Origin of the sequence: Zhihengliuella alba (assembly GCF_039538765.1) — a bacterium.
In the GTDB taxonomy this organism is placed as follows: Bacteria; Actinomycetota; Actinomycetes; order Actinomycetales; family Micrococcaceae; genus Zhihengliuella; species Zhihengliuella alba.
In genome coordinates this window covers 1-55,816 of the sequence record NZ_BAABCJ010000005.1, presented here as the reverse complement: position 1 = coordinate 55,816, position 55,816 = coordinate 1, and the positions used below count along the sequence as shown (strand labels likewise).

Annotated in this window: 57 protein-coding genes (1 of these 57 cut by a window edge); 37 read left to right on the top strand and 20 right to left on the bottom strand. The window is 71.0% G+C overall.

Annotation, left to right across the window (positions count from 1 at the left end):
- Both ABD784_RS09845 and ABD784_RS09840 read left to right on the top strand, forming a co-directional pair.
- A protein-coding gene (locus ABD784_RS09845; RefSeq protein ID WP_344883708.1) for an APC family permease crosses the window boundary here: on the top strand, positions 1-939 show its 3' portion. It extends 597 nt beyond the left edge of the window; the window shows 939 of its 1,536 coding nt (coding positions 598-1,536); its start codon lies off the left edge, out of view; the stop codon is at positions 937-939.
- Between the two features lie 133 nt (positions 940-1,072).
- On the top strand, positions 1,073-1,927 hold the full coding sequence (locus ABD784_RS09840; RefSeq protein WP_344883705.1) for an HAD family hydrolase: 855 nt from the start codon (positions 1,073-1,075) through the stop codon (positions 1,925-1,927).
- 122 nt (positions 1,928-2,049) lie between these two features.
- Here the strand turns inward: ABD784_RS09840 and ABD784_RS09835 are convergent, their stop codons facing one another.
- From ABD784_RS09835 to yczE (ABD784_RS09790), 10 genes are all read right to left on the bottom strand, one after another.
- On the bottom strand, positions 2,050-3,336 hold the full coding sequence (locus ABD784_RS09835) for an MFS transporter (protein WP_344883702.1): 1,287 nt from the start codon (positions 3,334-3,336) through the stop codon (positions 2,050-2,052).
- 11 nt (positions 3,337-3,347) lie between these two features.
- Positions 3,348-4,514, bottom strand: a complete 1,167-nt coding sequence (gene argE, locus ABD784_RS09830) for an acetylornithine deacetylase (protein WP_344883699.1) — start codon at positions 4,512-4,514, stop codon at positions 3,348-3,350.
- A gap of 191 nt (positions 4,515-4,705) precedes the next feature.
- Complete coding sequence (locus ABD784_RS09825; RefSeq protein ID WP_344883696.1) at positions 4,706-5,509, bottom strand: ABC transporter ATP-binding protein; 804 nt, start codon at positions 5,507-5,509, stop codon at positions 4,706-4,708.
- On the bottom strand, positions 5,506-6,543 hold the full coding sequence (locus tag ABD784_RS09820) for a FecCD family ABC transporter permease (RefSeq protein WP_344884611.1): 1,038 nt from the start codon (positions 6,541-6,543) through the stop codon (positions 5,506-5,508). The genes ABD784_RS09825 and ABD784_RS09820 overlap by 4 nt, the downstream gene beginning before the upstream one ends.
- Before the next feature lie 157 nt (positions 6,544-6,700).
- Entirely contained in the window at positions 6,701-7,747 is a 1,047-nt protein-coding gene (locus tag ABD784_RS09815; protein WP_344883693.1) for an ABC transporter substrate-binding protein, read from the bottom strand.
- A gap of 177 nt (positions 7,748-7,924) precedes the next feature.
- Positions 7,925-8,761, bottom strand: coding sequence for a MerR family transcriptional regulator (locus tag ABD784_RS09810; RefSeq protein WP_344883690.1), 837 nt, complete (start codon positions 8,759-8,761; stop codon positions 7,925-7,927).
- A gap of 108 nt (positions 8,762-8,869) precedes the next feature.
- The gene (locus ABD784_RS09805) at positions 8,870-9,286 is read right to left on the bottom strand and encodes a DUF1761 domain-containing protein (protein WP_344883687.1); all 417 of its coding nucleotides are present in this window, start codon (positions 9,284-9,286) and stop codon (positions 8,870-8,872) included.
- 94 nt (positions 9,287-9,380) lie between these two features.
- Positions 9,381-9,668 (bottom strand): hypothetical protein, encoded by a 288-nt coding sequence (locus ABD784_RS09800; protein ID WP_344883684.1) that lies wholly within the window; start codon positions 9,666-9,668, stop codon positions 9,381-9,383.
- 148 nt (positions 9,669-9,816) lie between these two features.
- Entirely contained in the window at positions 9,817-10,413 is a 597-nt protein-coding gene (locus ABD784_RS09795; protein ID WP_344883682.1) for a hypothetical protein, read from the bottom strand.
- Positions 10,414-10,417: 4 nt separating this feature from the next.
- Complete coding sequence (gene yczE, locus ABD784_RS09790) at positions 10,418-11,107, bottom strand: membrane protein YczE (RefSeq protein WP_344883679.1); 690 nt, start codon at positions 11,105-11,107, stop codon at positions 10,418-10,420.
- A gap of 60 nt (positions 11,108-11,167) precedes the next feature.
- Between yczE (ABD784_RS09790) and yczR the strand changes: the two genes are divergently transcribed.
- Positions 11,168-12,622 carry a MocR-like transcription factor YczR gene (gene yczR, locus ABD784_RS09785; RefSeq protein ID WP_344883676.1) on the top strand — a complete coding sequence of 485 codons (1,455 nt, stop codon included), beginning with the start codon at positions 11,168-11,170 and terminating at the stop codon, positions 12,620-12,622.
- 87 nt (positions 12,623-12,709) lie between these two features.
- Here the strand turns inward: yczR and yczE (ABD784_RS09780) are convergent, their stop codons facing one another.
- Complete coding sequence (gene yczE, locus ABD784_RS09780; RefSeq protein WP_344883672.1) at positions 12,710-13,387, bottom strand: membrane protein YczE; 678 nt, start codon at positions 13,385-13,387, stop codon at positions 12,710-12,712.
- Between the two features lie 125 nt (positions 13,388-13,512).
- A complete protein-coding gene (locus tag ABD784_RS09775) occupies positions 13,513-13,965 on the bottom strand; it encodes a MarR family winged helix-turn-helix transcriptional regulator (RefSeq protein ID WP_344883669.1) in 453 nt (150 codons plus the stop codon).
- Between the two features lie 49 nt (positions 13,966-14,014).
- On the opposite strand from ABD784_RS09775, the gene ABD784_RS09770 reads away from it, so the two are divergent.
- Positions 14,015-15,247 carry a Bcr/CflA family efflux MFS transporter gene (locus ABD784_RS09770; protein ID WP_344883666.1) on the top strand — a complete coding sequence of 411 codons (1,233 nt, stop codon included), beginning with the start codon at positions 14,015-14,017 and terminating at the stop codon, positions 15,245-15,247.
- A gap of 107 nt (positions 15,248-15,354) precedes the next feature.
- Here ABD784_RS09770 and ABD784_RS09765 read toward each other — a convergent pair whose 3' ends face one another.
- Positions 15,355-15,879, bottom strand: a complete 525-nt coding sequence (locus ABD784_RS09765; RefSeq protein WP_344883663.1) for an inorganic diphosphatase — start codon at positions 15,877-15,879, stop codon at positions 15,355-15,357.
- A 133-nt stretch (positions 15,880-16,012) separates the two neighbouring features.
- Between ABD784_RS09765 and dacB the strand changes: the two genes are divergently transcribed.
- Positions 16,013-17,380 (top strand): D-alanyl-D-alanine carboxypeptidase/D-alanyl-D-alanine endopeptidase, encoded by a 1,368-nt coding sequence (gene dacB / locus ABD784_RS09760; RefSeq protein ID WP_344883660.1) that lies wholly within the window; start codon positions 16,013-16,015, stop codon positions 17,378-17,380.
- A 352-nt stretch (positions 17,381-17,732) separates the two neighbouring features.
- Here the strand turns inward: dacB and ABD784_RS09755 are convergent, their stop codons facing one another.
- Complete coding sequence (locus tag ABD784_RS09755) at positions 17,733-18,155, bottom strand: four-helix bundle copper-binding protein (protein ID WP_344883657.1); 423 nt, start codon at positions 18,153-18,155, stop codon at positions 17,733-17,735.
- A gap of 235 nt (positions 18,156-18,390) precedes the next feature.
- On the opposite strand from ABD784_RS09755, the gene ABD784_RS09750 reads away from it, so the two are divergent.
- The 7 genes from ABD784_RS09750 (at position 18,391) to ABD784_RS09720 (ending at position 23,205) form a co-directional block, all read left to right on the top strand.
- Positions 18,391-19,449 carry a zinc-dependent metalloprotease gene (locus ABD784_RS09750; RefSeq protein ID WP_344883654.1) on the top strand — a complete coding sequence of 353 codons (1,059 nt, stop codon included), beginning with the start codon at positions 18,391-18,393 and terminating at the stop codon, positions 19,447-19,449.
- Between the two features lies 1 nt (position 19,450).
- On the top strand, positions 19,451-20,680 hold the full coding sequence (locus ABD784_RS09745; RefSeq protein WP_344883651.1) for a tRNA lysidine(34) synthetase: 1,230 nt from the start codon (positions 19,451-19,453) through the stop codon (positions 20,678-20,680).
- A 71-nt stretch (positions 20,681-20,751) separates the two neighbouring features.
- Complete coding sequence (hpt, locus tag ABD784_RS09740) at positions 20,752-21,303, top strand: hypoxanthine phosphoribosyltransferase (protein ID WP_344883649.1); 552 nt, start codon at positions 20,752-20,754, stop codon at positions 21,301-21,303.
- Between the two features lie 108 nt (positions 21,304-21,411).
- On the top strand, positions 21,412-21,834 hold the full coding sequence (locus tag ABD784_RS09735; RefSeq protein ID WP_344883646.1) for a hypothetical protein: 423 nt from the start codon (positions 21,412-21,414) through the stop codon (positions 21,832-21,834).
- Between the two features lie 56 nt (positions 21,835-21,890).
- Positions 21,891-22,457, top strand: a complete 567-nt coding sequence (locus tag ABD784_RS09730; RefSeq protein ID WP_344883644.1) for a hypothetical protein — start codon at positions 21,891-21,893, stop codon at positions 22,455-22,457.
- Between the two features lie 47 nt (positions 22,458-22,504).
- Entirely contained in the window at positions 22,505-22,999 is a 495-nt protein-coding gene (locus ABD784_RS09725) for a DUF2975 domain-containing protein (protein WP_344883641.1), read from the top strand.
- Positions 22,999-23,205 carry a helix-turn-helix domain-containing protein gene (locus tag ABD784_RS09720; RefSeq protein WP_344883638.1) on the top strand — a complete coding sequence of 69 codons (207 nt, stop codon included), beginning with the start codon at positions 22,999-23,001 and terminating at the stop codon, positions 23,203-23,205. Before ABD784_RS09725 ends, ABD784_RS09720 begins: the two co-directional genes overlap by 1 nt.
- A 76-nt stretch (positions 23,206-23,281) precedes the next feature.
- On the opposite strand, the gene ABD784_RS09715 is transcribed toward ABD784_RS09720, so the two are convergent.
- On the bottom strand, positions 23,282-23,749 hold the full coding sequence (locus ABD784_RS09715) for an Lrp/AsnC family transcriptional regulator (protein ID WP_344883636.1): 468 nt from the start codon (positions 23,747-23,749) through the stop codon (positions 23,282-23,284).
- A 121-nt stretch (positions 23,750-23,870) separates the two neighbouring features.
- On the opposite strand from ABD784_RS09715, the gene ABD784_RS09710 reads away from it, so the two are divergent.
- The 3 genes from ABD784_RS09710 (at position 23,871) to ABD784_RS09700 (ending at position 28,015) form a co-directional block, all read left to right on the top strand.
- Positions 23,871-24,503: a LysE family translocator gene (locus ABD784_RS09710; protein ID WP_344883633.1), complete on the top strand. Its 633-nt coding sequence runs from the start codon at positions 23,871-23,873 to the stop codon at positions 24,501-24,503.
- 222 nt (positions 24,504-24,725) lie between these two features.
- Positions 24,726-26,132 (top strand): pectate lyase family protein, encoded by a 1,407-nt coding sequence (locus ABD784_RS09705; RefSeq protein WP_344883630.1) that lies wholly within the window; start codon positions 24,726-24,728, stop codon positions 26,130-26,132.
- Positions 26,132-28,015, top strand: coding sequence for a pectinesterase family protein (locus ABD784_RS09700; RefSeq protein WP_344883627.1), 1,884 nt, complete (start codon positions 26,132-26,134; stop codon positions 28,013-28,015). The genes ABD784_RS09705 and ABD784_RS09700 overlap by 1 nt, the downstream gene beginning before the upstream one ends.
- A 102-nt stretch (positions 28,016-28,117) precedes the next feature.
- Here the strand turns inward: ABD784_RS09700 and ABD784_RS09695 are convergent, their stop codons facing one another.
- Positions 28,118-29,584, bottom strand: a complete 1,467-nt coding sequence (locus ABD784_RS09695; protein ID WP_344883624.1) for an aspartate aminotransferase family protein — start codon at positions 29,582-29,584, stop codon at positions 28,118-28,120.
- 94 nt (positions 29,585-29,678) lie between these two features.
- The gene (locus ABD784_RS09690; protein WP_344883622.1) at positions 29,679-30,599 is read right to left on the bottom strand and encodes a LysR family transcriptional regulator; all 921 of its coding nucleotides are present in this window, start codon (positions 30,597-30,599) and stop codon (positions 29,679-29,681) included.
- Between the two features lie 201 nt (positions 30,600-30,800).
- Between ABD784_RS09690 and ABD784_RS09685 the strand changes: the two genes are divergently transcribed.
- From ABD784_RS09685 to ABD784_RS09675, 3 genes are all read left to right on the top strand, one after another.
- Entirely contained in the window at positions 30,801-32,318 is a 1,518-nt protein-coding gene (locus tag ABD784_RS09685) for an APC family permease (protein WP_344883619.1), read from the top strand.
- A gap of 60 nt (positions 32,319-32,378) precedes the next feature.
- The gene (locus ABD784_RS09680; protein WP_344883616.1) at positions 32,379-33,881 is read left to right on the top strand and encodes an aldehyde dehydrogenase family protein; all 1,503 of its coding nucleotides are present in this window, start codon (positions 32,379-32,381) and stop codon (positions 33,879-33,881) included.
- A gap of 61 nt (positions 33,882-33,942) precedes the next feature.
- Positions 33,943-34,365: an acyl-CoA thioesterase gene (locus ABD784_RS09675; protein WP_344883613.1), complete on the top strand. Its 423-nt coding sequence runs from the start codon at positions 33,943-33,945 to the stop codon at positions 34,363-34,365.
- 29 nt (positions 34,366-34,394) lie between these two features.
- Here ABD784_RS09675 and ABD784_RS09670 read toward each other — a convergent pair whose 3' ends face one another.
- Positions 34,395-35,909 carry a BCCT family transporter gene (locus ABD784_RS09670; protein ID WP_344883610.1) on the bottom strand — a complete coding sequence of 505 codons (1,515 nt, stop codon included), beginning with the start codon at positions 35,907-35,909 and terminating at the stop codon, positions 34,395-34,397.
- A 122-nt stretch (positions 35,910-36,031) separates the two neighbouring features.
- Complete coding sequence (locus tag ABD784_RS09665) at positions 36,032-36,976, bottom strand: flavin reductase (RefSeq protein ID WP_344883607.1); 945 nt, start codon at positions 36,974-36,976, stop codon at positions 36,032-36,034.
- A gap of 141 nt (positions 36,977-37,117) precedes the next feature.
- On the opposite strand from ABD784_RS09665, the gene ABD784_RS09660 reads away from it, so the two are divergent.
- The 7 genes from ABD784_RS09660 to ABD784_RS09630 all read left to right on the top strand — a co-directional run bounded on the left by ABD784_RS09660 (position 37,118) and on the right by ABD784_RS09630 (position 42,582).
- The gene (locus ABD784_RS09660; protein WP_344883604.1) at positions 37,118-37,792 is read left to right on the top strand and encodes a GntR family transcriptional regulator; all 675 of its coding nucleotides are present in this window, start codon (positions 37,118-37,120) and stop codon (positions 37,790-37,792) included.
- Between the two features lie 106 nt (positions 37,793-37,898).
- The gene (locus ABD784_RS09655) at positions 37,899-38,513 is read left to right on the top strand and encodes an amino acid synthesis family protein (protein WP_344883601.1); all 615 of its coding nucleotides are present in this window, start codon (positions 37,899-37,901) and stop codon (positions 38,511-38,513) included.
- Positions 38,510-39,061 carry an amino acid synthesis family protein gene (locus ABD784_RS09650; protein WP_344883598.1) on the top strand — a complete coding sequence of 184 codons (552 nt, stop codon included), beginning with the start codon at positions 38,510-38,512 and terminating at the stop codon, positions 39,059-39,061. Before ABD784_RS09655 ends, ABD784_RS09650 begins: the two co-directional genes overlap by 4 nt.
- Before the next feature lie 5 nt (positions 39,062-39,066).
- Positions 39,067-39,825 carry an alpha/beta fold hydrolase gene (locus tag ABD784_RS09645; protein WP_344883596.1) on the top strand — a complete coding sequence of 253 codons (759 nt, stop codon included), beginning with the start codon at positions 39,067-39,069 and terminating at the stop codon, positions 39,823-39,825.
- Complete coding sequence (locus tag ABD784_RS09640; RefSeq protein ID WP_344883593.1) at positions 39,818-41,299, top strand: aldehyde dehydrogenase; 1,482 nt, start codon at positions 39,818-39,820, stop codon at positions 41,297-41,299. Before ABD784_RS09645 ends, ABD784_RS09640 begins: the two co-directional genes overlap by 8 nt.
- A gap of 3 nt (positions 41,300-41,302) precedes the next feature.
- Positions 41,303-41,527: a tautomerase family protein gene (locus ABD784_RS09635; RefSeq protein ID WP_344883590.1), complete on the top strand. Its 225-nt coding sequence runs from the start codon at positions 41,303-41,305 to the stop codon at positions 41,525-41,527.
- A gap of 2 nt (positions 41,528-41,529) precedes the next feature.
- A complete protein-coding gene (locus ABD784_RS09630; protein ID WP_344883587.1) occupies positions 41,530-42,582 on the top strand; it encodes an LLM class flavin-dependent oxidoreductase in 1,053 nt (350 codons plus the stop codon).
- Positions 42,583-42,669: 87 nt separating this feature from the next.
- On the opposite strand, the gene ABD784_RS09625 is transcribed toward ABD784_RS09630, so the two are convergent.
- Complete coding sequence (locus tag ABD784_RS09625; protein WP_344883584.1) at positions 42,670-43,956, bottom strand: helix-turn-helix transcriptional regulator; 1,287 nt, start codon at positions 43,954-43,956, stop codon at positions 42,670-42,672.
- 137 nt (positions 43,957-44,093) lie between these two features.
- Here ABD784_RS09625 and hxlB point away from each other — a divergent pair, with 137 nt between their 5' ends.
- From hxlB to panC, 12 genes are all read left to right on the top strand, one after another.
- Positions 44,094-44,672, top strand: coding sequence for a 6-phospho-3-hexuloisomerase (hxlB, locus tag ABD784_RS09620; protein ID WP_344883581.1), 579 nt, complete (start codon positions 44,094-44,096; stop codon positions 44,670-44,672).
- Positions 44,673-44,717: 45 nt separating this feature from the next.
- Entirely contained in the window at positions 44,718-45,344 is a 627-nt protein-coding gene (hxlA, locus tag ABD784_RS09615) for a 3-hexulose-6-phosphate synthase (RefSeq protein ID WP_344883578.1), read from the top strand.
- 312 nt (positions 45,345-45,656) lie between these two features.
- Positions 45,657-47,741 (top strand): ATP-dependent zinc metalloprotease FtsH, encoded by a 2,085-nt coding sequence (gene ftsH, locus ABD784_RS09610; RefSeq protein ID WP_344883575.1) that lies wholly within the window; start codon positions 45,657-45,659, stop codon positions 47,739-47,741.
- Between the two features lie 191 nt (positions 47,742-47,932).
- Positions 47,933-48,535: a GTP cyclohydrolase I FolE gene (gene folE / locus ABD784_RS09605; protein WP_344883571.1), complete on the top strand. Its 603-nt coding sequence runs from the start codon at positions 47,933-47,935 to the stop codon at positions 48,533-48,535.
- A 22-nt stretch (positions 48,536-48,557) separates the two neighbouring features.
- Positions 48,558-49,577 carry a dihydropteroate synthase gene (gene folP, locus ABD784_RS09600; RefSeq protein ID WP_344883568.1) on the top strand — a complete coding sequence of 340 codons (1,020 nt, stop codon included), beginning with the start codon at positions 48,558-48,560 and terminating at the stop codon, positions 49,575-49,577.
- Positions 49,574-49,975, top strand: coding sequence for a dihydroneopterin aldolase (gene folB / locus ABD784_RS09595; RefSeq protein ID WP_344883565.1), 402 nt, complete (start codon positions 49,574-49,576; stop codon positions 49,973-49,975). Before folP ends, folB begins: the two co-directional genes overlap by 4 nt.
- A complete protein-coding gene (folK, locus tag ABD784_RS09590) occupies positions 49,972-50,490 on the top strand; it encodes a 2-amino-4-hydroxy-6-hydroxymethyldihydropteridine diphosphokinase (protein WP_344883562.1) in 519 nt (172 codons plus the stop codon). The genes folB and folK overlap by 4 nt, the downstream gene beginning before the upstream one ends.
- A 7-nt stretch (positions 50,491-50,497) precedes the next feature.
- Complete coding sequence (locus ABD784_RS09585) at positions 50,498-51,109, top strand: DUF3180 domain-containing protein (protein ID WP_344883558.1); 612 nt, start codon at positions 50,498-50,500, stop codon at positions 51,107-51,109.
- Positions 51,075-51,614 (top strand): PH domain-containing protein, encoded by a 540-nt coding sequence (locus ABD784_RS09580; protein WP_344883555.1) that lies wholly within the window; start codon positions 51,075-51,077, stop codon positions 51,612-51,614. The genes ABD784_RS09585 and ABD784_RS09580 overlap by 35 nt, the downstream gene beginning before the upstream one ends.
- Positions 51,611-53,452, top strand: coding sequence for a PH domain-containing protein (locus ABD784_RS09575; protein WP_344883552.1), 1,842 nt, complete (start codon positions 51,611-51,613; stop codon positions 53,450-53,452). The genes ABD784_RS09580 and ABD784_RS09575 overlap by 4 nt, the downstream gene beginning before the upstream one ends.
- A complete protein-coding gene (locus ABD784_RS09570; RefSeq protein WP_344883549.1) occupies positions 53,449-54,318 on the top strand; it encodes a Rossmann-like and DUF2520 domain-containing protein in 870 nt (289 codons plus the stop codon). Before ABD784_RS09575 ends, ABD784_RS09570 begins: the two co-directional genes overlap by 4 nt.
- Before the next feature lie 4 nt (positions 54,319-54,322).
- Positions 54,323-55,291 (top strand): pantoate--beta-alanine ligase, encoded by a 969-nt coding sequence (gene panC, locus ABD784_RS09565; RefSeq protein WP_344883546.1) that lies wholly within the window; start codon positions 54,323-54,325, stop codon positions 55,289-55,291.
- Positions 55,292-55,816 lie beyond the last annotated feature (525 nt).

Below are 55,816 nucleotides of genomic sequence, written 5' to 3'. Positions count from 1 at the left end.
GCGCTCCAGCACGTCGCGGACGGCAGCGCGTTCGACGCCACGCCGATCGCGTGGGAGTGGTTCAACCCGTTCGCCGTCGAGTCCTTCTCCGCCGTGGCGGCCGGCCTCTCCCTCTCGATCTTCATCTTCTGGGGCTGGGACGTCACCCTGACCATGAACGAGGAGACGAAGGGCTCCGCGTCCACGCCCGGCAAGGCCGCGACCCTGACCGTCCTGATCATCGTGGGCCTGTACCTGCTGCTCTCGGTGGCGCTGATCGCCTTCGCCGGCGTCGGCACCGGCGAGTACGGCCTCGGGAACGAGCAGATCCAGGAGAACGTCTTCTTCCACCTCTCGCACCTGGTCCTGGGACCGTTCGCCTGGCTGGTCTCCCTGGCCGTGCTCTCCAGCTCGGCGGCCTCGCTGCAGTCCACGTTCGTCTCCCCGGCACGCACCCTCCTGGCCATGGGCCACTACGGCGCCATCTCGCCGAAGTTCGCCCGCATCAGCCCCCGGTTCTTCACCCCCGGCTACGCGACGATCGTCTCCGCCGTGGTCGCCTCGGCGTTCTACGCGGTGATGCGCTTCGTTTCGGAGAACGTCCTCTGGGACACCATCACGGCGCTGGGCATGATGATCTGCCTGTACTACGGGATCACCGCCTTCGCGAGCGTCTGGTACTTCCGCCGGACCTTCACGGCCTCCGTGCGGAACTTCGTGTTCCAGCTGCTCTGCCCCGGCATCGGTGGCGTCATCCTCCTGATCCTGTTCTTCACCACGATCATCGACAGCATGGACCCCGCGTACGGTTCGGGCTCCAGCCTCTTCGGCCTCGGCCTGGTGTTCGTGCTCGGCATGGCGGTGCTGGGCATCGGCGTGGTCATCATGGTGGTCCAGTACATCCGCCGGCCGGCCTTCTTCCGCGGCGAGACGCTGACGACGGCGGCCGAGCCGCGCTGATCCGGCCGTGCGCCGACTGCCGGCCGGCGGGGCGGCGTCGAGCGGATGAATCCCCGGTGAAGAGCGGTCCGCGCGCGCCCGCGGAGTGCCGTGGCTCATCGCGCGGGGGGCCGGAAAGTGCTTCACTATGGAGATGATTGAAACACTGGCTACCGGCACCGAAGACCGGAACATGAACGGAAAGAAGATGATCTGCCTCGACGTGGACGGCACCCTGGTCGACCACGAGGGGCACATGAGCGAGGCCGTCCGCGAGGCCGCACGCGCCGTCGTCGAGGCCGGGCACACCGTGGTGGTCTCCACCGGGCGCTCGCTCGGCGCGACGCTGCCGATCGTGGAGCTCCTCGGCATCGAGGAGGGCTACGCGGTCTGCTCCAACGGCGGCGTGACGCTGCGGATCGACACCTCGCTGCCGGACGCGTACGAGGTCATCGACCGCAAGACCTTCGACCCCGCCCCCGCCCTCAAGGCGCTGCGCCAGTCGCTGCCGACGGCGAAGTTCGCGCTGGAGGACGACGAGGGGCAGTTCCTCTCCACTGAGCGGTTCCAGGACGCCAGCTTCGGCGTCGAGGCTAGAGGCGTGGACTTCGAGGACATGATGGAGTCCACGGCCACCCGTCTGGTGGTCTTCTCCACGGACTCCACCGCGGAGGAGTTCGGCAAGGCGGTCCGCAGCATCGGCCTGGACGGCGTCACCTACTCGGTGGGCTGGACCGCGTGGCTGGACATCGCCGCGCAGGGCGTCAGCAAGGCCACCGCGCTCGAGGAGCTGCGGATCATGCTCGACGTCGACCCGAGCGTCACGGTCGCCGCCGGCGACGGCCGCAACGACATCGAGATGCTGGGCTGGGCCGCCCGCGGCGTCGCGATGGGCCAGGCGCCCGACGAGGTCAAGGACGTCGCCGACGAGGTGACGGCCCCGGTCGAGGAGGACGGCCTCGCCGACGTCCTGCGGGACATCCTCACGGAGTCCGTCCGGGCCGCCTGAGCCCGCTCGGACCCGCTGACAGCGCAGGGCCGGTCGATCCCCTCTCCGGGGGCCGGCCGGCCCTGTGCCGTGGTGGACGTGCTGTCGCGGGCGCGCCGTTGCGGACGCGTCGCGTCGGCGCCTCAGTCGCGGTAGCGGGTCCGCACGAAGTGCAGGCCCACCAGCGAGACCACGGCGATGACCAGGTAGTAGTAGCCCGGGGTCTCCAGGACGCCGGTCGCGTCCAGCAGCCACGTGAGGACCAGCGGCGCGATGCCGCCGAACAGGGTGACGCCGACGTTGTAGGAGACCGATAGGCCCGAGCCGCGGATCGCCGCCGGGAAGAGGGCGGAGAGCAGCGCGGGCAGCGGGGCGAAGTAGAACGTCATGACGATCCCGAGGACCACGATCACGGCCACCAGGGTCCCCACGCCCGGGAACGCCACGAGGAACGCGAACAGCGGCCACGCCAGGACGAGCGCGGCCACGGCGGCGACGGTCATCACGCGCCCCGCACCGACCCGATCGGCCAGCGCGCCGACGAATGGCGACCCGACCAGCATCACGATGCCGGCGACGAGCCCGCCCAGGTAGCCGGCCGTGGCCGGGACGTCGAGGTGCTCGATCGCGAACGTCGGCATGTAGAAGATCATGTAGACGGAGATCGTCGCAACGCCGATGACCCCGATGCCGGCCAGCGTGCGGCCGGGGTGCCGCGTCAGCACGGCCCTCAGCGGGGTCTTCTCCCGGACCGTGTTCACGAACTCCTCGGTCTCGCTCATCCGGGCCCGGATGTAGAGCCCCACGGGGCCCACGAGCAGGCCGAAGAAGAACGGGATGCGCCAGCCCCACGCGTACAGGTCCTCCTCCGACATCCACGTGTACAGGGCGTACCCGAACGCGGAGGAGAGCAGCAGCGAGGCACCCTGCGCCGCGATCTGCCAGGAGGCGTAGAACGCCTTGCGGTGCGGCGCCGACTCGATCAGGAACGTCGTGGCGGTGCCGAACTCGCCGCCGGCGGAGAAGCCCTGCACCAGGCGCGAGAGCAGGATCGCGGCCGCGGCCCACACGCCCACCTGGTCGTAGGTGGGCGCCAGCGCCATGATCAGGGTCGCCACCATCATGAGCAGCATGGTCAGCGTCAGGGCGTTGCGGCGGCCCTTGCGGTCCGCGTAGCTGCCCAGGATCATCGCGCCGATCGGGCGGATGAGATAGGACAGGGCGAACGCCGCGAACGTCTGCATCAGCCCGATGACGTGGGCGCCCTCGCCCTCGGAGGGGAAGAAGTTCGCGGCGATGACGACGGCGAATGCGGCGTAGACCGTGAAGTCGAACCATTCGAGGGCAGCGCCGATGGAGCTGCTGATGACGGCCTTCTTGGCGGTCCTGAGCCGCTCGGGCGTGACGTCCAGGGGTGCGGTGGTGGTCATGGCTCCATTCCTCAGGCGCGGTGGGCTTCGATGAGCCGGTCGAAGAAGGACTCGCAGCGGGCGATCTGCTCCAACTCGATGAACTCGTCCGGGGCGTGGGCCTGGGCGATGTCGCCGGGGCCGTAGACCACGGTGGGGATGCCGGCGCGGGAGAAGAGGCCCGCCTCCGTCCCGTAGGTGACCTTGCCGGCGCTCTCGTCGGCGCCCCACTCCACGACGCGGGAGACGATCGCGGCGTCGCCGGGCGTCTCGAGGCCCGGCGCGGTGGAGACGATCGTGAAGTCGGTGCCGGCCGCGCTGTCCTGCTCGCGCATGAGGGCGCCGATCCGCTCGGCCTCGGCGCGGAAGCGTCCGATGAGCTCCTCCTGGTCGACGGCGGCGATCGAGCGGAACTCGAACGTCACCGTGCAGTCGGCCGGGATGGTGTTCACGGCGATGCCGCCGTCGATCCGATTGGCCGTGGTGGTGGTGTACGGGACCAGGTAGCCGTCGTCGAACGGGCCGTCCTGGGCGAACTCGGCGGCGACGGCGTGGACGAACCGCACGAACTCGGCGGCGTGCGCGATCGCGTTGACGCCCTCGGTGGGCAGGGACGAGTGCGCGGCGACGCCGCGGAAGTGCGCCTGCAGCACGTTGACGGACTTGTGCCCGCGGATCATCCGCATGCTCGTCGGCTCCCCGACCACGCAGCCGGTGGGCTCCAGTCCGGCGTCGACGATCGCGTCGACCAGGGAGACGGCGCCGATGCAGCCGACCTCCTCGTCGTAGGAGAGCGCCAGGTGGATCGGCTCCGCGAGCGGCTGGGCGGCCATGGCACCGATCCTCGCGACCGCGACGCCCAGGAAGGACTTCATGTCGGCGCTGCCGCGGGCGTAGAGGCGGCCGTCGCGGACCTCGGGGGCGAACGGGTCGCTGGACCAGTCCTGGCCGTCCACGGGGACGACGTCGGTGTGCGCGGAGACGACCGTGCCGCCCCGCGTCGAGCCATCGGCGGCGGGGAAGGTGGCCAGGAGGTTCGCCTTGGTGCCCTCGGCGTTGCGGACCAGGGTCGGCTCCACGCCGACGGACCTCAGCCGGCCGGCGACGTGGTCGATGAGCGGGAGGTTGGAGTCCCGGCTGGTGGTGTCGAACCGGATCAGCCGCTCGATCTCGGCCAGGCTGTCTGGGGTGTGCTTCACGCTGCGACTCCTTCGGATGGTCACGGGTGCGGATGGACGTGCTGGGCGCAGGCGCACCATTTTGACACGTCTCAATCAGTGGACCCAGAGCGTCCGGATGCCGGACGTAACAACGTGGTCCACGCATCACCCCGCGGCGGCGCGCGGCGTCCCGGCCCCTCCGCGTCCCTCGTCGCGAGTCCCGCCGACGGCTACCCCCGCAGGGCGGGCAGCGGGCAGCGGCTCGCGAGCACGGCGGGCTCGAAGGAGATGACCACGCGGCCGCGGGCGTCGTCGTACACCACGTCCGCCTCGACCTCGTAGACCTCGCGGATCAGCTCGGGCGTGAGCACCTCCCGCGGCGTGCCGCCGGCGACGACCGATCCGCCGTGGAGGACCACCAGGTGATCGCAGAACATCGCGGCGAGGTTGAGGTCGTGCATCGCGACGACCGTGGTCATCGGCAGCCGGGTGACGAGCGTGAGCAGCTCCAGCTGGTGCCGGATGTCCAGGTGGTTGGTCGGTTCGTCGAGCAGGAGCTCGCGCGGCTCCTGCGCCAGCGCGCGGGCGATCTGCGCCCGCTGCCGCTCGCCGCCGGAGAGCGTGTGCCAGAGCCGGTCGGCCTTGTCGCTCAGGCCGGTCTGCTCGAGGGCGCGCAGGACGGCGGCGCGGTCGGCGTCCGGGTCGCCGCCCCACGTGCCGCGGTGGGGGATGCGGCCGAGGCGCACGACGTCCTCGACGAGGATGTCCATGTCGGTCTGCGCGTGCTGGCTGACCACCGCGACCGTGCGCGCGATGGCGCGGCGCGGGATCGCGGAGAGGGGCTCGCCGTCCAGCTCGATCGCACCGGCGGAGGGCCTGGTGACGCCCTGCATGAGGCGCAGGAGGGAGGACTTGCCGGACCCGTTGGGGCCGAGCAGGCCGACGGTCGCCCCGGGTTCGGGGCGGAGGGTGACGCCGTCGACGATCAACGCGCCCTCGCGTTCCCAGCTGACATTCTCGGCGTGCAGGCTCATGCGGTCCTCCGGCGCCGGGCCAGCAGGGCGATGAACACGGGGACGCCGATCAGCGCGGTGCCCACGCCGACCGGCAGCGGGGTGGGGGCGAACGCGACGCGCGAGCCGGCGTCCACCCAGATCATGAAGACGGCGCCCATGACGGCGGTCGCGGGCACGATCCGGGTGTGCCGGGAGCCGAAGAGGAGCCGGGCGGCGTGCGGCAGCACGAGACCGACGAACCCGATGGCGCCGGCGACGCTGACGAGCGTCGCCGTCATCAGCGCCGTGAGGAGCAGCAGGAGCAGGCGGACCCGGCGCACGTTCAGGCCCAGGGAGGAGGCCACCTCGTCACCGAACGCGAACGCGTCGAGCGCGAACGCGTAGCGCAGGCAGATGAGCGTGCCGGCGGCGACGACGGCGAGGCAGAGGCCGACGTCGTTCCAGCGGACGCCCTCCAGCGAGCCGAGCAGCCAGAACATGACGCCGCGGGTCTCGTCCGAGTCGGCGAAGGCGAAGACCACCAGCGAGGTCAGCGCCGAGAACAGCTGAGTGCTGGCGACGCCGGCGAGGACCACGCGATCGTTGCCGCCGCCGGCCATCCGGGACAGGGCGAGCACCAGGGCGAAGGCCACGAGGGCGCCGATGAACGCGCCGCCGGAGAGGCCGAGGGCCGCCCCGCCGAGGCCCAGCACGCCGGTCGCGACGGCGCCCGTCGAGGCGCCGGAGGAGACGCCGAGGACGTAGGGGTCCGCCAGCGGGTTGCGCAGCAGCGACTGCATGATCGCCCCGCACAGGCCCAGGCCGGCGCCGCAGGCCGCGGCGACGAGGGCGCGCGGCAGGCGCTCCTGCCACACGATGGCGTCCTCGGAGACGCGGACGGGGATCTGCGCCTGCGCCACGTGGTTCAGGACCACGTCGCGGACGTTGACGAGCGAGACGTCGGCCGGGCCCAGCGTGATCGCCACGCCGACCGAGAGCACCAGGAGGGTCAGACCACCGAGGGAGAAGACCGAGGCAAGCAGGGCGGTGCGCAGCCGCCGCCGCGTGCGCAGGGCCCGGGCGGCGGCAGCGGCCCCGGCGGAAGAGCCCGCGGCGGTGGCGAGCGCGCCCGCGCCGGCGGGTGCCGCGCTGCCCTGTGCCGCGCGCTCCTGTGCCGCGCCGGGGGCCCCGGCGGCCGCGGTGGTGCCGTCCCCGACGGTCACGACGGTGTCAGCCAGCGTCCTGCTCCTTCCAGAACTCCCCGATCTTCTCCAGACCGTCGACGGAGCGGATGGACGGGTTCATCTCCGCCCCGTGCAGGGCGATGTACCGCTTGTTCTTCACGGCGTCCATGGTGCTGGTCAGTGGGTCCGACTCGAGGAACTCGATCTTCTCCTCGAGCTTGTCGCCCGGGAAGCGCGCCCGCTGCAGGTCGCCGAGGACCAGGACGTCCGGGTTCTTCTCGACGACGGCCTCCCAGCCGGTGGCCGGCCAGTCGTCGGCGGTCCCCGCGAAGACGTTCTCCATCCCGGACATGTCGGCGAGCATGGCCGCCGAGCCGTAGCCGCCGGCCATGTACGGCGTGCGGGTGTCGGCGAACCAGAAGGCGACGGTCGCGCCCTCGGCGTCGACGCCGTCGAGCGCCTCCGCGGTGCGCTCCTCCAGGTCGGCGATCAGCGCGTCGCCGCGGGACGGGACGTCGAACACGGCCGCGAGCTCGCGGATCTCCGTGTACAGCGACTCGATGTCCAGCAGGTGCGTCCGGGTACCGCCGCCGTTGATGGAGACGTCGCCCTCGCAGTCGGTGGGGGACAGGTAGGTCTCGATGCCCGTCTCGGCGAACCGGTCGCGCGTCGCGACGCCGCTCTCGTTGAGGTGGCGTCCGAAGGAGGCCGTGATGAAGTCGGGGTCGGCGCCGAGGGCCACCTCGTAGGTGGGGGCGTTGTCGGCCAGGCGCGGCACGTCCTCGTTGGCGGCCTCCAGCTCCGGCAGGACCGGGTCGGTCCAGGACGCCGTGCCTACCACGCGGTCCTCGAGCCCCAGGGAGAGCAGGATCTCGGTGGAGTTCTGGTCCAGGGACACCACGCGCTCCGGCGGGGCGTCGACCGTGACCTCGGTGCCGCAGTTGTCGAGGGTCAGCGGGTACTCCGTGACGCCCTCGCCGCCGGTCGACGTCGCCGCCGGCTCCTCGGGGACGGGTTCGGATGCCCCGCAGCCGGCCAGGGCGGCGGTCAGGGTCGCCGTCAGCGCGGCGTAGGCGAGAGTGCGGATCCTCATGAGTGCTCCAGGGGCTCGGATTCTGGCCGCGGGACCGTCCGCGCCGAGGACCGAGCTTAGCCCAACCTAAGTCCATTACGGAAAAGCATTCACGCCTATATTGATGGACTCGGTGGGGAAACCCCGGCCTGGATTCCGGGCCGGGGTCGCCCCACCGGGTCCTCCGGGGGTGCGGCGTCAGGACTGGTGCCGGCGCACCCACTCGTGCAGGGCGTCGCGCACGAACTCCGCGCCCTCGGCGCCCCCGTAGTTCGCCGCGAAGCGCTCGTCCGCCACGTACAGGTCGCCGAGCCCGGCGATGTAGCCGGTGTTCGGCTCCCCGCCGGCCCCGGGCGTGCCCGGGATGGAGCCGAGCCACTCCACGTGGCGGGCCGCGAGCGCTTGGGCGCGCTCCGACGTCGGACTCTCGCCGGCCGCGGCCGCCGCGGCCCAGTCCTCGCCGAGGTCGCGCACGCGCGCCTTCCACGCGGCGCGCTCCTCCTCGCCCAGGCCGCGCCACCAGCGGTCCCCCGCCCGATAGGCGTCGGCGCCCCAGCGCTCGGTCACTTCTTCCTTGTACTGCGTGTGGTCGAACCCGTCGAACATGCTGTCCGCCATGAGATCGCCACCTCCCTTCAACGTGGTGATGGTCCGCTCGACCGACGCGATCTGCCGCGCCAGCCGCTCCTGCTCGCCGCGCAGGACCTCCAGGTGCGTGCCCAGCACCCGGGCCTGCGCCGCCCGCCCCGGGGCGGACGACGCCGACCCGGCCGCCGACGCGTCCAGGGCCTCCCGGATCGCCGGCAGGCCGAGGCCGAGGCCGCGCAGGAGCAGGATCCGCTGGAGGCGGAGGAGGCTGTCGGCGTCGTAGTAGCGGTAGCCGTTGTAGCCGACGCGCGACGGAGGCAGGAGCCCGACGTCGTCGTAGTGCCGCAGCGTCCGGCTGGTGGTCCCGGTGCACCGGGCGACCTCCTGGATGGACCACTCGCGGCCCGGTGCCCCGGCGTCGTCGGCTCCGTGCTGCACGCTCGTCACGTCCGCGCTCCTCCTGTCCCGTCCCTCCCGCCAGGGTGCCCCGGCGGCGTGGTCACCACGGTAGAAGTTGACGCAACGTCAAGGTCAAGGGGCAGCGTTCGGGAGGGCTCAGACGCCGAAGAGCCCGATGACCAGGCCCATCGCCAGCACCGACACGAGCTCGTGGGCGGAGTTGAGCAGGGTCAGGGCGGCCGGCCGGCTCTCGAAGGCGTCGTGCGTGAAGAAACGGGCGAGCGTGAACCCCGCCCACAGGATCACTGCGGTGATGAGCGTGTTGGCCAGGAAGGAGCCGCCGTAGAACTCCTGGGCGATGAAGGCGGAGCCGGCCAGGACCCAGGCGGTGATGAACGTGGCGATGGCGCTGACGATCAGCGGTCCAGCGATGCTCCCGCCCTGCTCGGAGGGCACGCGCGCCAGGCGCATCCAGACGCCGCCGAACGTCTGGGGGGCGTACCAGGCCATGCCCACCAGCATCGATGCCACGGTGGCGACGAGGACGGCCCAGATATTGATGTCGGGAACCATGGGGAACTCCTAGCGGTCGGCTGCGCGCCGCGAGGGCGCCGGTGCCGTCAGTGTAGGCACGGTCGTCCCCAGTGGGACAGGGTTTCCGGGGTCCTCAGAGGGCGGTGGCCAGCAGTGCTCCCACGGCCGAGAGCGCTCCGACCGCCAGCAACGCGCCCATCGCCACGACGCCGACGCCGATCGCAACCATCCGCCGCGCGACGAGGCCGCACTGGGACGGGGACTGCGACCGGGCGCCACCGCCCCTGCGCCGGGTCGCGGAGCGCCCACTGCCCGAGGACGCCGTCCCCGAGGACGCTGTGCCGGTGGAGGCGGGACGGGCGGGGCTGGACGGTCCCGTGCTGGGTGCGGCGGTGGCCAGATGGCGGGCGGGTGCTGGCATGCGGTCTCCTGCGGTGGCGCCCCGGGGCGGGGCCGGCGGTTGCTGCGTCACCCCTTAAGAGCGTCCGGAGCGCGGATCGTGACGCGGTTTCCGCACCTTTTCTTGAGCCTGGCCGCAGCCCGCGGACAGCAGACGGTAGACGGCCGCGTCAGGAGGCGTGCAGCAGGCCCAGCAGTCGAGCGGCGGCGGGCCGGGCGGCCCACTCCTCCTTGGCCTGGGCGCGCAGGACCGCCTTGGAGACGGCCTGGCTGGTGATCCCGAGGGCCACGCCGATCTCCTTGTGCTGGCCGCGCACCCCGGGGACCAGGAGGTCCACGACGGCCCACTCGGCGGCGGTGCGCCGGGCCACGATGTGCCCCAGCAGACGCAGGACGGCCTCGGCCTCGGCGGCGAGGTCGGCCTCCGGCCCGGAGACCACCAGGGGCACGCGCTCGCCGGTCCGCTGCGCAGCGGTGACGGCGCGCCGGGCGTGGACGATCGCCGACCCGCGCACGTCGTCCAGCGCCTCGGGCAGCGGCTCGTGGAGGGAGCCGACGCCGATGCCGACGTTCCAGCGGCGCTCCCGCAGCGCGACGAGGGCCGCGGCGACCACGGCGGCCGGGTCGGTCAGGATGCCGATGGTCTCGTCGGCCACCGAGCGGCGGAACGCGAACGCCGTCGGCAGGTCGCCGAGGGCGCGGACCAGATCGTCCACGCGGTCCCCGGCCGCGCGCGTGTCCCGCTGGTTGATGGTCACCACGTACATGCGGTCAGTATGCCAGCCGCCTCCGGGCGCTGGCCGGGCGGGCCGGCGGCCGGGACAGCTCGATGACGCTCCAGCGCAGGAAGAACTGCGTGAGCGGCCCGATGAGCAGGGCGTAGGCGACCGTCCCGACGCCGACCACCCCGCCGAGCAGCCAGCCGATGGCCAGCACCGTCACCTCCACCACGGTCCGGACCAGGCGCATGCTGATCCCGGTCCGCAGGTGGACGCCCGTCATGAGCCCGTCGCGCGGGCCGGGGCCGAACTGGCTGCCGATGTAGAGGGCGCCACCGATCCCGTTGACCACCAGGGCCGCGCCGATGGCCGCGAGCTGCCAGCCGAGCCCCTCGATGGGCGGCACCAGCCACAGCGTCAGGTCGGCGGCGACGCCCAGCCACAGGACGTTGGCGATGGTCCCGAGGCCGGGCCACTGCTTGAGCGGGATCCACAGCAGCAGGACCACGAAGCCCAGCAGGATGATGATGGCGCCGATGCTCAGCGGCACGCGGGTGCTCAGCCCGACGTGCAGGACGTCCCACGGCGCCTGGCCGAGGCCGGCGCGGATGAAGATCGCCATGGCGGCGCCGAACAGCGTCAGCCCGACGAACAGGTTGAGGAGCCGCAGGGGGAGGCGTCCGGCGCGGAGCTGCTGCAGCGGCGTCAGGGGGAGGAGCTTCGGGTGGGTCGTCTGTGCCATGCCTCCACTCTCCCGCCGATTGGACCTTGAAAAAATAGCCAATCGGGGCAGAATGGCTCCATGGCCACCATCACACCCGCCCGTCGTCTCGGCGGCGGGCGCCTCGCCGCGATGCTCGGCGAGCCCGACGCGGCGCGGCCCGCCTACGCCTGGCTGTCCGACTCCATCCGGCAGCTGATCGCCAACGGCCGGATCATCCACGGCACCGCGCTGCCGAGCGAGCGCCAGCTGATGGGCACCCTGGGGCTCAGCCGCACCACGGTCTCGCGCGCGTACGCCGAGCTGCGCGACCGCGGCTACGCCACGGCCCACGTCGGCGCCGGGACCATCGCCCGCGTGCCGGGCGGGCCCGTGGGCGGCGGCGCGGAGCCCCTGCCGCTCGGCGGCTTCGGCCCGCGCGGCGGGACCTCGGGGGCGTACGACGACGTCGGCGAGCCCACCGCCGTCGACCTCACCTGCGCCGCGCCCGCCGCCCCGGTCGGCCTGGCGGACGTCTACCAGGAGGCCCTCGACGAGCTGCCCGCCTACATCAACGGCATGGGCTACTTCCCGCTCGGCGTCCCGGCGCTGCGCGCGGCGATCGCCGCCGACTACACCCGCCGCGGCGTCCCCACGGACGCCGAGCAGATCCTCGTGACGGCCGGCGCCCTGGCCGGTGTGGCCGCGGCCGCGCGGCTCCTGCTCAAGCCCGGCGCCGTCGCGCTGGCCGAGAGCCCCACGTACCCCAACAGCGTCACGTCCCTGCGCCACCACGGGGTGCGCGTCGCGTCCGTGCCCATCGGCGCGGACGGCACGGACGTGGACGCCGTCGCCGGGGCCCTGCGCTCCAGCGGCGCGCGGGTGATGCTGTGCCTGCCGGACTTCCACAACCCCGTCGGCACGCTCGCCTCGGACGAGGTGCGCGAGCGGTGGGCGGCGGAGCTGCGGCGGGCCGGGGCCACGGGGATCGTCGACGAGACGTGCGCGCGCCTGTGGCTGGACGAGGAGCCGGACGTGCGGCCGATGGCGGCGTTCTCCCACGACGTGGTGACCATCGGCAGCGCCAGCAAGTCGCACTGGGGCGGGCTCCGGCTGGGGTGGATCCGGGCGCCGCACGCACTGGTCGGCGGGCTCGCGCGCATGCGCATGACGCTGGACCTGGGTGCTCCGGTGCTGGACCAGCTGGTCCTGGCGCGGCTCATGGAGCGCGGCAGCGATCTGGCACCGGAGACGCGAGTGCGGCTGCGGGCCGCCCGCGACCTGGTCCTGGGCCGGGCGGCGGAGCTGCTGCCGGGCTGGAGGGCACGCCGCCCGGCAGGTGGGCTCTCGCTGTGGTTCGAGCTGCCCCGGCCCGCGTCCACGGCCCTGGCCGCGGCGGCCGGGCGCCGCGGCGTGCTGCTGGCGCCCGGCTCGATGTTCGCCGTGGAGGACCACGGGCTGGAGCACTGGATGCGGGTCCCCTTCGCCCAGCCCGAGCACGAGCTCGAGTGGGCGCTGCCGCGGATCGCTGACGCCTGGGGCGAGATCGCCGGCTGACCGCTGGACCGGCCGGGCACCTGACCCGCCGGCACCCCTGAGCGGCGCAGGCCGGTCACCGGCGGGTCGGTCAGTGGCGCCGTTCGGTCACCGGCGCCGTTCGACGTCCACGACGGTCCAGCGGAAGAAGAGCTGGCAGAGCGGCCCGATCGAGAGGGCGAACACCACGGTTCCGAGGCCGACCACGCCGCCCAGGAGCCAGCCGACGGCCAGGGCGGTGAGCTCCATGATGGTGCGGATCGCGCGCACGCTCAGGCCCGTCCGGAAGTGGAGCCCGGTCATCAGGCCGTCGCGCGGCCCGCCGCCGAACTGCGCCCCGATGTAGACGGTGGTGCCCACCGCCGCCAGCACCGTGGCGAGCGCCATGGCGCCGGCCTGCCAGGCCAGCCCGTGGATCGGCGGCAGCAGGGTGATCGTCAGGTCGGCGATGGGCCCGACGGCGAACGTGTTCACCAGCGTGCCCAGGCCGGGCCACTGCCGGAGCGGGATCCAGAGCAGCAGGATCAGCAGGCCGAGCAGGACGATCACCGTGCCGAAGCTGATCGGGAGCAGCCGGCTCAGGCCCTGGTGCAGGACGTCCCAGGGCGAGAGTCCGAGCCCGGCCCGGACGAACAGGCCCACGCCGGCGCCCAGTACCACGATCCCGACCGCCAAGTTCAGCAGGCGCAGCGGCTTCCGCGGCGCGCGCAGCTGCTGCAGCGGCGTCATCGGGACCAGGCGCGCGCGCGGCCGGCCGGACGGGCACGGAAGCGGGACGGAAGGCATTGAAACCATTAAACCCGAGGAGCCGGCCGCGCATCGGCTTCCGGCGCTGCTCCGTGGGCTCCTCCGCGCTCCATGGCGCGGCGTGCATTCCTGGGCGCCCGGACCACAGCGTCTCTCCGCGGCGGCTACGCCTCGGCGTCGGAGGGCGCCGCCACCGTGAGCCCGCGCAGGGCCTCCACCGTCCGGGCCAGGTCCCGGTCGTCCAGGTCCAGGGGGTGCAGGAGCCGGCTCATCCCGTCGCGGACCCGCCGGATGCTGTCCTCGGCCAGGTCGGTGAGGTCCAGGTGCGTGCGCCGGCCGTCGGCGGGGTCGGGTGTCCGGACCACCATGCCCTTCGCCTCCAGCCCCCGCAGGGCAGTGCTGGCGTTGCTGGACTTTAGGCCCAGGTCCGCGGCCAGTTCCTTGGGAATGGTCCCGGGGTGCCGGTGGATGTGGCTGATCACCGTGATCTCCTGCCGAGTGAGCGGGACGAGCTCGGGGTCGCGGTAGCCGTGGTCCTGGAGGCTGCGGGCGACGTCGATCAGGGCGTCGGCCAGATCGGCCAGGAGATCGTCGCGACGGGATGGGGGCGTGGGCATGTACCTATGCTAACATAGCTATATTCCCATAACTATTGGAGGCCCATCCATGTCCATCGCGCCCGCCGCCGCGCCGGCGGAGACCCGCCAGCCCACCGCACTCGGCGCCGCCGCCCTCTTCACGCTCGCGCTGCTCGCCGCCGTCGCACCGTTCGCCACCGACCTGTACCTCCCGGCCTTTCCGGAGATGGTGCCGGACCTCGGCACCACCAACGCGGGCGTGCAGCTCTCGCTCACCGCCTTCCTCGTGGGCGCGGGACTCGGGCAGGTCCTCTTCGGCCCGCTCTCGGACCGCTTCGGCCGGCGCGTCCCGCTGCTCGCGGGCGTCGCCCTGTACGTCCTGGCGTCGGCGGCCGCGGCCCTCGCGCCGACGGTGACGCTTCTCGTCGTCGCCCGGCTGGTCCAGGGGCTCACCGGTGCCGCCGGCATGGTCATCGGCCGCGCCATGATCGCGGACGTCGCCACGGGCCAGGCCGCCGCCCGGGCCCTGAGCATCATGATGCTCGTCGGGGGCGTGGCGCCGGTCGTCGCGCCGGTGGTGGGGAGCGTCCTGGCGGAGCCGCTCGGCTGGCGCGGGCTGCTGTGGATCGTGGCCGCGCTCGGCGTCGTGGCGCTCGGGTTCGCGCTCGCCGTCCTGCGCGAGACCCACTCCCGCCTCGTCGGAGGGGCCGCCGGCGCACCCGCGGCTGCGGCCGGAGCCGCGCGGGTCCCGCTCGCCAAGCTGCTCACGGGCCGCGTCTACGCGGGCAACACCGTCGCGTTCGCCTTCGCCTTCGCCACGATGATGGCCTACATCTCCGCGTCACCGTTCCTGTACCAGGAGATGATGGGCTTCGGCACGCTCGCGTACGGCCTGCTCTTCGGCGCCAACGCGCTGGGCCTGATGGTGCTCTCCGGGGTGTCGGCCAAGCTGGCCGGCAGCGTGCCCGTCCGCCGGCTCGCCCGCACCGGCCTGCTGCTGAACGCCGCGGCGATCGCGGCCATGGCCGTCGTCGTGCTGAGCGGTGCCCCCGTTACCTGGCTGATCGTCCCGATCTTCGTGGCCGTCGCCTCCCTGGGCCTGGTCTTCGGCACTACGACGGCGCTCGCACTCGACGCCGTCCGCAGCAGCGCCGGCGCGGGCTCGGCGCTGCTCGGCCTGCTGCAGTTCGGCCTGGCCGGCGCCGTCGCGCCGCTGGTCAGCCTGGGCGGCGAGGGCACGGCGCTGCCGCTGGTCCTGTCGATGCTCGTGGCGACAGTGGTCGCCAACGTCGCCTTCTCCTGGGGCCGGCCGCGCGATTAGTCCCGGCCGAGTCCGTCCGGGTCCCGAAAACGCCAAGGGGCGGCCCACCCGCACGGTGGACCGCCCCTCGCCGGGGTGCGCCGATCAGGACGCGTCGCCGTCGTCGATCAGACGTCGCGACCCTGCGGCTCGTCCTCCTCGGACTCCTCGCCGAGGCGGTTGAACCGCTCCACCGAGGCGGCGAGCTCGGCCTCGGCGGCCTCGCGCCCCTGCCAGCCCTCGGCCTTGACCCACTTGCCCGGCTCCAGGTCCTTGTAGCGCGTGAAGAAGTGCTCGATCTCCTTGATCAGCCACTCGTCCACGTCCTCCAGCTCGCGGATGTGATCGAACCGCTTGTCGGTCGGGACGCAGATCAGCTTGGCGTCTCCGCCGCCGTCGTCCGTCATGTTGAAGACGCCCACCGGGCGGGACTCGACGATCACACCGGGGATCAGGTCCACGCCCGGGATCCACACCATCGCGTCCAACGGATCGCCGTCCTCGCCCAGCGTGCCCTCGAAGTAGCCGTAGTGGGTCGGGTACTGCATCGACGTGAACAGCACGCGGTCCAGCCGCAGGCGGTGGGTCTCGTGGTCGATCTCGTACTTGACGCGCGATCCCGCCGGGATCTCGATGGTGACGTCGTGGCTCATCGGCTCTCCTAGATGTGGCTCCGCGGGGCAGTCGTGGGGCAGCGCCCCGCGGGACTAGTGTTTAAGTGCTGTGGCAAGCGTATATTGCGCCGCCCGCCTGCCCGAAGTCCCGCCGATCACAGAGGTGCCGCCGATGCGTCGCAAGTCCAGTCGCCGCCTCCGTGCCGCGGGTCTCGCCCTCATGGTCCTTCTGGTGGTGGCCCTGCTGGTGATCAACCTCCTCCACCTCGCGCCGGCCGTCCTCACCCGGACGACGCCGCTGGTCCCCCAGGACGAGCTGCCCACCGTGGGTGCCGCGCAGGTCACGGCCGCCCCGCCGCTCGGACAGGAGCCCGTGACGGCGGAGGCCGCCGAGGCCGCGCTCGGCCCGGTCTTCGAGAGCTTCCCGACCGCGGCCGGCCACGTCACCGGCACCGTGGTGGACGTCGCCAGCGGCGACCCGGTCTTCTCCCGTGGCGGCGACACCCCGGGCACCCCGGCATCGAGCCTGAAGACCCTGACCGCCGCCGCCGCGCTGAGCGTCCTCGGCGAGGACCGCACCGTGGCGACGTCCACCTACTCGACCGGAGGCGATGTCCTGCTGGCCGGCGGGGGAGACGTTCTGCTGACGCCCGAGCGGCTGGCCGTGCTGGCCGCGGACACCGCCGCCGCCCTGAGCGAGGGGCAGGGCGGCGACGCCGCACCGGTGCAGGTGGTGCTGGACGACACCCTCTTCGACGGCAGCACGCTGAGCCCGCACTGGGACCAGTCGCTGTTGACCACCAACAACATCGCGCCCGTGATGCCTCTGGCGATGTTCGCAGCACGGGCGTCCGCCGCCTCGGGCGCTCCCCGCGTGGCGGACCCGGCGATGACCGCCGCGCTGTCGTTCCGCGACGCGTTGGCCGCCGAACTCGGCGGGGACCGGGTCGCGGGCGAGGTCGTCCGGGGCGTGCGCGGGGAGGACGCGGAGCCCCTGGCGAAGCTCGTCTCCCCGACGATCGGGCGGATGGTCGAGGTGATGACGCAGCACTCGGAGAACTACGTGGCGGAGACGCTCGGGCGGCTGGTCGCCATCGAGCTCGGTCAGCCGGCGAGCTTCGGCGGCGTCTCCCACGGGCTGACCCGTGCCCTCGAGCGCATGGGGATCGACACCGCCGGTGCCAGGATCGTGGACGCCTCCGGTCTGGCGGCGGCGAACCAGGTGACCCCGGACCAGTTGGCGCTGATGATGGCGGCGGTGACGACGGCGGGGCACGAGGATCTGCGCGACGTGACCTACCTGCTGCCGATCGCCGGCGCAACGGGGACCATGGCCCACCGCCTCGGCACCGAGCAGACGCTCGGCCGGGTGCGGGCCAAGACAGGGACGTTGGCCGGCGTCGTGACGTTGACCGGTCTGGCGGTGACGGAGAACGGCCGTCTGGTGGCCTTTTCCTTCTTCGCCCGCGACGTGCCCGGCAGCCTGGGCGCCGCCCGAGCAGAGCTCGACCGTGCCGCGGCGGCCCTGACGACGCTCTAGACAGCATTGACTGGGGGTCAGTTCCGTTTGATCCGGCGCGACGTCCATAGGATGTGGTGATGCACTCCTATGGCGTTGACCCTCGTGAAGGGACCGCTGAGATTGATGTCCCGGACTACCGGGTGGATTTCATCTCTAGCGAACCGAGCGTTCATGACGAACGGATCGTCTCGGGCGCTCCGGATGTTGAAGCCGTTCTAGCGTGGGCCGATGCCGAATCCTCCGGGCGCGGATACTCCATTTACAGTCTGTGTCCAGTCGAAGACGGCTATATCATGCTTCACCTTTTGAGCCGCCAGGAACGGTCCGAGACCCCCGAGGGGGCGTAGCGTCGAAGCAGCGCCGGCCGCGCTCAGCCCAGCGCGGAGAGCAGATCCGCACAGGCCTTGGCGCAGCGGCGGCAGGCCTCCGCGCAGACCTTGCAGTGCTCGTGCATCTCCGCGTGGCCGGCGCATTCCTCCGCGCAGCGCTCGCACACGTCGCGGCAGGCTTCCAGGAGCGAGCGCACGTAGGCGGCGCCGCCGTCCGGCCGCCGCGAGAGGACCGAAGCGGTCGCGGCGCAGATGTCCGCGCAGCTCGCGTTGAGGCGGATGCACGTGCTCAGCTCCGCGACCATGTCCTCCGAGAGGCAGGCGTCCGCGCAGGTGCTGCACGTCTGGGCGCACTCGACGCAGGCCGCCAGGCACTCGGCCAGTGCCGCCCCGTCCACCGTGGAGCCGCCCGCCTGGAACTCGCGGGGATGCGTGGCCTGCATGCTGCTGATGACGTCGTTCATGGCACTACTCCTCTGCATCGATGAGCAGGGCCGCCGACGTCGCTCCGCCGGGGGCCGCGGCCGCCCTGCGTGCTATTAGGTGCACGGTGCTGTCTGGACACTGTGCTGGTGTGACAGTCCGGACGCTAACAAGCCGTCAGCGCGTGACGAAAGGGGACGGACGAGTTGTTCAGCGATCTCCCAGTGACCCGTCCGGCCACGGAGCGCGTAGCGAGGGGGCACCATCCGTGATGGGATGGGCACCATGGACCACCGCCTCATCCACTGGGAGCTCGCCGCCAAGACGGCGGCCACGCTCGGCACGCCCGGCCCCAAGCTCAGCCCCGCTGAGGCGAGTGCAGTGGTCGCGGACCTGCGACGCCATGCCGATGCCGCCGTCGGGCACGTCCACGAGATCACCCGGCTGGAGGCGGCACGCGACCTACGGGACTCCGGCGTGCTGATCGTCGACCGGGCCAGCTGGGCGCGCGCCAACGTCCACAGCTTCGAGGCGATCATCGACCGCCCGCTGCGCGAGGCCGCCGCCAAGCACTCGGAGAGGCTCAGCGCCACCTCTGCGGCCGTCACGGCGCGGGCCACGGGAGCGGAGATGGGTGCCATCCTCTCCTTCCTCTCCTCCAAGGTCCTGGGCCAGTTCGACCCGTTCGCGCCCCTGAAGCGCCCCCACCTGCCGGAGGCCGGACGGCTCCTGCTGGTCGCCCCGAACATCGTCGAGGTCGAGCGCGAGCTCAATGTGGAGCCCGCCGACTTCCGGCTCTGGGTCTGCCTCCACGAGCAGACGCACCGGGTCCAGTTCGCCGCCGCTCCCTGGCTGCGCGACTACCTCCTCGGCAGCATCGCCGAGCTGGTCGAGGGCATGCTCGGCAAGGCGGACAGCCTCGGCGAGCGGCTGACCCGCCTCTTCACCGAGAAGACGCCCCTGACGGAGCTCATCCGCGACGAGAAGGACCGCGAGGTCATGAGCCGCCTCACCGCCGTGATGAGCCTGCTCGAGGGCCACGCGAACGTGGTCATGGACGGCGTCGACTCCTCGATCGTGCCCACCGTCAAGACCATCCGCCAGCGCTTCGCCCGCCGCGGCGCGGACCGCGGGGCGCTCGAGAACTGGCTGCGCCGGATCCTCGGCCTGGACGCCAAGATGCGCCAGTACGCCGACGGCCAGAAGTTCGTCTCCGCGGTGGTCCAGCAGATCGGCATGGAGGGCTTCAACCGGGTGTGGGAGCGCCCCGAGCACCTGCCCACCGAGCACGAGCTGCACCACCCGCAGGAGTGGGTCGACCGCATGCGGGCCTAGCGTGGGCGGGAACCTGCCACCCCAGCTTGCCGCGGCGCGGGCCGCCGTCCGGGAGGCCGTGGCCGCCTGGCGGCTCCAGCCGGCGGCGCCGGAGGGCAGCGAGTACGACGGCGGGGCGCACCGAACCGCGGCCACCCCGGTCACCGCGCCCGCGCTCCCTCGGGTGCTCGTGGCCTGCAGCGGCGGGGCCGACTCCCTGGCGCTCGCCACCACCTGTGCATTCCTGGCCCGCAAGGGCCGGCTCACCGCCGGCGCGGCGGTGGTGGACCACGGGCTCCAGCCCGGCAGTGCGGAGGCGGCCGGGCGTGCCGCGGACCAGCTGACGGCCCTGGGGCTGGCCCCGGTGGAGGCCATCGCCGTCGAGGTGCCGTCCCCGGGGAGCGAGGAGCAGGCCCGCGCCGTCCGCTACGCCGCCCTCGAGGCCGCCGCGCAGCGCTGGGAGGCCGCCGAACCGGGGCCACCCGTTGCGGTGCTCACCGGCCACACCCTCTCCGACCAGGCCGAGCAGGTCCTCCTCGGTCTGGTGCGCGGCTCCGGGACCCGCTCTCTGGCCGGCATCCCCGCGCGGCGAGGCCGGTTCCTGCGCCCATTCCTCGGGACGGCGCCGCAGGGCGCTGTGCCCGACGGCCTGGTTGGCCGGGCGGACGGTCTCTGGCGCGGGGACACCGAGGCCATCTGCGCTCACGAGGGCCTCGAGTTCTGGCAGGACCCCACCAATGCCGAGCGCGACGCTCTCCGGAACCGGGTCCGCCTCGACGTGCTCCCCTACCTCGAGCGCGAGCTGGGCGGGGGAGTGGCGGCGAACCTCGCGCGCACCGCTGCCCTCGCCGCGGCGGACGCCGACCACCTGGACGTCCAGGCCGAGCAGGCGCTCGCCGGACTCCGCCTTCCACCCACCGGCGGCCGACAGGACGAGGGCGCCCCGGCGGGAGACGACGTCGTCCTCCCCCTGCCCGGCGTGCGGGCGCTGGACGGGGCGCTGCGGCCGCGGGTCCTCCGCCTAGCGGTCCGCGCCGCCGGCGGGGAGGCACCCACCTCCGAACGGACCGCGGCGCTGGAGGGGCTCGTGGCGGGGCGGGGATCGGCCGGCCCCGTGCAGCTCGCCGGCCACGTGGCGGCGTACCGGGTGCGCGACGGGCGCGAGCACGGTTGCCGCGGACCCCTGCTGGTCCTCCGGCGCACGCTCCCACCGCCCGGGACGGAGGCGGAACCGCCTTGGGCCGCGCGGTAACCTTGGGTGTAGCCGCCGCCCGCCCGGTCTCCGCGCCGGAGCGGGACACCCGACACTTCAGGAGCCCGTTCGTGGATTCGAATGACGTCAGCGCCGATCTGGCGCATGTGCTGTACACCAAGGAAGAGATCGACGCGAAGGTCGCCGAGCTCGCCGCCCAGATCGACAAGGACTACGAGGGCCGGGACCTGCTGGTCGTCGGGGTGCTCAAGGGCGCGGTGATGATCATGGCCGATCTGGCCCGGGCGCTGCACTCGCACGTGACCATGGACTGGATGGCCGTCTCCTCCTACGGCTCCGGCACCACCAGCTCCGGCGTGGTCCGTATCCTCAAGGACCTGGACACGGACCTCATGGGCAAGCACGTCCTCATCGTCGAGGACATCATCGACTCCGGGCTGACCCTGTCCTGGCTGAAGTCCAACCTGGTCTCCCGCGGCCCGGCCTCGGTGGAGATCTGCACGCTGCTGCGCAAGCCGGAGGCGGCGAAGGTCAAGATGGACGTGAAGTACGTGGGCTTCGACTGCCCCAACGAGTTCGTGGTCGGCTACGGCCTCGACTTCTCGGAGAAGTACCGCAACCTGGACTTCATCGGCACGCTGGCCCCGCACGTCTACCAGTAGGCGTCTCGCTCGGTCGCGACCGCGGCACGAGGTCGCGCTCAAGCACCGCGGAGGCCTAGCTAGGCCTGCCCGGAGTGGCTGGCCAGAAGGCCGTGCCAAGCTTGAGCCGTGACCATCAACATCCAACAACTGCTGCACGGGACCGTCGCCGAGGTCTTCGACGGTGAATCCGTGAAGTGGCGGGAACTTGCTTGCGACTCGCACGTGCACGGTCTCCTGTTGAGCGCAGAGGAAGGCGTCGATGCGCGGATTCGTCGCGCAGAACTGCGCGCCAGTCACGACTGGTTCGATGCTCGCATCCTGGACCTAGATGTCGGGGTCACTCTCTTCGCCTACGGCGACAGCGAGGTCGAGAAGGCAATCGAGATTCGTGAACTCGCGCATCTCATCCTCGCCTGCTTTCGTGGGGAGGGTCAGATCACGTACCGTCCCAATCTCATCCGGCGACGCTCGGTGCCGACGCTGACAGTCGAGACGGAGGGGCGCCGCTGGAGCCTGCGGCGAAGCACTTGCACGTATACGGGTCTCTAGTCGACGGCGTCTGAGGCGACGGCCTGTTGTGTTTCGTCCCATGGGACGATGTGGCGGTGAAGAAGAGCATGTCGTCTAGGAAGATCCGTGTTCGCCTGCGACGGTCGGCGGCCGAGCAAGTGCCGGTCGTCGTCCGGCGCCGGTTCGACGTGCAGGAAGAGGTGCTCGGCATCGTGCTTGAACTGGGGGCGCACTGGGTGCTACTCGCATCATTGCGGGACGCTGCCTACTTCGATGGGTTCACGCTCCTGCGACTCGAGGACATCCACCGGGTCAAGGTCGATCCCACCTTTCTCCCGGCCCTGCGGGGACGCGAGGCTTGGCCGCCGTCCGGCCCGGCCCGACCCCTCGACCTCGACGGACCGCTCGGATTCCTTCCCGGCATCGCCGAGCAGGCCCCGGTTCTGGCTCTGCACGAGGAAGCCCGACGGCCGGACATGCTGTGGATCGCGGCCGTGTCGGAAGTAGGGCAGAAGTCCGTCCTGGTGCGAATGATCGACCCAGATTGCACGTGGAACGACTTCTTCACGAAGGTGAAGTACCGGCATCTGACGCGGATCGACTTCGGTGACGACTACAGTCGAGCCGTCCTTGAGGTAGCGGGTCCCGCGAGCCCGCTTTGAGCGAGATACCTGTTGACTTTCGATAGGTTCTCGTCGAGAATCGACTCATGATCGACAACCGACTCGTCACGCCGCTCCGCGTGCTCATGGTCCTGCTGTTCGCGGGCCTGCTGGTGGCGCAGTGCCTCATGGTCCCCGGCCAGTTCCACGACATGGGCGAGGACGGCACGCCCGCGGCCGCACTGCGGATCCCGTTCATCGCCTTCTTCATCGTGGAGATCCTCTGCGTGCAGGTGGTGCTCGCGTGCACGTGGCGCCTGCTCTCCATGGTCAAAGAGGGCGAGATCTTCTCAGAGAGCGCCTTCCGCTGGGTGGACGGCATCTTGTGGGCGATCGCCGTCGCACTGGTCCTGTGGGGGTGCCTGGGCCTCTTCGCGGGCCTCGTGGCGTACGGTCCCGGCGAAGAAGTGGCGCCGGGGATGGTGATCGCACTCGGCGTCGTCGGGCTCGGCGGCCTGGTCCTCTTCCTGCTCATCCTCGTGATGCGCGCTCTGCTGCGCCAGGCCACCCGCCTGCGCTCGGACATGGAAGGGGTCATCTGATGGCGATCGTCGTGCGGCTCGACGTCGAGCTGGCCAAGCGCAAGATGCCGGTGGGGGAGTTCGCCGAGCGTGTGGGCCTGACCCCCGCGAACGTCGCCGTCCTGAAGAACGGCCGGGCCAAGGCCATCCGCTTCAGTACGCTCGAGGCCATCTGCAAGGTCCTGGACTGCCAGCCCGGCGACATCCTGGAGTGGGTGGACGACTGATCCGCCGGCCGGCCCGTGGCGCCGCCCGTCGCATGGGCGGGCCGGCGCCTGGCCGGCGCACGGGACGACTCCTCCGCTAGACCCGATTCCCACCCAGAGGCAGGTCGCGCTGCTCGACGATGCTCTTCATGACCAGGGTCGAGTTGAGGTTCTGCACGCCCGGCAGGGTGGTGAGCTCGTCGTCGTAGATGCGCTGGAAGTGCGGCAGGTCCGCTGCGACGACCCGCAGGAGGTAGTCCGGGCTGCCGAAGAGGCGCTGGGCCTGGACCACATACTCGATCGCGGCGACCGCCTCCTCGAACGCCTCGATCCGCTCCCGGGCGGTGGTGCTCATGTTGACGAAGACCAGTGCGTCGAACGTCAGGCCGAGGACCGAGGCGTCCAGCTGCGCGCGGTACCCGGCGATGGCCCCGGAGCGCTCCAGGGCACGCAGCCGGCGGTGGCACGGCGAGACGCTGAGCTGCACGCGTTCGGCCAGCTCCGTGACGGTCAGGCGGCCGTCGCGCTGCAGCTCCGCAAGAATCTTCCGGTCAATACCGTCCATGCGCAAGATTATCCCTCAAAAACTGCCATCGGGCGGCACACGTTGAGAACACCTTCGGCTGTTTCCCGCCTAGTCTCCTCGGTGGGCCGCACGGGGCGGCCCGGAGGAGGGGGTCGCCGCGATGGACGCGCAGGCTGTGCTGGGGTTCTGGTTGGTGTCGCTGCTGTTCGTCGTCACGCCCGGAGCCGACTGGGCGTACGCCATGAGCGCCGGGATCCGGCACCGCTCGGTCGCGCCCGCCGTGGGCGGGCTGCTCGCCGGGCATCTGCTCGTCGTCGGACTCGTCGCCGCCGGCGTCGGGGCGCTACTGGCGGCACGTCCATGGGCGCTGACGGCCCTGACCGTCGCCGGGTGCGCGTATCTCGTTTGGCTCGGCGCCGGGGCGCTCCTCCGGCCCGCGGCGCCGGCGCTGGGCCCGGCGGGAGGCCTCCCCGAGGCCACCGCCGGCGTGCGGCTCCAGTTCGTCAAGGGGGCCGGCATCAGCGGTCTCAACCCCAAGGTCTTCCTGCTCTTCGTGGCCCTGCTGCCGCAGTTCACGGACGCCGCGGGGCCCTGGCCCGTCCCCGGGCAGATCGGCGCCCTCGGCGTGGTGCACGTGTTCAGCTGCGCCGCCGTCTACGCGACGGTCGGCTTCGCGGCCCGCCGGCTCCTGGCGCCGCGGCCCGCGGCGGCGCGACTGGTCTCCAGGCTGTCCGGTGCGGCGATGATCGCGATCGGTGCGGCTCTGCTCGTCGAACGGCTGGCGCTCGCCTGACAGCCCGGTCGGACCGCCCGTCCGGGCTGTCCGCCGGCCGCGGCCCGCTGCGTCCCTGAGGGACTCGCGCCGTGCCGATCGAGTATCGACCCTCCCGCCGGGAAAGCGCTTGCTGCTAGGTTCCTGAGCAGCGCTCCACCGGTGACGGGCATCACACTCGCATCCTCTCGCCCCGGAGCGCCGCAGTTTTCATTCCAACGGCGGAAAGAGACGAGACCCTCCATGGCACGGCGAATCATCACCGCAAGACACCGCAGCACTCACCACCGCGCCCGCACCGCGGCGGCCGGCCTCCTCGCGGCCGCGCTCCTCGGCACGGGCGCCGCGGCCGCGGCCGGAGCCGAGGGGCCCAGCCCCCAGGCGGACCCCACGGGCCAGACCGCCCGGACACCGCTCGAGCGGCAGGTTCTCCCCGACGGTGACGGCTGGGCCGCGGCCGACGGCGGCACCACCGGCGGCGCCGCCGCCGCAGCGGACCGCGTGTACGACGTCGACTCCCGGAGCGAGCTGCTCGCCGCCCTCGAGGCGGGTGACGACGAGAAGATCATCCGCGTCCACGGCGTCATCGACGCCAGCGAGGACGCGGGCGGCGCCCCGCAGACCTGCGACGCCTACGCCGCCGGCACCGGGTACAGCCTCGAGGCCTACCTCGCCGCCTACGATCCCGCGGTCTGGGGCTGGGAGGAGGAGCCCTCCGGGCCGCAGGAGGACGCGCGGCGGGCCGCCGCGAGCAACCAGCAGGACTACATCCGCTGGGACATCCCCAGCAACACCACCCTGGTCGGGGCCGATCCGGACAGCGGCATCACCGGTGCCGCCCTGCGCATCAACGGCGAGCACAACGTGATCGTCCGCAACCTGACCATCAGCGACTCCAAGGACTGCTTCCCCGCCTGGGACCCCACCGACGGCGACACCGGCAACTGGAACAGCGAGTACGACCTGCTGCAGGTCATCAACGGCTCCACCCACGTCTGGATCGACCACAGCACGTTCACCGACGCGCCGAACTTCGACGACCAGCTCCCCGAGTACTTCGGCCGCCCCTTCCAGATGCACGACGGCGCCGTCGATGTCACCAACGGCTCCAACTACGTGACCATGTCCTACAACCGGTTCGAGGACCACGACAAGCTGATGCTGATCGGCTCCACCGACTCGCCGACCCGCGGCGACCCCGGGAAACTGAAGGTCACCATCCACCACAACGTGTTCGAGGACATCGGCCAGCGCGCCCCGCGCGTCCGCTACGGCCAGGTGGACGTCTACAACAACCACTTCGTCTCCACCGACGACGCACCGGTCGAGTACAGCTACCTCTTCGGCGCCGGCGTCGAGTCCCACCTGCACGTCACCGACAACGCGATCGAGGGCGTCGAGGCCTCCAGCGTCATCAAGAACTGGCGGGGCACCGGCATCTACACGGCGAACAACCTGGTGGACGGGAAGCGGACGGATCTGCTGGCCGCCCACAACGCCTCCGTCGACGCCTCCCAGCAGCTCGCCGTCGACACGTCCTGGACCCCGCAGCTGCGCACCACGGTCCACGCCCCGCAGGCGCTGCCGGCGCTGCTCGAGCGCACGGCCGGACCCATCCTCACCGCCGGAAGCGCGGAGGGTGATCGCTGATGGACGTCCCCACGCTCTCCCGCCGCGCCATCCTGCGCACGCTCGGCCTGGCCGCCGGATCCGCGGTCCTCGTCGGCACCGGCGCCCACGGCGCGCTGGCCGCGCCCGGAACCCCGGCGACGGCTGCCGCGTCGACCGCCCCGCGCCGCGACCCCGTGGTGTTCGTCGTCGGGGACTCGACGGCCAGCGCCTACGAGCACGGTCTGCGCCCCCGCACGGGGTGGGGCCAGGCCCTGCCACTGCTGACCGGCGGCAAGGTGTCCGTGTTCGACTACGCGTGGTCCGGCGCCTCGTCCAAGAGCTTCGCGGACGCCGGCAAGCTGGATGCCGTGCTGCCCCTGATGCAGTCCGGCGACACCCTGCTCATCTCTTTCGGACACAACGATTCCAAGACGTCCGACCCGAACCGCGGTACAGACCCGGACACCACCTACAAGGAGTACCTGACCCGCTACATCGACGGAGCGCGCTCGCGTGGGGCGAACCCCGTCCTGGTCACCCCGGTGGAGCGGCGCCGATTCGATGCGGCGGGCAACGCCCGCACGTCCCACGGCGAGTACCCGCGGGCGATGCGCGAGCTCGCCGCGGCGACGGGCACGCCGCTCGTCGACCTGACCGAGCTGTCGCTGCGGCTGTGGCAGCAGCTCGGTCCGGAGGGGACCCTGTCCCACTTCCTGCACCTCACACCCGGCGAGCACCCCCAGTTCCCGGACGGAAGCGAGGACAACACGCACTTCCACGCCGTCGGCGCGCTCGCCGTCGCCCGGCTCGTGGCCGGCGACCTCGTGGCGCAGGGCATCACGCCGGGCAGCTGGTTCACGCGTTTCGAGGTGGAGATCGACCCGCTCACCGAGACCTACTGGCCGCCGGAACGGCCCGTGGACGACGTGCGGGTGATCGACGTCGGCCCGGGCGGTGCCTACACGTCCGTGCAGGCCGCCGTCGACTCAGTGGCCTCGCGCAGCAGCCAGCGCACCGTCATTCGGATCCAGTCCGGGACGTACCGTGAGGTGGTCCGGGTGCGCTCGGACAAGGAGCGGATCACGTTCCTCGGCCTCGGCGGGAAGCCTCAGGACACCGTGCTGGTCTACGACAACGCGTCCGGCACCCCGCACCCGGACGGCGGCACGTACGGGACCACGGGCAGCACGTCCGTCCGGGTCGACGCCGCCTACTTCCACGCCGAGAACCTGACGTTCGCGAACGACTTCGACGAGGCCGCGCACCCGGAGATCACCAGCCGGCAGGCGGTGGCGCTGCGGCTCGCGGGCGACTTCTCGGTGCTGCGCAACGTGCGCTGCCTGGGCAACCAGGACACGCTCTACGTCAATTCGCCGGACACGGGCGTGCAGGCGCGCTTCCTCTTCGACTCCTGCCACGTGGAGGGGGACGTCGACTTCATCTTCGGCCGCGGCACCGCCGTGTTCGACTCCTGCCGGATCGTCTCCCTCGACCGCGGCGAGTCCAACAACGGGTACGTCACCGCCAACAGCGTGGACAAGTCCATCCAGCACGGGTACCTGTTCGACGGCTGCGAGTTCGCCTCGCCCGCCCCGAGCCGGACCGTGCACCTCGGCCGCCCGTGGCACCCGGGCGGCGACCCGGACGCGATCGCGCAGGTCCTGGTGCGCGACTCCCGGCTCGGTGCGCACGTCAAGTCCTCGCCGTGGACGGACATGAGCGGCTTCTCCTGGAAGCAGGCCCGCTTCGCGGAGTTCCACAACAGCGGCCCCGGCTCCGCCGTGAGCCCGGACCGGCCGCAGCTCTCCGTCGCCGAGGCGGCCGAGTTCACGGCCGCGGCCTACCTCGCCGGCGGCGACGGCTGGTCACCCCAGCTGGCGGGCACCGCGGCGGACAGCACGGCTCTCCTCAGCTACACCTGAGTCGTCCGGCCGGACCTGGGCGCAACGCCAGGCGAGGGGTACGACGGCGGCACGCGCCGGCGTCGTACCCCTCGCCTATGTGCCGGGCCCGTTGCGCCAGGCCTAGAGCGCCGGCTCGGCGACGGAATCGGCGGCGCCACCTGCCTCGCGCTCGCCGTTGGACTCCGCGGCTTCGATATCGGAGACGATCGACTTGAGCGTCTCGATCAGCCCCGTGATGTCTTCGTCGGTCATCGCCAGCGACAGCGACATCTCCCCGCGGTGCACCGGAAAGTAGCCGCGGTTGGCGAGCTCCAGCGAGATGGTCTGGGTCCGCTCGCCATCGACAACCCGCCAATAGTCGCGGTGGGTGCGGACCACGTCGCCGGGGGTGGCCATGTAGGCGTATCCCAGGTGGGAGAAGCCGCGCCCGTGGATGCGGAACGGGCTGTTCCTTGCCTGGCTCCACGTGTTGAGTTCGTCGGCGATGCGCCGAGCGAATCCATTCAATCGGGTGAAGGCTGCTTCATCCAGTTCGGTCATGCAGGCGGTACCGGCAATCACGGAGAGCTTGTGTCCGTGGTGCGTGCCGGAGATGGACACGCGCCCGTCCTGGAGGGCGTTCATGATGGAAGCCGCCCCTCCGACGGCGCCGAGCGGAAGGCCGCCGCCGATGACTTTCCCCATGACCGTCAGGTCCGGGGAGATGCCATACAGACCTTGGAGGCCGTTGATGCTGGCGCGCAGGCTGATGGTCTCGTCGAAAATGAGCACGATGCCGAGTTCGCGGGTGACGTCGCGGAGCATCTGCACGAACTCCTGGTCCAGGACCACCATGCCGCCGGCCCCACTCTGGAGTTCCACGATCACGCAGCTCAGATCCTCGGCGTGGGCCCGCAGGATCCGTTCCGTGCCGGCCAGGTCGTTCTGGGTCAGGACCACGATGTTGTCCACGTCGTGGGAAGGAATGCCGCCGCTGTCCGGGAGGGCGACCGGGTCGGCAGCGCTTCCGGCCGCATCCGGCGCGGGGTGGGCCGACACCTGCAGCACGTCGCTGAAGCCGTGGTAACCGCCCTCGAACTTCGCGATTCGGGTGCGCCCCGTGTGGGCGCGGGCCAAGCGGACCGCGGTCATGCAGGACTCGGTGGCCGAGCAGGAGAACTGCACCTTCTTCACCGAGGGGATGCGTTCGATGAGCAGCCGGGCCAGGTCGGCTTCGTGGGTGCCGGGATTGCCGAAGGACACGCCCTCGGGGATCGCCTCCAGCAGGGCGTTCGTGACCGCTGGGTGGTGGTGACCCAGGACGTTCACGGTGTAGTTGTTGTTCAGGTCCAGCAAGCGGTGCCCGTCGACCGTTTCGATGTACGCGCCGTCGCCCCGAGAAACGAAGACAGCGTGCGGGCCGAAGTTGAATGAATTCCGGCTGTAGCCGCCGGGCACCGACTCACGACTGACGTCCGCCATGGACCGGGATCGTGAGAACTTCTCGGTGAATGTCTGCTGCGCCTGCTTGAGCGTCAAACCCGCCACAATAAACCTCGGCTTCCGAAGGGAAATGCAGCCTGGACGGCTGCCATGTCTCCTTTCCATCCTTCGGCCGCGGCCACAACCTTGGCAACGAAGGAAAGCAGAAGGCGCCTTCCGAAATCGCGAACAGCGTCCTAGCCGAAGTTGCCGGTTCGGCTTATTCGATGACGAGTTCGGCCTCCGGCAACTCGTCGATGTGCTGCCTGATCACTGACGTCGTGACCGCTAACAGCTCCGGGATCATCGGGTTGTCGTTGTCCCGTCGCCACGTGAAAGCCAGCACGCTGGCCGGGGCGTCTTCGATCGGTACGAAGGCCACCCCGGGGTGCTGGAAGGTGCGCGTGGCCGACGCCGGGTACGTATCGATGGCGCCCGAGTAGGCCACCGCCGAGAGGCTCTCGCTGAGGGTGTGCACCTTCGCTCCGATCCGCCGGGGAGCTCCGCGGTTTCCATCCAACGACCAGAAGCCGGCCCATTCGCTCGGCGTATCGTCCCCGGCGACGGCGAAGGGCTCATCGATGATGTCCTCGACCTTCAGCGACGTCGCATCACTGAAGGGGCCGTCTGCGGCCACCGCGGCGTAGAGGCGCTCCTGGAACAGGGGGCGCACACGAAAGGTCCTGTCATCGATCGGCATGCGGAGGAAGGCAACGTCCACCGCCCCGGCGTTGAGGTCCTCGAACTGGGTGCTCATCGACAGCTCGGTGAACTGCAGCTCCGTGTGGGGAAACGTCGTCGCGAACGCGTTGAAGACCCGGTGGGTGAGCTCGCCCAGGGCCTCCCCGAAGAACCCGATGCTCAACCGCTCGGTCGCGCTGCGGGCGATGGCCTGGGTTTCGGTGCGTAGACGGCCCAACCGTTCGAGGATCTCCCGCGCTTCCCCAATGAAATGGGCGCCCGCCGGGGTGACCAGGACCTGATGCGGCGTGCGTTCGAAGATCTTCACCCCCAACCGGGATTCCAGGCGACGGATCTGCGTGCTCAACACCGAGGGGGCGATGTGTTCCAGCTCGGCCGCGCGGCCGAAGTGCAGGGTCTCGGCGACCCGGACGGCGAACTGAAGCTGTCGGATCTCCATGACTGTCCTTTCTCCGTGTCCCGTCGCGTTGTCCACGGTGGTCAGAGGCGCGTTCCGCATTCGCGAACGCACCTTCGCAGGGTGGCCCTTGTCACAGTCATTGGCCTGCCGAAGCATGGAAAGACCACGGAAGCTCGCCGGCAGTCGCCCGGCGACGACGTGGGATCCAGCTTTTTGAATCATCCCACCCGAGGGGCAATCTTGAATACCAGCACTCCGGCGGAGGCCCCGCCGAACACCACACGGCAGACCCGGCTCAACGCCGGGTCCATCGGCACGGCCGGCATCGTTTTCTTCGTTGTGGCGGCCGCCGCGCCCCTGGCCGCCACGCTCGGCGCGGGTCCGGTGGTCTTCATGTTCGCCGGGTCGGCCGCGCCGGCGATGTACCTCATCGCTTCGTTGGCCCTGCTGCTGTTTGCCTTCGGCTTCGCCGCCATGAGCCGGTACGTCACCAACGCGGGCGGGTTCGCGGCCTTCGTCGCGTGGGGGCTGGGCCGATGGGCCGGATACGCCGCCGCCGGCATCGCGCTCCTAGCCTATCTAGCGATGTTCCTGGGGATCTCGGCGCAGCTCGCGACCTTCACGTCGGACTTCTTCGACCGCTTCTTCGGCATCAACCTGCCATGGCAGCCGGCTCTGCTGATCGGGGTCGCCATCATCGGGCTGCTCGCCTACCGCGACATTCGCGTGTCCACGGTGCTGCTGGGCGTCATGCTGGTCCTCGAAGTGCTCTTCCTGGTCGTCTTCGATGTCGCCGTACTCGTCGGCGGCGGAGCCGACGGCATCAACGTGGCGTCCTTCAACCCCGCAGACATCTTCAGTCCCACGATGGGCCTGGCCATCCTGTTCGCCTTCGCCTGCTTCGTCGGCTTCGAGGCGACCATCCTCTACGGGGAGGAAGCCAAGGAACCCAAGAAGGCGGTGCCCCGGGCCACCTACACGTCGATCGCCATCATCGGTGTCATCTACACCCTGACCATGTGGGCCCTGGCCCTGGCTTACGGGGTGGACAACGTCCAGGATGCCGCGCTCGCCGATCCGGTGAACTTCGTGCTTGCGGCCGTCACCGATTACCTCGGGGCAGGGTCTGCCGTCGTCCTGGAGCTGCTGGTGCTGACCAGCCTGCTGGCGGTGCTGTTGTCCTTCCACAACGCCCTGAACCGGTATGTGTTCTCGCTGGGGCGGGCCAACTTCCTGCCCAGGGGGCTCGGGGTCAGCCACCCGCGGTACCAGAGCCCGGCTCGAGCCAGCCTGGTCGTCACGGCGACCATCACCGTCCTCCTCGTCCTGTTCACCTTCACCGGCCAGGACCCGTTCGCGGTCCTGTACATGTGGATGCTCGGTCTCGGCACGCTGGGCCTGCTCCTCCTGCAGGCCACCGGCGCCGCCGCGGTGATCGTGTTCCTTCGCAGCCGCTCGGCCAACGAGGCCCTGTGGGCGCGGTTCATCGCGCCCCTGCTCGGCGGAATCATGCTCCTGGTGGCCGTCATCCTGGCCGTCGTCAACTTCGACGCGCTCATCGATTCCGGGGGTTCTGTGGCTGTGATCCTGCCGGCCCTATACGTCGTGGCGGTCGTCGCCGGATTGGTCATCGGGGCGGTGCGCAACACCGACGACTTGCGTCAGGAGCACGATCCGGAAACCGGCGCGGCCACGCCGCTTCCCTCGCCCAAGCCGACATCCACCCACTCTTCCTCAACTGGTCCTCGGCATGGGTGAATGGCCAGCGACACCTACCCCGTGGTTCGGAGAACCAAACACATCGAACAGGAGACAGTCATGACGACTTCCAGCCAGGAGAAGACCGCCGCCACTTTTGCCGGGCAGCCGGTGAATGCCCAATTTATTGCCGGCGAGTGGCGCCAGGGCCGGTCGGAGCGGGTGAACACGAATACCAATCCGTATGACGACTCGCTGCTGGCCCGAATCCAGCAGGCCTCGGCTGAGGACCTGGACGAGGCCTACCGGGCCGCGGAGGCCGCGCAGCCCGCCTGGGCCGCTATGGTTCCGCGGGAGCGGGCGAAGATCATCCGCCGAGCCGGTGAGATTCTGGAAGAGCGCCGCGAGGAAATCGTGTCCTGGCTTGTCAAGGAGGGCGGCGCAACGGTCCTGAAGGCCAACATCGAGGTCTCGCTGGCCGCTGGCATCACGGCCGAATCGGCCTCGTTCCCGACCCGGGTGCACGGCACTATCCACCCCTCGAACACCGAGGACCGGGAGATGCGGGTCTACCGCAAGCCGGTCGGCGTCGTCGGCGTGATCAGCCCGTGGAACTTTCCGCTGCACCTCTCGCAGCGCTCCGTGGCCCCGGCGCTGGCCGTGGGCAATGCCGTCGTGATCAAGCCCGCCTCGGATACGCCCGTCACGGGCGGTCTGCTGCTGGCGCGGGTGTTTGAAGAGGCCGGGCTGCCCCAGGGAGTGCTCTCCGTGGTGGTCGGCGCCGGCTCCGAGATCGGCGACGAGTTCGTGGCCCACCCGGTGCCGCGGCTGATCTCCTTCACTGGGTCCACCCCGGTGGGCCAGCAGGTGGGCGCCACGGCCACCGCCGGCGAGCACCTGAAGAAGGTGTCCCTGGAGCTGGGCGGCAACGCGCCGCTGGTGGTGCTGGACGATGCCGACATCGACGCCGCCGTCGCGGAGGCCGTGCCGGGGACGTTCCTGCACTCCGGCCAAATCTGCATGTCGGTCAACCGGATCATCGTCCAGGCGCCGGTCTATGACGAATTCGTCGAAAAATTCACCGCGGCCGCCCGCTCGGTGACGTACGGGGACCCGTCCGCTGAGGGCGTTCTCGTCGGCCCAGTGGTCAACGACACCCAACTCGAGGGGCTCAAGAAGAAGATCGCCGGTGCCCGCGCGGAGGGTGCGACGGTCGCCGTGGAGCAGGACATCACCGGCCGCGTGGTTCCGCCGCACGTCTTCGTGGACGTCACGGCGGACATGGAGATCGCGCGCGAGGAGATCTTCGGCCCGATGGTCTCGATCCTCAAGGCCAACGACGAGGAGGACGCCCTGCGCCTGGCCAACGACCACGTCTACGGCTTGTCGTCGTCGGTGTTCACCCAGGACCTGGATCGCGGCGTCCGATTCGCGCAGCGGGTCAAGGCCGGCATGACGTACGTCAACGAGATGACTGTCCAGGACGAGGCGCACGTGGCCTTCGGCGGCGAGCGCAACTCGGGGCTGGGCCGCTTCAACGGTGAATGGGCCATCGAGGAGTTCACGGCGGCGCACACCATCGGGGTCAAGCGACTGCCCGGTACTGCGGACCCGAAGGAATGAGCCGGCGGCGCTAGGGTGAAGATCCGGCGTCGAAGACGGCGCCGCGAAGGAGGACCTGATCATGCCCGAGAACGGCGACATCACGTTCCACACCCGCAAGTGGGTCCGGCCGGAGGACCTCAACGCGAATGGCACGCTCTTCGGCGGCTCGCTCCTGCGCTGGATTGACGAGGAGGCGGCGATCTACGCGATCGTCCAGCTCGGCAATGGCCGTGCGGTGACCAAGTACATGTCGGAGATCAACTTCGTCAGCTCGGCCCAGCAGGGCGATCTGATCGAGATGGGCCTGACGGCCACGCACTTCGGCCGCACGTCCCTGACCATGCGGGCCGAGGTGCGGAACATGTTCACCCGCCGGTCCATCCTGACCATCGACAAGCTGGTGTTCGTGAACCTCGGCGAGGACGGTCAGCCCGCCCCGCACGGCTACACCGAGATCACGTACGAGCGGGACCGCGTGCCGCGCCAGCACCTGGAGGGCTGACGCGGCGCACGGCCCCGCGGAGGGTACGGTCAGGCCTTGTCCCGCGCCACGAGCTCGCGGAGGCGGGCCCGGCGCAGGAGCTTGAACTCGGGATCCTGGCGTAGCTCGATCACCAGGGAGATCCCGAGCAGTCCCACGATGATGGTGAACGGCAGGGCGGAGAGCATGGCGGCCTGCTGGAGGGCGCTGAGTCCGCCCACGATCAGCAGCAGCACCGCGCACAGGCCGGTCAGCGCGCCCCAGAGCGTCAGGACGGGCCGGCTCGGGTTGAGCTCGCCGTTCGAGGACAGGGTGCTCAGGACGAACGTGTTGGAGTCGGCGCCCGAGATGAAGAACAGGACCACCAGCAGCACGGTGACGATCGACATGAAGTGCGTCAGCGGCAACTCCTCGAGGAGCGCGAAGAAGGCGGCGTTGATGTTCTCGGTGGTCGCGGCGCCGATGCCGGCGCCCTGCATGTCCAGGTTGATGGCCGAGCCGCCGAAGATGGCGAACCAGGCGAAGAACACGAGGGTGGGGACGCCGAGGGTGCCGGCGACGAACTGGCGGATGGTGCGGCCGCGGGAGATCTTCGCCAGGAAGACGCCGACGAACGCGCCCCAGCTGAGCCACCAGGCCATCATGAAGTACGTCCACCACTGCATCCACTCCAGGTCCGCAGGCGTGGTGGGTGTCGTGAGGCTCATGGCGAAGAAGTCGTTGAAGTAGCGGCCGACCGAGCGGAAGAAGAGGTTGGTGACGAAGTTCGTGGGGCCGGCGAAGAGGACGAAGAGGCCCATGACCATGGAGGCGGCCATGGTGGTCTGGCTGATGTACTTGATGCCGCGGCTCACGCCGGTCAGGGCGGAGACCGTGAAGAGGACCGTGATCACGGCGATGATGACGATCTGGACGTTGAGCCCGCTCGGCAGGCCGAAGGTGCGTGCCAGGCCCTCGTTGATCTGGGAGGCCCCGAGTCCGAGGGACGTGGTGGTGCCGAAGAGGGTGGCGATCACGGCGAAGACGTCGATGGCCTTGCCGAACCAGCCGTCCACGAGCCGGCCGAGGACCGGCCGCAGCATGGGGGAGACGAGGCCGGGGCGCCCCTTGCGGTGGGTGGAGTAGCCGATCGCCAGGCCGAAGACGCCGAAGACGGCCCAGGCGTGCGGCCCCCAGTCGAAGTAACTGAACTGGAGGGCGCGCACCGCGGCGTCCATGGTCTCCGGCTCCGCCAGACCGTGCGGAGGCGCCATGAAGTGAGAGATCGGCTCGGCCACGCCGTAGCTGACCAGACCGATGCCCATGACAGCCGCGAGGATCATGGCGAGCCAGGACCAGGTGCTGTACTCCGGGCGGGCGTCATCCGAACCGAGTCGCACCTCGCCGTACCGACTGAAGAAGAGGTACACCAGCAGTCCGATGCAGAGCAGCGGCACCACCAGGTAGCTCCAGCCGATGGTCTCGGCGACCCAGTTCATGGAGGATCCCATGGCCGTGCCGAGACTCTCCGGTGAGAGCGAGGCCCACAGGACGAACACCGCGATCAGGGCGACCGAGGCGTACATGACGGGCCCTGCGGCCGGGCGGCGTTTCGATTCCGTAGCGCGGGCCGGGGCCTGCGGGGAGATCTGTTGGACCACGGTGTTCTCCAGTCTGTGGCGGCGAGTGATGGGAGCGCTGAGTCGGGTCAGAGCTGTTGGAGGTCGTCGCTGTCGAAGAAGCGGCCGGCCTTGTAGACGATGGGGCTGGCCTCTGAGACCTCCGCATGGCGGACGCGGCAGATGAAGACCGTGTGCGTCTTGGCCTGGAAGCGCTCGCGGATCTCGGCCTCGATGCAAGCCGGGGAGCCGTCGATCAGCGGACTGCCGTTGGGCCCCTCGTGCCACGCGATATCGGCGAATTTGTCCGCAGCCTTCGACGCGAAAGTAGCAACAGTATCCCGTTGCCCGGTCCCGAGGATGTTGATTCCGAGGTGCGTCCCGGCGAAGAGCGCCGGGTAGGTGGAGGACGTCTTCTGCACGCACACCATGACGAGCGGCGGCTCGAGCGATACGGACGCGTAGGCATTCACGGCCAGCCCCTTCGGCGCCTCCCCATCCCTTGTAGTGACCACAGTCACTCCGGTGACGAATTGCCGGTTGAACGTCTTCATGATCTCTGGGTCCGGCTCTCCGGAGAGGTCGTCGACGACGACGTCCCCCGTGTGGGGAGCGGCGTCGCTCAGGTGCCTGACGCCGAGGGCGTGCAGCAGCTCCGAGCTGTCCCAGGTGACTTCCTCCCGCTGGATGCGGCCGTCGGCGAGAAGTACATGGTTGCAGCCGCGGGTCTCCACCCGGCGACCGGTCGCTGGCACGCCGAGGAAGGGCTCGGTGTGTGTTCCAGCGCTGGTCCAGAAGATGACGGCCTGGTCGCCGTCCTCCACCACGGAGTCGATTCGAGTCGTCAGATCCGGGAAGGCCGCGCGGATCGCGGAGATGTCCTCGCGAATGGCGTCCAGAGTCTGCGACTTGCCAGTGGAGCGGCTGATGCGCACGTAGTCATCGGTGACCACCTGCTCGAAGGCCGCGACGTCGCCGTCGTTCCAAGCATCGATCCAGGCGGACGTGAGAGCGGGAGCTAGTGTCTGTTGCATGGTAGAGAACGTAACGCTGGTCACAGGACGCCGTCAAGGGCGTCTCGGCAACTCGAGAGTATTCGGCTGGTTTACGGCTATTCCGGCCAATACAGAGAAATTGCTTGACGGCTGTTCCGGAGGTGACGTACGTTCTGTTGCATGCAAGAGAACGTTGTAGTCGCACCGGGGCCGCTCCTCGACAGGGTCCGTGACCTGGTCCTCAGCGGCGAGTACCCGCCCGGGGCACCGCTGTCCGAGCTCCAGCTCTCCGAGGAGTTCGGCGTCAGCCGTACCCCCATCCGCGAGGCGCTCAAGCAGCTCCAGCACGAGGGGCTGGTCGAGATCCGGCCCAAGGTCGGCACCTTCGTCCGGGAGCCGACGAGGCGGGAGATCGTCGAGCTCTTCCAGCTCAAGGAGGGCCTCGAGGGCCTCGCCGCGGGCCTCTTGGCGCGCCGGGGGACGGTGCCGGAGCTGGAGGTCCTGGAGCGCAACGTCGAGGACTCGGTGGAGGCCGCCTCAGCACAGGACGCCCAGCGGTACGCCTCGCTGGTCCACGAATTCCACTGGACGATCATCCGCGGCGCCGACAACCGCAAGTTGGTCGAGCACTACGAACGGCTCATGAATCAGCTCGCCTACCACCGGATGGTGGTTCGCACCGCCGAGCACCCGGGCCGGATCCACACCTCGACCGAGGAGCATCGGGCTGTCCTGGACATGATCATCGCCAAGGACCACTTCGGTGCCGAGGCCGCGATGAGGAACCACGTCTACGCGTCCTCGAGGGAACTCCTCACCGACGCAGCGACGGCCCACGAGTCGGCCCTGCACTGACCCCCCTCCAGCGGAACACCTACCGCCGACGCCGTCGGCCCGAAAGGACAGGCATGAGCCTTCCAGCAACTCACCGAGTCCCGCGCCGCCGGGACGGAGCGAGCGCATGAGCCCGCTCGCCGGCCTCCCTGAGGTGCGCAAGGTCGTCTACCTCCAGGAGGAGGTACTCCTCGAGGCGGGTGCGGCACCGGCGGTGCCTGCCACCCGCGCGTCGGTCGCCGTCGTGGTGAAGAACCCCTGGCACGGCACCGGCCCGGGAACCGACCTCTCCGCCGAGGCGGAGCGGATGGCGCCGCAGCTCGCCCGCATCGTTGCCGAGCGCCTGATCGACGGGTTGGGCGGCGTCGACGCCGTCGAGGCCTTCGGGAAGGCGGCGATCGTCGGCACCGCCGGGGAGATCGAGCACGGCAGCGCCCTCATCCACACCCCGTACTTCGGCAATCTGGTCCGCGAGTTCCTGGCGGGCACGTCCATCCTCTGCTTCGCGGACGAGCGGGCCGACGCCGGACAGAGCCTCACCGTGCCCCTGTGGCACAAGACAGCCGCCGCTACCCGCAGCCACTACCAGACCATGACCACACGCGTCAGCGACGGCCCCGCCCCGGACGAGATTGTCGTCGTCGCCGCCGCATCGACCGGACCCCGACCGCACCCGCGGATCGGGGACCGCACCACTGACCCCGCCGTGACCTCGGCGATCCTCGAAGGAGCCCCATCATGAACCTGCGCAAGATCGTGACCATCGTCGAGGAGACGCATACCGAGGGTGGACGACCTGTCGAGACAGCGGCGCGCGTCGCCGTCGTCGCGGCCGTCATCCAGAACCCCTGGGACGGCCAGGGCTTCGTCGAGGACCTCACCGCAGGGATCGACGCCGCGGCGTCCGACGTCGGAGCGCTCCTCGCGCCGCGCGTCATCGAGGCGCTCGGCGGGCCCGTCGAGGCCTACGGGAAGGCCGCGATCGTGGGCCTCGCCGGCGAGATCGAGCACGGATCGGCTCTCATTCACACCTTGAAGTTCGGAGACCACTTCCGCCGCGCCGCCGAGGCCACCACGCTCCTTCCGGCCGTCGAGAAGCGAGGCCCCGCGGGCGTCGTCTTCGACATCCCGCTCAAGCACAAGACCGACGCGACGGTCCGCTCCCATCATCAGAGCATCGAGGTGCGTCTCGCGGACGCACCCCACCCGGGCGAGATCGTCATCGCGCTCGCGGCCGCCTCGCAGGGCCGTCCGCAGCAGCGGCTGGCACCCCTGAGCACGGAGCAGTAGGAACCGTGGCAGGGCAGGAACGGACGCCACTCGTGCTGCTCCACGGGGTCGGATTGGACCGCACCGTGTGGGACGACTTCCGTACGGAGTACGGACGCCTGTCCGGTCGCGATGTACTGGCGCTCGATCTGCCCGGCCACGGGGAGCAGCCGCCCTGGCGCGGCCCGGCGGGCCTCGCGGCCTTCGCGGACGACGTCGCCGGCCGGCTGCCGCCGCTGGCGCACCTGGTCGGGTTCTCGCTCGGGGCCCTCGTGGCCCAGGCGCTCGCCGTCCGCCAGGGCGGACGAGTGGCCAGCCTGGTCAACGTCAGCTCGGTCTGCCGCCGCACGGCGGCGGAGCGCGCCGCGGTGGAGGCGAGGCTGGAGCAGGCAGCAGCCGACTTCTCCGTCTCCGCGGAGGCCTCGATCGAACGCTGGTACCCGGCAGGCACCCCGGTGGGGCCGGAAGCGGTCGAGCGGACCCGGGAGGTGCTCCTGGGCAACGACGTCGAATCCTTCCTCGCCGCCTACAGAGTGTTCGCGGCGGGGGACGCCGAGATCGGGCCCGAGCTGTCCCGCATCCGTCAGCCGGTCCTCAACGTGACCGGCGAGCTCGACCCCGGCTCAACGCCGGACATGACGCGCCGGCTCACAGAGCAGATCGCTGGCTCGAGGGCCGTCGTCGTGCCGGGGGCGCGGCACATGCTGCCCGTCGAGGCGCCGCGCGCACTCGCCGAGACCATCCACCACTTCATCGAAGAATCGAGCACAGAGCATCATGACTGAGCGCTACGACCACTTCATCAACGGACAGCACTCCGCCCCGGTGGGCGGCGAGTACTTCGCCAGCACCAACCCGGCCACGCTGGACGTCCTCTACGAGGCTGCGCGCGGCACCGCCGAGGACGTCGACCGCGCCGTCGCGGCAGCCACCGAGGCGTTCCGCAACCCGCTCTGGCGGGACCTCTCGGCGACGCGGCGGGGCCACCTGCTCCGGCGCCTCGGCGACCTCGTCGCCGAGAACGCCGAGGAGCTGGCCCTCCAGGAGACGGAGGACAACGGCAAGCTCCTGCGCGAGATGCGCGGTCAGCTGGCCGGTCTGCCGGAGTACCTCTACTACTACGCCGGCCTCGCCGACAAAGTGCAGGGGTCCCAGATCCCCACGAGCTCCCTCCAGGTCCTCAACTACACCCAGCGGGAGCCGCTCGGCGTCGTCGGGGCCATCACGCCGTGGAACTCGCCCCTGACGCTGACCACGTCCAAGCTCGCCCCGGCCCTTGCCGCCGGCAACACGTTGGTCATCAAGCCGTCCGAGTACACGTCGCGGACCATCCTGCGGTTCGCCGAGCTTACGGTGGAGGCGGGCTTCCCGGACGGTGTGGTCAACGTCGTGACGGGCATGGGAGCGGAGGCCGGCGCCGCCCTGGTGGACCACCCCGGTATCGCCAAGATCTCCTTCACCGGATCGACGGCCACTGGCGCCCGGATCGCGGCCTCCACGGCGTCGCGGTTCATCGGCTGCACCCTCGAGCTGGGAGGGAAGAGCCCCAACATCGTCTTCGACGACGCCGACGTGGACAACGCCGCCATGGGCGTCGTGGCGGGCATCTTCGCCGCTGCCGGGCAGACGTGCATCGCCGGCAGCCGCGTCTTCGCTCACCGCTCCGTCTACGAGGAATTGCTGGAGAAGGTGTCCGCGCGGGCGCAGAGCATCGTCATCGGGGACCCGCGCGACAAGGCGACCGAGCTGGGCCCGCTGGCCTTCCAGGACCAGCTGGACAAGGTCTCCTCCTACGTCCGGCTCGGCGTGGACGAGGGGGCGACGGTCGCGACCGGCGGCTCCCGGCCCGCCACGGACCTCGCCGGCTACTTCTTCGAGCCGACCGTTCTGACCGGTGTGGACAACGGCATGCGGGTGGTCCGCGAGGAGATCTTCGGTCCGGTCGCCGCCGTCATGCCGTTCGACACCGAGGAGGAGGTCCTCGGCCTCGCGAACGACACGCAGTACGGGCTGGCCGCGGGCGTGTGGACGCAGAATCTGGCCCGGGCGCACCGGATGGCCCGCCGACTCGACGCGGGCACCGTCTGGGTCAACACCTACCGCGCCATGTCCCCGATGTCGCCGCGCCAGGGCTTCAAGTCCAGCGGCGTCGGCATCGAGCACGGGCTCGAGTCGATGCACGAGTACACGCGGCTCAAGAGCGTGTGGATCAACACCGACGAGGGCCCCGTGGCGGACCCGTTCACGCTGAGGAGCTAGCGCATGCCGCTGATCGACGTCTCCATCGCCGAGGGCCGCACCGCAGCGGAGCTCAGGGATCTCGTCTCCGCCCTGCACCGGGCGGCCGAGGAGACCGTGGGGGCGTTGCCCGAGAACACCACCGTGATCATCCGGGAGGTTCCGACGACGCACTGGTCCAAGGCGGACCGAACCATCGCCGAGCGCCAGGCGGCCTCGGCTGCCGACACCACAGCAAAGGAGCTCTAGTCATGCGATTCTCCCTCTTCATCCACATGGAGCGGTGGGACGACGACGTCAGCCACGCCCAGGCCTTCGAGAACCTCACCGAGCTCGTCCTCATGGCCGAGGCCGGCGGATTCGGGACCGTCTGGATCGGGGAACACCACGCCATGGAGTACACGGTCTCGCCGAGCCCGATGCCCCAGCTCGCCTACCTCGCCGCCAAGACGTCCACGATCCGCCTCGGCGCCGGAACCATCATCGCGCCGTTCTGGAATCCCCTCCGCGTGGCCGGGGAGACCGCGCTGCTCGACGTGATCAGCGGTGGGCGGGCCGAGGTCGGCCTCGCCCGCGGGGCGCACCAGTTCGAGTTCGACCGGATGGCGCCCGGCCTGCCGGCCGCCGAGGGCGGGAAGCACCTGCGGGAGCTCGTGCCGGCCGTCCGGAAGCTCTGGCAGGGGGACTACGCGCACGACGGCGAGGTCTGGCAGTTCCCGACGTCGACCAGCGTGCCCAAGCCGGTGCAGCAGCCGACGCCGCCGATGTGGGTCGCCGCCCGTGATCCGGCCTCGCACGACTTCGCCGTCGCCAACGGCTGCAACGTCATGGTCACCCCGCTGATGAAGGGCGACGAGGAGGTCGAGGACCTCGTCCGGAAGTTCGAGACGGCCGTGGGAGACCACCCGGAGGTCCCGCGCCCGGAGCTCATGATGCTCCGCCACACCCATGTGCACGAGGCGGCGGACCCCGAGGGCTGGCGCCGACCGGCCGAGGCCGTCCAGCGGTACTACCGCACCTTCCATGCGTGGTTCATGAACAAGAAGACGCCCGTCAACGGCTTCCTCGAGCCGACTCCTGCCGAGGCGTTCGCGGACAAGCCCGAGTTCGCCCCCGAGGCTCTCCACCGGTCCGCCGTCATCGGGACACCGGAGGAAGTCATCGAGCGGGTCCGCCGCTACGAGGAGCTCGGCATCGACGAGTTCAGCCTCTGGTCGGACAACGGGCTCACGCATGAGGAGAAGAAGCGGTCGCTCGAGCTGTTCATCGAGCACGTGGTGCCCGCCTTCAACGCCCCTGAGTAGTCGGGCGTGGCCTGCTAGAGGACAGCGGGGCGCCACCGTCGATTCCCGACGGCGGCGCCTCGTCGTCGTGCCGGCCGACCTCCGGCGTCAGGCCAGCCCCTTCGCGGCCGCGGCCGCCGCCGCGGCGGACCGCGACCCCACGCCGAGCTTGCGGTAGAGCTGGGTGAGGTGGAACTTGACCGTGTTCTCGCTGATGAACAGCTCCTCGGCGATCTGACGGTTCTTCCGGCCGCGCACCACCAGCCGCAGGACCTCGAGCTCCCGGGGCGCCAGGTCCCACTCGTCGGCCGCCTCGGAGCGCGGGGCGTCGATCGGGAGCGTCACGTCGAGCTCCGTGCCCCACCCGGGCACGCGCTTCACCCCGACCGCGCCGCCGAGGGCCGCCACGTTGGCCTGCGCCTGATGCAGGCCCGGCGTCCCGGAGTCCAGCCGCCCCGGCCCGTCGTCTCGGATGTTGATCAGCAGGTTGCGGCCGTCGCAGTCCCACTGCACCCGCACGCGGCCGATGTCCTCCTGCTCGTTCATGGCCAGGACGGCGCTGCGGACGATCGAGCGCGCCGCGTACGCGATCTCGCCGGGCAGCGCCCGTCCCTCGGCGGGCGGCTCGATGAACTGGACGTCCAGGCGCCCGTACTGGGTCAGCGGGCGCAGGTCCGTGCGCAGGCGCGAGAACGCACCGACCACGGGTTCCTCGGAGAGCGCCATCATCACATCGTTGGCCGTCCTGGTCCGGATCAGGGCCGACGACGCCAGCTCCGTCGCCGCCGTCCTGGTCCGCCGGTCGTCGAGATCCCGGCTGCGCAGGACGGCCAGCAGCGATTCGAGATCGGTCGCGTGGCGCTCCGTCAGCTCGGTGGTCACCCGGACGCGCTCCCGCGAGACCGCGTTCGAGTCGACCAGGTCCGCCGGCGAGGCCCCGGCGACCTGCCGCCGGATGCACGTGGCGGTGATCTCCCAGACGGCCTGGACCGTCTCGCGCACCGAGGGTTCCTCGGCCGGCCCCGGGTCGCACAGGGCCAGGACCGCCCCGGTGGCCGCCTCCCAGGCGTGGACCCGCTGCTCGCCACCGGCGAGCGTCGCGGTGACCACGTCCTCCCCGTCGCGGAGCCGGCGGCGGATCGCGTCCATCTCCAGCACGGTCACCCGCTCCGTGATCGCCGGGTCGCCCGCCTTCTTCTGGGGCCGGCCCGTGCAGTCCTCCGTGAGGATCACGAGCGCCCGGTGCGGGAGCGCCGGTGCGACGGCGTCGCTCAGCGCCGCGGCGATCTCGCGCAGGGGCGCCTCCACGATCCGCGCCACCGCGCGCGCCAGTCGCAGCTGGGCGCCGCCGGCCGCGGCGCCGTCTGGCAGGGGCTCGAGTCGAAGCGAACTCATGGTTCAACAGTATGGACGGCCGGCCCGCCACGACCTACCCGTTCGGGTAGCAGATCCGGCGCAACGGGCGGGTACCCGCGGCCCGGGGCTGCGATGGGATGGTTCGGCACCCACACGCACTGCTGGAAGGAGCTCCCGTGCAGACCATCGACACAGTGCACTCGACTGAGCAGCTCGCGCTCGATCTCGTGGCGACCGAGGCGATGGGCGCGGTCCGCGCCCTCGATCCCGGCTCGCTCGCCGAGGCGGCCGATCTGATCGAGGGGGCCCGGAGGGTCTTCGTGCTCGGCCAGGGACGGTCCGGGATCGCCCTGCGCGGTCTCGCGATGCGCCTCATGCACCTGGGCCTCACCGCCCACGTCGTCGGGGACACCACAGCGCCCTCGATCGGCGCGGGCGATGTCCTCGTCGTGGCCTCGGGCTCCGGCACCACCGGCTCGGTGGTCCGCGCCGCCGTCGCGGCGGCCGGGCACGGCGCCGTTGTCGTCGCGATGACGACGGCGGCCGACTCCCCGGTCGGACGCATGGCGGCCTGCACGGTCATCGTCGAGGCCGCCGCGAAGACGGACCACGGCGGAACGGCGTCCGCGCAGTACGCCGGGAGCCTCTTCGAGCAGACCGTGATGCTCGCCGGCGATGCCGTCTTCCACGCCCTCTGGCAGCGCAGCGGCGCCGCCGCCGAGGAACTGTGGACGCGGCACGCCAACCTCGAATGAACCACCCCTGTCCCCGCCCGCATCCCCCTCACGCAAGGAACTGACATGACGAAACTCCAGGTCGCCATCGACCTTCTGACCACCGCCGACGCCCTCGCCCTCGCCGAGAAGGTCGCCCCGCACGTCGACATCATCGAGCTCGGGACCCCGCTCATCAAGAGCGAGGGCCTCGGCGTCATCCGCGCCGTCAAGGACGCGCATCCGGACAAGATCGTCTTCGCCGACCTCAAGACGGCCGACGCCGGCGCTCTCGAGGCGCGGATCGCCTTCGAGGCCGGCGCCGACCTGGTGACGGTCCTCGGCACGGCGGACGACTCGACGATCCTCGGCGCCGTCGAGGCCGCCAAGGAGGCCGGCAAGGGCATCGTCGTGGACCTGATCGGGGTCGCCGACAAGGCCGCCCGCGCCCGCCAGGTCGTGGACCTCGGCGTCGAGTTCGTCGAGTTCCACGCCGGTCTCGACGAGCAGGCCCAGCCCGGCTTCAGCCTGACCACCCTGCTCGAGGCCGGAACCGCCTCCGAGGTGCGGTTCTCCGTCGCCGGCGGCGTGAACATCCACTCGATCACGGCGGTCAAGGCCGCCGGGGCCGACGTGGCAGTGGCCGGCGGCTCCATCTACGGCGCCGTGGACCCGGCGCTCGCGGCCGCGGCGCTCCAGGCCGAGCTGAACTGACCCGCAGCGGGCTGGCCTTCAGTGCGCCCGCCCTCGAGACACGGGGCAGACCCGCCTGATCGGGCCTGCCCACGGGAGCCGGGCACCGTCGACGAGGACGGTGCCCGGCTCCCGTCGCGTCCGCTACGCCCTCAGGGAACTTTCCGGCTCCGTTGTGCGTCGAACAGTGGTGAGTGCAAAGCTAGGATGCGGTGCATCGCCACTCGAGGGCCTGGCCCCCGCCTGCCGGCGCACCGCTTCGATCGCGTCGACGGCTCGGAGAACGGCTGCCGCGTGAAGTCCGATCAGGAGGGACGGGGACGGACCCCGAACATGAACGTCAAGAAGATCTTTAACAGCTGGGTCATCTGGGTGCTCATCGGCGCTGCGGCGCTGATCATCTTCCTCCCCACGCTGACGGCCGGGAACGCCGGCCGGGTGGACACGAGCGTCGGGCTCGAGCTCCTCGATGACAACAAGGCCTACGAGGCGCAGATCTTCGACGGCGACCAGCGCGTGGACCTGAAGCTGCGGGAGAGCCTGAAGGTCGACGGCGTCGACATGGGCACCGACATCTCCTTCTACTACTCGCAGGCGCGTGCCGAGGACGTCGTCGGCGCCATCGACCGCGCGGACCTGGACAGCTTCACGGACCAGCCGGTCCAGGAGAACTGGTTCCTGTCCATGCTGGGGCTGCTCATCCCGTTCATCCTCATCGCCCTGCTCTTCTGGTTCCTGATGTCGCGGGCCTCGGGCGGCGGCGGCAAGGTCATGCAGTTCGGCAAGTCCAAGGCCAAGCTGATCACCAAGGACATGCCGCAGGTGACGTTCGTCGACGTCGCCGGCGCCGAGGAGGCCGTGGAGGAGCTCCACGAGATCAAGGAGTTCCTCGAGGAGCCGGGCAAGTTCCAGGCCGTCGGGGCCAAGATCCCCAAGGGCGTCCTGCTCTACGGCCCCCCGGGCACCGGCAAGACCCTGCTCGCCAAGGCCGTCGCCGGCGAGGCAGGAGTGCCGTTCTACTCGATCTCAGGCTCGGACTTCGTCGAGATGTTCGTCGGCGTCGGCGCCTCGCGCGTCCGCGACCTCTTCGAGCAGGCCAAGAACAACGCGCCGGCCATCATCTTCGTCGACGAGATCGACGCGGTCGGCCGCCACCGCGGCGCCGGCATCGGCGGCGGCAACGACGAGCGCGAGCAGACGCTCAACCAGCTCCTCGTCGAGATGGACGGCTTCGACGCGAAGACCAACGTCATCCTCATCGCCGCGACCAACCGCCCCGACGTGCTGGATCCCGCCCTGCTCCGCCCGGGCCGCTTCGACCGGCAGATCCCCGTGGAGGCCCCGGACCTCGCCGGCCGCGAGCAGATCCTCCAGGTCCACGCCAAGGGCAAGCCCATGGCCGACAACGTGGACCTCAAGGGCGTCGCCAAGAAGACCCCCGGCTACACGGGCGCCGACCTGGCGAACGTCCTCAACGAGGCCGCCCTGCTGACCGCCCGCTCCAACGCGCAGCTGATCGACGACCGCGCGCTCGACGAGGCGATCGACCGCGTGATGGCCGGCCCGCAGAAGCGCACCCGGCTCATGAAGGAGCACGAGCGCAAGGTCACGGCCTACCACGAGGGCGGCCACGCGCTCGTGGCGGCGGCCATGAACCACTCGGCCCCGGTCACGAAGATCACCATCCTGCCGCGCGGCCGCGCCCTCGGCTACACGATGGTGGTGCCCGAGGACGACAAGTACTCGATCACCCGCAACGAGCTGCTGGACCAGCTGGCCTACGCGATGGGCGGCCGCGTCGCCGAGGAGATCGTCTTCCACGACCCCTCGACGGGGGCGTCCAACGACATCGAGAAGGCCACCGCCACGGCCCGCAAGATGGTCACGCAGTACGGCATGAGCGAGCGCATCGGATCGGTGAAGCTCGGCTCCGGCGGCGGCGAGCCGTTCCTGGGCCGCGATGCCGGGCACGACCGCGACTACTCGGAGAACGTCGCCGCCGTCGTCGACCAGGAGGTCCGCGTCCTCATCGACTCGGCGCACGACGAGGCCTACCAGGTGCTGCTGCAGAACCGGCACGTCCTGGACCGGCTGGCGCTGGCCCTGCTGGAGCACGAGACGCTGAACCAGAAGGAGATCGCCGAGATCTTCGCCGACCTGGTCAAGCTGCCGGCGCGCCCGCTCTGGCTCTCCAAGGACACGCGCCCCATCGGCGAGCACGGCCCGGTCATGTCCCACAAGGAGCGTCGCGAGGCCGCCGAGGGCAAGAGCCCCGACGAGTACTCCGAGGGGATCGGCGATGTCACCGACGTCCCCGAGGACAGCCAGCCGGGCAGCCGCACCGGCGCCGGGCGGCCCGGGACGGACCCGGCGAACCCGGGCGGCATCCCCGGCGGGGCGGAACAGCAGGACGGCTGACCCCCGGCGGAGGGTCCGGACCGGGGCCGCCGACGGTTTGCGGCGTCGCATTACGGCGGCCCGCCGCCCGGATGACGACGACGGCGTGGCCCCGGTCACGCCGTCGTCGTCGCCTCGGCGGGGCACCCCCGCCGGCCGCGGACCCGCTCCGGGCGACCAGCCCGCACCCAGACTTCGTTAGGATCGTCGTTGTGACTCAGAACCTAGAGACCGATCCGCCGGCCGCCTTCGTCGTCGACCAGCCGCGGATCGAGCGCGCCGTGCGCGAGATCCTGGAGGCGATCGGCGAGGACCCGGACCGGGACGGACTGCTGGACACGCCCAAGCGGGTGGCCAAGGCCTACACCGAGTTCTTCTCCGGGCTGCACGCCAGCGCGGAGGACCTGCTGGACACCACGTTCGACATCGACCACTCCGAGCTGGTGCTGGTGAAGGACATCCCCTTCTACTCCACGTGCGAGCACCACCTGGTCCCGTTCCACGGCTCCGCGCACGTCGGCTACATCCCGGGCGAGCACGGCAGCGTCACGGGCCTGAGCAAGCTGGCCCGCCTGGTGGAGCTCTACGCCCGGCGGCCGCAGGTGCAGGAGCGCCTGACCACGCAGATCGCGGACGCGCTGGTGGAGAACCTCTCCCCGCGCGGCGTGATCGTGGTGGTCGAGTGCGAGCACATGTGCATGTCCATGCGCGGCGTCCAGAAGCCCGGCGCCCGCACCGTCACGTCAGCCGTGCGCGGGCAGCTGCTCGAGTCCGCCACGCGCGCCGAGGCCATGAGCCTCATCCTCGGCAAGTAACCCCCAACCCGGTAGGAGAGCAATGAACCTCGGAGCCGTCCCCGGTACCGGTCCGGCCACCAGTCCGCTGCCCGTCGTCCGCCCGTCCAAGGTCAAGAAGTTCAGCGACCTGCCCGTGGGGCGCACCCTCATCATGGGCGTGCTCAACGTGACCGAGGACTCCTTCAGCGACGGCGGCGAGTTCCTCTCCGTCGACGACGCCATCCAGCACGGGCTGCGCATGATGTACGCGGGTGCGGACATCATCGACGTGGGCGGGGAGTCCACGCGCCCCGGCGCCGCGTTCATCGATCCCGAGGTGGAGCGCAAGCGCGTCGTCCCCGTCGTCGAGGCCCTCGTCAAGGCCGGGGCGGTCGTCTCGGTGGACACCATGCACGTCGACACGGCCCGCGCGGCCGTGGAGGCCGGCGCCCACCTCATCAACGACGTCTCCGGGCTCACCCACGAGCCGGGGATGCCCGCGCTCGTGGCGGAGCTGGGGGTGCCGTACGTGCTGATGCACCGCCGCGGGGACCAGCAGAACATGAGCGACTTCGCGGACTACGACGACGTCGTGGCCGAGGTGAAGGCGGAGCTCACCGAGCTGCGCCGCGGCTTCCTCGACGCCGGCGTGCGGCCCGAGCAGCTGATCGTCGACCCGGGCCTGGGCTTCGCGAAGAACGCCCACCACAACTGGGAGCTGCTGCACCGCGTAGGGGGGTTCTCGGACTTCGGGCACCCGGTCCTGATCGGCACCTCCCGCAAGCGCTTCCTCGGCGCACTGCTCTCCCAGGGCGGCACCCCGGCCGCGCCCAAGGAGCGCGACCACGCCACCGCCGCCACCAGCGCCCTCGCGGCCGCCGCGGGCGTCTGGGCCGTGCGCGTGCACGACGTCCCGTCGTCGTACGACGCCGTCAAGGTCGCCACGGCGTGGATGAGCGGCGGCGGTGCCGGCGCGGACGGGATCCACGACGCCCAGCGCGGCCCCGCGCAGGCCAAGGACGAATCGGCCGAGGCCGCTCCGGCGGCGGACCTGGCCGGCCGGGCGGGCGGCACCGCGTGAGCACGTCCGCCGTGGCCCCGCGGGACCGCATCACCCTGACCGGCATCACGGCCACGGGCCACCACGGGTTCTTCGACCACGAGAAGCGCGACGGCCAGCCGTTCGTGGTGGACGTGGTCCTGCACACCGACATCCGCCCCGCGGCCGCGGCCGACGACCTGGCGCTGACCACCGACTACGGGAAGGCCGCGGAGCTGGTCCGGGACCGGATCGAGGGGGGTCCGCACGACCTCATCGAGACGTTGACCCAGGGCATCGCGGATGCGATTCTGGCTCTGTTCGAGACGGTCTCGGCGGTGGACGTCACCGTGCACAAGCCCCAGGCACCGATCCCCGTGCCGTTCGGGGACGTCAGCATCAGCATCCATCGGGAGCGGGAAGCAGGCACGCGAGCATGAGCCGGACACCAGTGAAGTGCCTCCTGGCGCTGGGCAGCAACCTCGGCGAGCGGAGCGACACGCTCTCCCTGGCCGTGGGCGACCTGATCGCCCACCCGCAGGTGCGCCTGCTGCAGGTCTCCGAGGTGGTCCAGACCAAGCCGGTCGGCGGCCCCGAGGGGCAGCCCGACTACCTCAACATGGTCCTCGAGGTGGAGACGACCCTCGAGCCCTACGAGCTGCTGGCCCACTGCCAGGCCGTCGAGGACAAGCACCTGCGCACCCGCGAGGTCCGCTGGGGCCCGCGGACGCTCGACGTCGACATCGTCACCTACGGCGACCTCGCCCAGGACGACGAGGACCTCACGCTGCCCCACCCCCGAGCGGCCGAGCGCGCCTTCGTCCTGCAGCCCTGGGCCTGGATGGACCCGGAGGCGACGCTGGCCGGGCAGAGCGTGGCGGAGCTGGCGCAGCAGGCGGGCGACCGCGACGACGTCGCCCTCTACGACATCGAGGCCGACGAGTACGGGGACTGACCGCGGCATGAACCAGATCCGCCCGGCAGGGCTCGGCCTCACCGCCGTCATCGCGGCCGTGCTGGGCTGGGGCGCGAGCCTGATCGCCGCGTCCCACTCCGCCCCGGCCCCGGTCCTGCACGCCACCAGCCTGATCACCGTGGGGGCGGCCACCCTGATCGTCCTCGTCCTCGGGCTGCGGGTGCGGGCGGTCCAGGCGCAGCGGCGCCGCTGGGCGGAGGAACGACGCCGTCAGGCCGCCGCCGAGCAGGCCGCCGGCCGCGCGCCGGAGGGCTCCGGCGAGGACCGAGACGCGCCGGCCCGCAAGCCGGTGCCGCGCCGGGACCCCGTGGAGATGAACCCCCTGCTCGCCGCCCGGACCCTGATCCTCGCGCAGGCCGTCGCCTACGCGGGGGCGGTGGTGGGCGGCTGGCACGGCGGCGTCCTGGTGGACCTCCTCGGGGCCATGGCCCCCGCCTCCGCCACCGTCACGACCGCCTGGGTGATGCTCGCAGCCGGCGTCGTCATGAGTGTGGTGGGATGGGTGGTAGAACAATTCTGCAAGCTTCCGCCGGACGACCCGGCGGCGAACCTGGGGGACACGGATGAACGCGGAGAAGGATTCCCGGCCGGAGCGTGACCAGGTCGTCGACCTCGAGGGCGTGGACTGGCTCCCGGTCTCGGACCGGCTCATCACCGTCCGCCTCATCAACGGCGGCATCTGGATGGCGATCGTGGTCGGCGCCCTCTCGGTGCCCCTGATCCTGCGGACCACCGGCGTCTGGCCCGGCTACCCCGCCTGGCTGGCCTGGGCCGTCCCCGGGGCCGTCCTGCTCTGGTTCCTCATCGGGCTCGCGATCGTCCCGCGCCAGGTCCGCGCCATCGGCTACGCCGAGCGGCACGACGACCTGCTGGTCAAGCAGGGCATCCTGTTCCGCCGCCTGCTGGTGGTGCCCTACGGCCGGATGCAGTACGTGGACGTCCAGGCGGGCCCACTGGACCGCGCGTTCGGCCTCTGCAAGGTCGAGCTGCACACCGCGTCCTCGTCGGTGACGGCCACGATCCCCGGCGTGCAGGAGGAGGAGGGGGCCCGGCTGCGCGAGCAGCTGTCCGCGCGCGGCGAGGCGAGGCTGGCCGGGCTATGAGCCAGCAGGATCCCGACGCCGTCGTCCCCGGTGGCGCCGTCACCGACCCGGCACTCACGGACGCCGCCGACGAGTGGCACCGCGTCCACCCGATCTCCCCGCTGGTGCGCGGCTGGCTCGCGCTGGTCGCGATCGCCTACTTCTTCGGGCAGTCGTGGGCCGAGAACCTCTTCTCGAGCCTGACCGGGATCGACAGCGGCGAGCCGGACGACTCCGGCAAGTGGGACGTCACCGAGCTGACGGCCACGCAGGAGGGGCTGCTGCTGGTCGTCGGCATCTCCCTCGGCGTGCTCCTGCTGATCCTGCTCGGCTTCTTCCTGTCCTGGCGGTTCACGCGGTACCAGGTGACGGAGGGGCACGTGAACGTCCGCTCCGGCATCGTCTTCCGCCAGCAGCGCCAGGCGCGGATCGACCGCGTGCAGGCGATCGACATCGGCCAGCCGCTGCTCGCCCGGCTCACCGGGCTGGGCGAGCTGAAGTTCGAGGTGGCCGACGGCGGCAGCACCGCCATGAAACTGTCCTATCTCAAGCTCGCGGACGCCAAGCGGCTCCGCAACCGGATCCTCGCCCGCGCCGCGGGACTGCGGGCGGCCCAGTCCGGGGGCGCCCAGGGGCCGGGCCACCCGTCCCCGCGGACGTCCGCCGGGGTCTCCCCGGCGGACAGCGATGCCGACGGCGCTGCGCTGGCTGACCCGACTCCGGACGGCGCGGCCCCGGACGCGACCCGGCCGGACGCCGTCGTCCCCGGAACCGCGGCGCCGCATTCCGCGGCGCCGCATTCCGCGGCGCCGCACCCCGTCGTGCAGCATCCCGTCGTGCCGGGCACGGCCCCCGGCGAGCCAGCGCCCGGGACCACCGCCGCGGCCGCGAGGCGCGGCGTCGCGCCGGTCCTGAGCGACGAGGACCTCGAGGCTCCCGAGAGCACCCTGGTCCGCGTCCCGCCGGGCCGGCTCGTCCTCTCACTGCTGGTGAGCCCCTGGCTGTGGTTCGTGCTGGTGATGCTGGTCGGCGGCATCATCGGGGAGGTCCTCTCCGACGGGGCGTTCCGGGTGGTCTACCTGGTGCCCGGCCTCTTCGGCATCCTGCCGTGGCTGTGGGGCGAGTTCTCGAACGGCTTCAACTTCCGGGCGGGCGTGAGCCCGGACGGGCTGCGGATGAGCTACGGCCTGCTGGACACGCACCACCAGACCGTCCCGCCCGGGCGCGTCCAGGCGGTCCAGGTGACGCAGGGGCTGATCTGGAAGCTGTTCGGCTGGCACCGGGTCACCGTGAACGTCGCCGGCTACGGCGAGGCCACCGGCGGCAGCGCGGCCCGGTCCACGGTGCTGCCCGTCGGGACGCGGCAGGACGTGCTGAACGTGCTGTCCATCATCCTGCCGAACCCGGGAACGGACCGCCCGCTCGAGCTGATCGGCGCCGGCATCGCCGGCCGCGGCGCGGAGGAGGGCTTCACGACGTCGCCGCGCAGCGCCCGGGTCCTCTCGCCCTTCGCGTGGCGCCGGCAGGGCTACGCCCTCACCCGGACCGCCGTGTTCGCCCGCTCCGGCGTCCTGGTGCGCTGCCTGTTCATGGTGCCCCACGAGCGCACGCAGGGCATCCGCCTGACCCAGGGCCCCCTGGCGCGCTGGCGCGGCGTCGCGAACGTCTCGCTCGTGACCACGGACGGGCCGGTCCACCCGGCGATCGAGCAGGCCGGGGTGGCGGAGGCCCGCCGGTTCTTCCTCGAGCAGGCCGAGCGCGCGGCCGAGGCGCGCCACCTCCACGACCACGACCACTGGCTGGACGACGACCCCTACGGTGTCCCGCGGGGCGGACCCGCGAGGGAAGGAGAGCGATGAGCAAGCCCGGACGCCTCGGCATCGGCATCGTGAGCGCAGGCCGGGTGGGCGCGGTCCTCGGCTACGCCCTGCGTGCGGCCGAGCACCAGGTGGTGGGCGTGCACGCCGTCTCCGAGGAGTCGCGTGACCGCGCCGAGAACCTGCTGCCGGGCGCGCCGATCCTCGAGATCCCGGAGATCCTGCGCCGGGCCGAGCTCGTGCTGCTCGCGGTGCCGGACGACCAGCTGGGCCCTCTGGTGCAGGGCCTCGCCGACGGCGGGCACTGGCGCACCGGACAGCTCGTGGTGCACACCGCCGGCCGCTACGGGATCGGCGTCCTGGAGCCCGCCCGCGCGGCCGGGGCCATCCCGCTGGCCATCCACCCCGCCATGACGTTCACCGGCCTCTCGATGGACCTGGCCCGCCTGGGCGACTGCGTCTTCGGGGTCACGGCGGACAACATGATGCTCCCGATCGCCCAGGCCCTCGTGGTGGAAATGGGCGCCGAGCCCGTCGTCGTCGCCGAGGACCACCGCGTCCGCTACCACGCGGCCCTCGCCCACGCCTCCAACCACCTGGTCACCATCGCCGGCCAGGCCGCCCAGATGCTCGGCGCGATCGGCGTCGAACGGCCGGACCGCGTCCTGGCCCCGCTGATGCGGGCGTCGCTGGAGAACGCGCTGGCCTCCGGGGAGAGCGCCCTCACCGGGCCGGTCGCCCGCGGCGACTCCGGTACCGTCGCCGAGCACGCGGAGGCCCTGCGCGCGGAGGACGACGACGTGCGGCTCGCCTACCAGGCGATGGCGCGGGCCACCGCCCTGCGGGCCGTGGACCGGGGACGGATCACCCAGGAGCAGGCCGACAGGATCCTCGACCTCCTAGACTGACGGCGTGAGCCAGGAACCGCGTCCCGATCTGCCCGCCCGCCCGTCCGCCGCGCGCATCGTCCGCAGCGTCGCCGAGCTGAAGGCGGCCTCGCGCGAGCTCCTCGAGTCCGCCGCAGGCTCCCGGCCGGACCGGGCCCGGCCGGCATCGCTCGGCCTGGTGCCCACGATGGGCGCGCTCCACGCCGGTCACGCCACCCTGATCCGCCAGGCCCGCGCGGAGAACGACGTCGTGGTGGTCACCGTCTTCGTCAACCGCCTCCAGTTCGACGATCCCGCCGACTACGAGCGGTACCCGCGCACGCTCGACGCCGATGCGGCCCTGGCGGGGGAGGCCGGCGCAGATCTGGTCTTCGCCCCCGGGGAGGCGGAGGTCTACCCGGACGGCGCACCCCGCGTGCTCGTCTCGGCGGGCGATCTCGGCACGCGCTTCGAGGGCCGGTCCCGTCCCGGGCACTTCGACGGCATGCTCGCCGTCGTCGCCAAGCTGCTCCACTACGGGCAGCCGGATGCCGGGACCACCGTGCCGACCCGCTACCGCGCCTACTTCGGGCAGAAGGACGCGCAGCAGCTGGCAATCGTGCAACGCCTGGTCAAGGACCTCGACTACCCGGTGGACATCCGGCCGGTGCCGATCGTCCGGGCCGAGGACGGCCTCGCGCTGTCCAGCCGCAACCAGTTCCTCACCGCCGAGGACCGGGAGGCGGCCCTCGTGCTCTCGCGTGCGCTGTTCCTGATGAAGGAGCGGGCGGAGGCGCGCCTGCCCCTCCGGCCGGACGACGCCGTCGCGCTCATCGAGTCGGATGCGCGCGTGGAGCTCGACTACTTCGAGGTCGTCGACCCCGAGACCCTGGAGGTCCTCGCGTTCAACTGCCAGGACACCCCCTTCACGGGGACAGGCCTCGCCCTGGTCGCGGCGCGCGTCGGATCCGTCCGGCTCATCGACAACATGCCGCTGACCGACGGTTCCTCCTAGGAACTCGAGGAGCCGGAACTGCCGGGCTGCAGGCGGTCGGCGAGTGTGACGCAGCACGCATTTCCCGACGTGCCCCGTGAAGGCCGGCCCGTGGCCCGAGATCCGCGGAATGACGGGCCTCCGGGGCCCGGAGGGGTGGTTAGCGGCCCGATTTTGCAGGGTGCTGTTTCCTGTGTAGAGTATTTCGAGTCGTCGCGACGAGGACAGCACGGAGGGATCCGGGGCTGAGGATTGAAGCGGTGGCGGAATCCTTTTCTCCTTTCTTTTGAATCCGTTTCGGCGGGTGTTTTCGAACGCCCGGGGAATTGTTTCGGGTGGGGGTTGCGGGTTCTCCGGTGTGGTGCGGGTCGCAGGTTCTGCGGTTTGCATCGGCGGGGGGATGCGGGTAAGGTATTCGAGTTGCTTCGGAGCGAAGCGGTCGGGATGTTCGGTCCTGGTTGTTGTAGTCCGGGGTGTCTGTTGTTTGAGAACTCAATAGTGTGCCAAGTTTGTTGATACCAAATTGTTTTATTTGGTGAATTGACT

Coding starts and splice junctions, on each gene's coding strand:
- ABD784_RS09655 (WP_344883601.1), top strand. CDS start 37,899: ATGAGCCCGCTCGCCGGCCTCCCTGAGGTGCGCAAGGTCGTCTACCTC.
- ABD784_RS09750 (WP_344883654.1), top strand. CDS start 18,391: ATGGGCACCATGGACCACCGCCTCATCCACTGGGAGCTCGCCGCCAAG.
- ABD784_RS09700 (WP_344883627.1), top strand. CDS start 26,132: ATGGACGTCCCCACGCTCTCCCGCCGCGCCATCCTGCGCACGCTCGGC.
- ABD784_RS09650 (WP_344883598.1), top strand. CDS start 38,510: ATGAACCTGCGCAAGATCGTGACCATCGTCGAGGAGACGCATACCGAG.
- ABD784_RS09715 (WP_344883636.1), bottom strand. CDS start 23,749: ATGGACGGTATTGACCGGAAGATTCTTGCGGAGCTGCAGCGCGACGGC.
- ABD784_RS09670 (WP_344883610.1), bottom strand. CDS start 35,909: ATGTACGCCTCGGTCGCCCTGATCGCGGTGTTCGTCCTGTGGGCCTCG.
- ABD784_RS09625 (WP_344883584.1), bottom strand. CDS start 43,956: ATGAGTTCGCTTCGACTCGAGCCCCTGCCAGACGGCGCCGCGGCCGGC.
- ABD784_RS09775 (WP_344883669.1), bottom strand. CDS start 13,965: ATGCCCACGCCCCCATCCCGTCGCGACGATCTCCTGGCCGATCTGGCC.
- yczE (WP_344883679.1), bottom strand. CDS start 11,107: ATGGCACAGACGACCCACCCGAAGCTCCTCCCCCTGACGCCGCTGCAG.
- ABD784_RS09635 (WP_344883590.1), top strand. CDS start 41,303: ATGCCGCTGATCGACGTCTCCATCGCCGAGGGCCGCACCGCAGCGGAG.
- ABD784_RS09570 (WP_344883549.1), top strand. CDS start 53,449: ATGAGCAAGCCCGGACGCCTCGGCATCGGCATCGTGAGCGCAGGCCGG.
- ABD784_RS09835 (WP_344883702.1), bottom strand. CDS start 3,336: ATGACCACCACCGCACCCCTGGACGTCACGCCCGAGCGGCTCAGGACC.
- folP (WP_344883568.1), top strand. CDS start 48,558: ATGAACCTCGGAGCCGTCCCCGGTACCGGTCCGGCCACCAGTCCGCTG.
- ABD784_RS09665 (WP_344883607.1), bottom strand. CDS start 36,976: ATGCAACAGACACTAGCTCCCGCTCTCACGTCCGCCTGGATCGATGCT.
- ABD784_RS09680 (WP_344883616.1), top strand. CDS start 32,379: ATGACGACTTCCAGCCAGGAGAAGACCGCCGCCACTTTTGCCGGGCAG.
- ABD784_RS09710 (WP_344883633.1), top strand. CDS start 23,871: ATGGACGCGCAGGCTGTGCTGGGGTTCTGGTTGGTGTCGCTGCTGTTC.
- ftsH (WP_344883575.1), top strand. CDS start 45,657: ATGAACGTCAAGAAGATCTTTAACAGCTGGGTCATCTGGGTGCTCATC.
- ABD784_RS09795 (WP_344883682.1), bottom strand. CDS start 10,413: ATGTACGTGGTGACCATCAACCAGCGGGACACGCGCGCGGCCGGGGAC.
- ABD784_RS09640 (WP_344883593.1), top strand. CDS start 39,818: ATGACTGAGCGCTACGACCACTTCATCAACGGACAGCACTCCGCCCCG.
- ABD784_RS09765 (WP_344883663.1), bottom strand. CDS start 15,879: ATGAGCCACGACGTCACCATCGAGATCCCGGCGGGATCGCGCGTCAAG.
- ABD784_RS09585 (WP_344883558.1), top strand. CDS start 50,498: ATGAACCAGATCCGCCCGGCAGGGCTCGGCCTCACCGCCGTCATCGCG.
- ABD784_RS09720 (WP_344883638.1), top strand. CDS start 22,999: ATGGCGATCGTCGTGCGGCTCGACGTCGAGCTGGCCAAGCGCAAGATG.
- ABD784_RS09755 (WP_344883657.1), bottom strand. CDS start 18,155: ATGAACGACGTCATCAGCAGCATGCAGGCCACGCATCCCCGCGAGTTC.
- ABD784_RS09800 (WP_344883684.1), bottom strand. CDS start 9,668: ATGCCAGCACCCGCCCGCCATCTGGCCACCGCCGCACCCAGCACGGGA.
- ABD784_RS09725 (WP_344883641.1), top strand. CDS start 22,505: ATGATCGACAACCGACTCGTCACGCCGCTCCGCGTGCTCATGGTCCTG.
- ABD784_RS09580 (WP_344883555.1), top strand. CDS start 51,075: ATGAACGCGGAGAAGGATTCCCGGCCGGAGCGTGACCAGGTCGTCGAC.
- ABD784_RS09705 (WP_344883630.1), top strand. CDS start 24,726: ATGGCACGGCGAATCATCACCGCAAGACACCGCAGCACTCACCACCGC.
- yczE (WP_344883672.1), bottom strand. CDS start 13,387: ATGCCTTCCGTCCCGCTTCCGTGCCCGTCCGGCCGGCCGCGCGCGCGC.
- ABD784_RS09805 (WP_344883687.1), bottom strand. CDS start 9,286: ATGGTTCCCGACATCAATATCTGGGCCGTCCTCGTCGCCACCGTGGCA.
- ABD784_RS09630 (WP_344883587.1), top strand. CDS start 41,530: ATGCGATTCTCCCTCTTCATCCACATGGAGCGGTGGGACGACGACGTC.
- ABD784_RS09815 (WP_344883693.1), bottom strand. CDS start 7,747: ATGAGGATCCGCACTCTCGCCTACGCCGCGCTGACGGCGACCCTGACC.
- ABD784_RS09825 (WP_344883696.1), bottom strand. CDS start 5,509: ATGAGCCTGCACGCCGAGAATGTCAGCTGGGAACGCGAGGGCGCGTTG.
- hxlA (WP_344883578.1), top strand. CDS start 44,718: ATGACGAAACTCCAGGTCGCCATCGACCTTCTGACCACCGCCGACGCC.
- ABD784_RS09690 (WP_344883622.1), bottom strand. CDS start 30,599: ATGGAGATCCGACAGCTTCAGTTCGCCGTCCGGGTCGCCGAGACCCTG.
- ABD784_RS09660 (WP_344883604.1), top strand. CDS start 37,118: ATGCAAGAGAACGTTGTAGTCGCACCGGGGCCGCTCCTCGACAGGGTC.
- ABD784_RS09840 (WP_344883705.1), top strand. CDS start 1,073: ATGATTGAAACACTGGCTACCGGCACCGAAGACCGGAACATGAACGGA.
- ABD784_RS09770 (WP_344883666.1), top strand. CDS start 14,015: ATGTCCATCGCGCCCGCCGCCGCGCCGGCGGAGACCCGCCAGCCCACC.
- ABD784_RS09575 (WP_344883552.1), top strand. CDS start 51,611: ATGAGCCAGCAGGATCCCGACGCCGTCGTCCCCGGTGGCGCCGTCACC.
- folK (WP_344883562.1), top strand. CDS start 49,972: ATGAGCCGGACACCAGTGAAGTGCCTCCTGGCGCTGGGCAGCAACCTC.
- dacB (WP_344883660.1), top strand. CDS start 16,013: ATGCGTCGCAAGTCCAGTCGCCGCCTCCGTGCCGCGGGTCTCGCCCTC.
- ABD784_RS09675 (WP_344883613.1), top strand. CDS start 33,943: ATGCCCGAGAACGGCGACATCACGTTCCACACCCGCAAGTGGGTCCGG.
- yczR (WP_344883676.1), top strand. CDS start 11,168: ATGGCCACCATCACACCCGCCCGTCGTCTCGGCGGCGGGCGCCTCGCC.
- ABD784_RS09695 (WP_344883624.1), bottom strand. CDS start 29,584: ATGGAAAGGAGACATGGCAGCCGTCCAGGCTGCATTTCCCTTCGGAAG.